Origin of the sequence: Megamonas hypermegale (genome assembly GCF_900187035.1) — a bacterium.
Lineage (GTDB): Bacteria > Bacillota > Negativicutes > Selenomonadales > Selenomonadaceae > Megamonas > Megamonas hypermegale.
In genome coordinates this window covers 1,326,440-1,384,110 of sequence record NZ_LT906446.1, presented here as the reverse complement: position 1 = coordinate 1,384,110, position 57,671 = coordinate 1,326,440, and the positions used below count along the sequence as shown (strand labels likewise).

At 34.3% G+C, this 57,671-nt stretch carries 62 protein-coding genes and 1 riboswitch (2 of these 63 running past the window's edge); of the genes, 34 read left to right on the top strand and 28 right to left on the bottom strand.

Annotation, left to right across the window (positions count from 1 at the left end):
• The 4 genes in view from tatC to CKV65_RS06580 are tightly spaced (at most 46 nt apart) and all read right to left on the bottom strand, a layout consistent with a single transcriptional unit that may run on beyond the window.
• Positions 1–718 carry the 5' portion of a twin-arginine translocase subunit TatC gene (tatC, locus tag CKV65_RS06595; protein ID WP_027889879.1) on the bottom strand. Its footprint begins 77 nt before the window's first position, so 718 of the gene's 795 nt are visible here — the first part of the coding sequence; its start codon is at positions 716–718; its stop codon lies off the left edge, out of view.
• A gap of 11 nt (positions 719–729) precedes the next feature.
• Positions 730–936 carry a twin-arginine translocase TatA/TatE family subunit gene (locus tag CKV65_RS06590; protein ID WP_027889878.1) on the bottom strand — a complete coding sequence of 69 codons (207 nt, stop codon included), beginning with the start codon at positions 934–936 and terminating at the stop codon, positions 730–732.
• A gap of 46 nt (positions 937–982) precedes the next feature.
• On the bottom strand, positions 983–1,384 hold the full coding sequence (gene tatA / locus CKV65_RS06585; RefSeq protein ID WP_071601704.1) for a twin-arginine translocase TatA/TatE family subunit: 402 nt from the start codon (positions 1,382–1,384) through the stop codon (positions 983–985).
• Between the two features lie 14 nt (positions 1,385–1,398).
• Positions 1,399–2,376 carry a polyprenyl synthetase family protein gene (locus tag CKV65_RS06580; protein ID WP_081654843.1) on the bottom strand — a complete coding sequence of 326 codons (978 nt, stop codon included), beginning with the start codon at positions 2,374–2,376 and terminating at the stop codon, positions 1,399–1,401.
• Positions 2,377–2,570: 194 nt separating this feature from the next.
• On the opposite strand from CKV65_RS06580, the gene CKV65_RS06575 reads away from it, so the two are divergent.
• From CKV65_RS06575 to rodA, 7 genes are all read left to right on the top strand, one after another.
• Positions 2,571–3,377, top strand: coding sequence for an MBL fold metallo-hydrolase (locus tag CKV65_RS06575; protein ID WP_027889876.1), 807 nt, complete (start codon positions 2,571–2,573; stop codon positions 3,375–3,377).
• A gap of 74 nt (positions 3,378–3,451) precedes the next feature.
• A riboswitch (FMN riboswitch) is annotated at positions 3,452–3,565 on the top strand.
• Positions 3,566–3,703: 138 nt separating this feature from the next.
• Positions 3,704–4,777: a bifunctional diaminohydroxyphosphoribosylaminopyrimidine deaminase/5-amino-6-(5-phosphoribosylamino)uracil reductase RibD gene (gene ribD / locus CKV65_RS06570; RefSeq protein ID WP_036254549.1), complete on the top strand. Its 1,074-nt coding sequence runs from the start codon at positions 3,704–3,706 to the stop codon at positions 4,775–4,777.
• 12 nt (positions 4,778–4,789) lie between these two features.
• A complete protein-coding gene (locus CKV65_RS06565) occupies positions 4,790–5,446 on the top strand; it encodes a riboflavin synthase (protein ID WP_027889874.1) in 657 nt (218 codons plus the stop codon).
• Between the two features lie 15 nt (positions 5,447–5,461).
• Positions 5,462–6,661, top strand: a complete 1,200-nt coding sequence (locus CKV65_RS06560) for a bifunctional 3,4-dihydroxy-2-butanone-4-phosphate synthase/GTP cyclohydrolase II (RefSeq protein WP_027889873.1) — start codon at positions 5,462–5,464, stop codon at positions 6,659–6,661.
• 78 nt (positions 6,662–6,739) lie between these two features.
• The gene (gene ribH, locus CKV65_RS06555; RefSeq protein ID WP_027889872.1) at positions 6,740–7,204 is read left to right on the top strand and encodes a 6,7-dimethyl-8-ribityllumazine synthase; all 465 of its coding nucleotides are present in this window, start codon (positions 6,740–6,742) and stop codon (positions 7,202–7,204) included.
• A 126-nt stretch (positions 7,205–7,330) separates the two neighbouring features.
• On the top strand, positions 7,331–7,888 hold the full coding sequence (yfcE, locus tag CKV65_RS06550; RefSeq protein WP_027889871.1) for a phosphodiesterase: 558 nt from the start codon (positions 7,331–7,333) through the stop codon (positions 7,886–7,888).
• 87 nt (positions 7,889–7,975) lie between these two features.
• Positions 7,976–9,094, top strand: a complete 1,119-nt coding sequence (gene rodA / locus CKV65_RS06545) for a rod shape-determining protein RodA (RefSeq protein ID WP_027889870.1) — start codon at positions 7,976–7,978, stop codon at positions 9,092–9,094.
• Here the strand turns inward: rodA and CKV65_RS06540 are convergent.
• Positions 9,091–10,335 carry a nucleotidyltransferase gene (locus tag CKV65_RS06540; RefSeq protein ID WP_027889869.1) on the bottom strand — a complete coding sequence of 415 codons (1,245 nt, stop codon included), beginning with the start codon at positions 10,333–10,335 and terminating at the stop codon, positions 9,091–9,093. The two genes, rodA and CKV65_RS06540, sit on opposite strands and share 4 nt — an antisense overlap.
• Positions 10,336–10,464: 129 nt before the next feature.
• Here CKV65_RS06540 and CKV65_RS06535 point away from each other — a divergent pair, with 129 nt between their 5' ends.
• The 13 genes from CKV65_RS06535 (at position 10,465) to CKV65_RS06475 (ending at position 20,414) form a co-directional block, all read left to right on the top strand.
• The gene (locus CKV65_RS06535) at positions 10,465–10,974 is read left to right on the top strand and encodes a YceD family protein (RefSeq protein ID WP_027889868.1); all 510 of its coding nucleotides are present in this window, start codon (positions 10,465–10,467) and stop codon (positions 10,972–10,974) included.
• A 49-nt stretch (positions 10,975–11,023) separates the two neighbouring features.
• Complete coding sequence (gene rpmF, locus CKV65_RS06530) at positions 11,024–11,203, top strand: 50S ribosomal protein L32 (protein WP_027889867.1); 180 nt, start codon at positions 11,024–11,026, stop codon at positions 11,201–11,203.
• A 182-nt stretch (positions 11,204–11,385) separates the two neighbouring features.
• Positions 11,386–11,961, top strand: a complete 576-nt coding sequence (fapR, locus tag CKV65_RS06525; protein WP_027889866.1) for a transcription factor FapR — start codon at positions 11,386–11,388, stop codon at positions 11,959–11,961.
• Positions 11,958–13,001 carry a phosphate acyltransferase PlsX gene (gene plsX, locus CKV65_RS06520; protein WP_027889865.1) on the top strand — a complete coding sequence of 348 codons (1,044 nt, stop codon included), beginning with the start codon at positions 11,958–11,960 and terminating at the stop codon, positions 12,999–13,001. Before fapR ends, plsX begins: the two co-directional genes overlap by 4 nt.
• Complete coding sequence (locus CKV65_RS06515) at positions 12,982–13,986, top strand: beta-ketoacyl-ACP synthase III (RefSeq protein WP_027889864.1); 1,005 nt, start codon at positions 12,982–12,984, stop codon at positions 13,984–13,986. Before plsX ends, CKV65_RS06515 begins: the two co-directional genes overlap by 20 nt.
• Positions 13,987–13,989: 3 nt before the next feature.
• Positions 13,990–14,937 carry an enoyl-[acyl-carrier-protein] reductase FabK gene (gene fabK, locus CKV65_RS06510; RefSeq protein ID WP_027889863.1) on the top strand — a complete coding sequence of 316 codons (948 nt, stop codon included), beginning with the start codon at positions 13,990–13,992 and terminating at the stop codon, positions 14,935–14,937.
• A gap of 37 nt (positions 14,938–14,974) precedes the next feature.
• The gene (gene fabD / locus CKV65_RS06505) at positions 14,975–15,919 is read left to right on the top strand and encodes an ACP S-malonyltransferase (protein ID WP_027889862.1); all 945 of its coding nucleotides are present in this window, start codon (positions 14,975–14,977) and stop codon (positions 15,917–15,919) included.
• A 1-nt stretch (position 15,920) separates the two neighbouring features.
• Positions 15,921–16,664: a 3-oxoacyl-[acyl-carrier-protein] reductase gene (gene fabG, locus CKV65_RS06500; protein WP_027889861.1), complete on the top strand. Its 744-nt coding sequence runs from the start codon at positions 15,921–15,923 to the stop codon at positions 16,662–16,664.
• Positions 16,665–16,720: 56 nt separating this feature from the next.
• Positions 16,721–16,951 (top strand): acyl carrier protein, encoded by a 231-nt coding sequence (locus tag CKV65_RS06495; RefSeq protein ID WP_027889860.1) that lies wholly within the window; start codon positions 16,721–16,723, stop codon positions 16,949–16,951.
• An 86-nt stretch (positions 16,952–17,037) separates the two neighbouring features.
• The gene (locus CKV65_RS06490) at positions 17,038–17,982 is read left to right on the top strand and encodes an NAD(P)H-dependent flavin oxidoreductase (protein ID WP_027889859.1); all 945 of its coding nucleotides are present in this window, start codon (positions 17,038–17,040) and stop codon (positions 17,980–17,982) included.
• A 16-nt stretch (positions 17,983–17,998) separates the two neighbouring features.
• Positions 17,999–19,240: a beta-ketoacyl-ACP synthase II gene (gene fabF, locus CKV65_RS06485; protein ID WP_027889858.1), complete on the top strand. Its 1,242-nt coding sequence runs from the start codon at positions 17,999–18,001 to the stop codon at positions 19,238–19,240.
• 10 nt (positions 19,241–19,250) lie between these two features.
• Positions 19,251–19,961 carry a ribonuclease III gene (rnc, locus tag CKV65_RS06480; protein WP_027889857.1) on the top strand — a complete coding sequence of 237 codons (711 nt, stop codon included), beginning with the start codon at positions 19,251–19,253 and terminating at the stop codon, positions 19,959–19,961.
• Positions 19,962–20,027: 66 nt separating this feature from the next.
• Positions 20,028–20,414 carry a thioesterase family protein gene (locus CKV65_RS06475; RefSeq protein WP_051177592.1) on the top strand — a complete coding sequence of 129 codons (387 nt, stop codon included), beginning with the start codon at positions 20,028–20,030 and terminating at the stop codon, positions 20,412–20,414.
• Between the two features lie 60 nt (positions 20,415–20,474).
• Here CKV65_RS06475 and CKV65_RS06470 read toward each other — a convergent pair whose 3' ends face one another.
• A complete protein-coding gene (locus CKV65_RS06470) occupies positions 20,475–20,948 on the bottom strand; it encodes a nucleoside deaminase (protein ID WP_027889855.1) in 474 nt (157 codons plus the stop codon).
• Positions 20,949–21,076: 128 nt separating this feature from the next.
• Here CKV65_RS06470 and uraA point away from each other — a divergent pair, with 128 nt between their 5' ends.
• Complete coding sequence (uraA, locus tag CKV65_RS06465; RefSeq protein WP_027889854.1) at positions 21,077–22,348, top strand: uracil permease; 1,272 nt, start codon at positions 21,077–21,079, stop codon at positions 22,346–22,348.
• A gap of 51 nt (positions 22,349–22,399) precedes the next feature.
• On the opposite strand, the gene CKV65_RS06460 is transcribed toward uraA, so the two are convergent.
• The 9 genes from CKV65_RS06460 to CKV65_RS06420 form a co-directional block, all read right to left on the bottom strand.
• The gene (locus tag CKV65_RS06460; protein ID WP_027889853.1) at positions 22,400–22,900 is read right to left on the bottom strand and encodes a nitroreductase family protein; all 501 of its coding nucleotides are present in this window, start codon (positions 22,898–22,900) and stop codon (positions 22,400–22,402) included.
• A gap of 68 nt (positions 22,901–22,968) precedes the next feature.
• Complete coding sequence (locus CKV65_RS06455; RefSeq protein WP_027889852.1) at positions 22,969–23,952, bottom strand: D-isomer specific 2-hydroxyacid dehydrogenase family protein; 984 nt, start codon at positions 23,950–23,952, stop codon at positions 22,969–22,971.
• A gap of 113 nt (positions 23,953–24,065) precedes the next feature.
• Positions 24,066–25,187, bottom strand: coding sequence for a restriction endonuclease subunit S (locus CKV65_RS06450; protein WP_027889851.1), 1,122 nt, complete (start codon positions 25,185–25,187; stop codon positions 24,066–24,068).
• Positions 25,177–27,102, bottom strand: coding sequence for an HsdM family class I SAM-dependent methyltransferase (locus CKV65_RS06445; protein ID WP_027889850.1), 1,926 nt, complete (start codon positions 27,100–27,102; stop codon positions 25,177–25,179). The genes CKV65_RS06450 and CKV65_RS06445 overlap by 11 nt, the downstream gene beginning before the upstream one ends.
• Positions 27,103–27,438: 336 nt before the next feature.
• Positions 27,439–28,812 (bottom strand): 23S rRNA (uracil(1939)-C(5))-methyltransferase RlmD, encoded by a 1,374-nt coding sequence (gene rlmD, locus CKV65_RS06440; protein ID WP_027889849.1) that lies wholly within the window; start codon positions 28,810–28,812, stop codon positions 27,439–27,441.
• A gap of 27 nt (positions 28,813–28,839) precedes the next feature.
• Positions 28,840–29,496 carry an HAD family hydrolase gene (locus tag CKV65_RS06435; RefSeq protein ID WP_027889848.1) on the bottom strand — a complete coding sequence of 219 codons (657 nt, stop codon included), beginning with the start codon at positions 29,494–29,496 and terminating at the stop codon, positions 28,840–28,842.
• Positions 29,497–29,531: 35 nt separating this feature from the next.
• On the bottom strand, positions 29,532–29,900 hold the full coding sequence (locus CKV65_RS06430) for a hypothetical protein (RefSeq protein ID WP_036254524.1): 369 nt from the start codon (positions 29,898–29,900) through the stop codon (positions 29,532–29,534).
• Between the two features lie 58 nt (positions 29,901–29,958).
• Positions 29,959–30,585, bottom strand: a complete 627-nt coding sequence (locus CKV65_RS06425; RefSeq protein ID WP_027889846.1) for an MBL fold metallo-hydrolase — start codon at positions 30,583–30,585, stop codon at positions 29,959–29,961.
• Positions 30,586–30,600: 15 nt separating this feature from the next.
• Positions 30,601–32,826 (bottom strand): RelA/SpoT family protein, encoded by a 2,226-nt coding sequence (locus CKV65_RS06420; protein WP_027889845.1) that lies wholly within the window; start codon positions 32,824–32,826, stop codon positions 30,601–30,603.
• A gap of 187 nt (positions 32,827–33,013) precedes the next feature.
• Here CKV65_RS06420 and CKV65_RS06415 point away from each other — a divergent pair, with 187 nt between their 5' ends.
• From CKV65_RS06415 to CKV65_RS06365, 11 genes are all read left to right on the top strand, one after another.
• On the top strand, positions 33,014–33,478 hold the full coding sequence (locus CKV65_RS06415; RefSeq protein WP_027889844.1) for a hypothetical protein: 465 nt from the start codon (positions 33,014–33,016) through the stop codon (positions 33,476–33,478).
• Between the two features lie 272 nt (positions 33,479–33,750).
• Entirely contained in the window at positions 33,751–35,295 is a 1,545-nt protein-coding gene (rny, locus tag CKV65_RS06410) for a ribonuclease Y (protein ID WP_027889843.1), read from the top strand.
• Positions 35,296–35,472: 177 nt separating this feature from the next.
• Positions 35,473–35,997: a hypothetical protein gene (locus CKV65_RS06405; protein ID WP_027889842.1), complete on the top strand. Its 525-nt coding sequence runs from the start codon at positions 35,473–35,475 to the stop codon at positions 35,995–35,997.
• 13 nt (positions 35,998–36,010) lie between these two features.
• Entirely contained in the window at positions 36,011–36,796 is a 786-nt protein-coding gene (locus tag CKV65_RS06400) for a TIGR00282 family metallophosphoesterase (protein WP_027889841.1), read from the top strand.
• 89 nt (positions 36,797–36,885) lie between these two features.
• Positions 36,886–37,146, top strand: coding sequence for a stage V sporulation protein S (locus CKV65_RS06395; RefSeq protein WP_027889840.1), 261 nt, complete (start codon positions 36,886–36,888; stop codon positions 37,144–37,146).
• Positions 37,147–37,289: 143 nt separating this feature from the next.
• Entirely contained in the window at positions 37,290–38,120 is an 831-nt protein-coding gene (locus CKV65_RS06390; protein ID WP_027889839.1) for an Asp23/Gls24 family envelope stress response protein, read from the top strand.
• A 153-nt stretch (positions 38,121–38,273) separates the two neighbouring features.
• On the top strand, positions 38,274–39,074 hold the full coding sequence (thiD, locus tag CKV65_RS06385; RefSeq protein WP_036254520.1) for a bifunctional hydroxymethylpyrimidine kinase/phosphomethylpyrimidine kinase: 801 nt from the start codon (positions 38,274–38,276) through the stop codon (positions 39,072–39,074).
• A gap of 165 nt (positions 39,075–39,239) precedes the next feature.
• Positions 39,240–40,223, top strand: coding sequence for an HlyD family secretion protein (locus CKV65_RS06380; RefSeq protein ID WP_027889837.1), 984 nt, complete (start codon positions 39,240–39,242; stop codon positions 40,221–40,223).
• Positions 40,216–40,923: an ABC transporter ATP-binding protein gene (locus tag CKV65_RS06375; protein ID WP_051177591.1), complete on the top strand. Its 708-nt coding sequence runs from the start codon at positions 40,216–40,218 to the stop codon at positions 40,921–40,923. The genes CKV65_RS06380 and CKV65_RS06375 overlap by 8 nt, the downstream gene beginning before the upstream one ends.
• 3 nt (positions 40,924–40,926) lie before the next feature.
• Positions 40,927–41,670: an ABC transporter ATP-binding protein gene (locus CKV65_RS06370; protein WP_036254518.1), complete on the top strand. Its 744-nt coding sequence runs from the start codon at positions 40,927–40,929 to the stop codon at positions 41,668–41,670.
• A complete protein-coding gene (locus CKV65_RS06365; RefSeq protein WP_027889836.1) occupies positions 41,667–42,788 on the top strand; it encodes an ABC transporter permease in 1,122 nt (373 codons plus the stop codon). The genes CKV65_RS06370 and CKV65_RS06365 overlap by 4 nt, the downstream gene beginning before the upstream one ends.
• Before the next feature lie 81 nt (positions 42,789–42,869).
• On the opposite strand, the gene CKV65_RS06360 is transcribed toward CKV65_RS06365, so the two are convergent.
• The 13 genes from CKV65_RS06360 to rplU form a co-directional block, all read right to left on the bottom strand.
• Positions 42,870–43,406: a TetR/AcrR family transcriptional regulator gene (locus CKV65_RS06360; RefSeq protein WP_071601703.1), complete on the bottom strand. Its 537-nt coding sequence runs from the start codon at positions 43,404–43,406 to the stop codon at positions 42,870–42,872.
• Positions 43,407–43,481: 75 nt separating this feature from the next.
• The gene (gene aspS / locus CKV65_RS06355; protein ID WP_027889835.1) at positions 43,482–45,284 is read right to left on the bottom strand and encodes an aspartate--tRNA ligase; all 1,803 of its coding nucleotides are present in this window, start codon (positions 45,282–45,284) and stop codon (positions 43,482–43,484) included.
• 68 nt (positions 45,285–45,352) lie between these two features.
• Positions 45,353–46,618 carry a histidine--tRNA ligase gene (gene hisS, locus CKV65_RS06350; protein WP_027889834.1) on the bottom strand — a complete coding sequence of 422 codons (1,266 nt, stop codon included), beginning with the start codon at positions 46,616–46,618 and terminating at the stop codon, positions 45,353–45,355.
• 18 nt (positions 46,619–46,636) lie between these two features.
• On the bottom strand, positions 46,637–48,121 hold the full coding sequence (hemZ, locus tag CKV65_RS06345) for a coproporphyrinogen dehydrogenase HemZ (protein ID WP_027889833.1): 1,485 nt from the start codon (positions 48,119–48,121) through the stop codon (positions 46,637–46,639).
• The gene (locus tag CKV65_RS06340) at positions 48,118–48,582 is read right to left on the bottom strand and encodes a Fur family transcriptional regulator (protein ID WP_027889832.1); all 465 of its coding nucleotides are present in this window, start codon (positions 48,580–48,582) and stop codon (positions 48,118–48,120) included. Before CKV65_RS06340 ends, hemZ begins: the two co-directional genes overlap by 4 nt.
• Before the next feature lie 232 nt (positions 48,583–48,814).
• Positions 48,815–49,882, bottom strand: a complete 1,068-nt coding sequence (locus CKV65_RS06335; RefSeq protein ID WP_027889831.1) for a branched-chain amino acid aminotransferase — start codon at positions 49,880–49,882, stop codon at positions 48,815–48,817.
• Between the two features lie 176 nt (positions 49,883–50,058).
• The gene (locus tag CKV65_RS06330) at positions 50,059–51,282 is read right to left on the bottom strand and encodes an AMP-binding protein (RefSeq protein WP_027889830.1); all 1,224 of its coding nucleotides are present in this window, start codon (positions 51,280–51,282) and stop codon (positions 50,059–50,061) included.
• 2 nt (positions 51,283–51,284) lie between these two features.
• Entirely contained in the window at positions 51,285–52,418 is a 1,134-nt protein-coding gene (locus CKV65_RS06325) for an acetyl-CoA C-acyltransferase (RefSeq protein ID WP_027889829.1), read from the bottom strand.
• Positions 52,419–52,423: 5 nt separating this feature from the next.
• The gene (locus CKV65_RS06320; protein WP_036254516.1) at positions 52,424–52,969 is read right to left on the bottom strand and encodes a biotin transporter BioY; all 546 of its coding nucleotides are present in this window, start codon (positions 52,967–52,969) and stop codon (positions 52,424–52,426) included.
• 13 nt (positions 52,970–52,982) lie between these two features.
• Positions 52,983–53,516, bottom strand: coding sequence for a hypothetical protein (locus CKV65_RS06315; protein WP_027889827.1), 534 nt, complete (start codon positions 53,514–53,516; stop codon positions 52,983–52,985).
• 254 nt (positions 53,517–53,770) lie between these two features.
• Positions 53,771–54,049, bottom strand: a complete 279-nt coding sequence (rpmA, locus tag CKV65_RS06310) for a 50S ribosomal protein L27 (RefSeq protein WP_027889826.1) — start codon at positions 54,047–54,049, stop codon at positions 53,771–53,773.
• 5 nt (positions 54,050–54,054) lie between these two features.
• Positions 54,055–54,375: a ribosomal-processing cysteine protease Prp gene (locus CKV65_RS06305; RefSeq protein WP_027889825.1), complete on the bottom strand. Its 321-nt coding sequence runs from the start codon at positions 54,373–54,375 to the stop codon at positions 54,055–54,057.
• Positions 54,375–54,686: a 50S ribosomal protein L21 gene (gene rplU, locus CKV65_RS06300; protein ID WP_027889824.1), complete on the bottom strand. Its 312-nt coding sequence runs from the start codon at positions 54,684–54,686 to the stop codon at positions 54,375–54,377. Before rplU ends, CKV65_RS06305 begins: the two co-directional genes overlap by 1 nt.
• 333 nt (positions 54,687–55,019) lie before the next feature.
• Between rplU and metG the strand changes: the two genes are divergently transcribed.
• Together metG and CKV65_RS06290 are read left to right on the top strand one after the other, a co-directional pair.
• On the top strand, positions 55,020–56,963 hold the full coding sequence (gene metG, locus CKV65_RS06295; RefSeq protein ID WP_027889823.1) for a methionine--tRNA ligase: 1,944 nt from the start codon (positions 55,020–55,022) through the stop codon (positions 56,961–56,963).
• Between the two features lies 1 nt (position 56,964).
• Positions 56,965–57,671 carry the 5' portion of a TatD family hydrolase gene (locus CKV65_RS06290; protein WP_027889822.1) on the top strand. The gene runs 58 nt beyond the window's last position, so only the first 707 of its 765 coding nucleotides appear in the window; its start codon is at positions 56,965–56,967; the stop codon falls past the right edge of the window.

Below are 57,671 nucleotides of genomic sequence, written 5' to 3'. Positions count from 1 at the left end.
GTGAAAAAATATCTGGAGTTGGTGATATAACAGCACCGATTACAAATGTTAAAAATATAACAATGCGTTGTTGTTTTGCCAAAAACTTAGAAGAAACAATACCAACTTTTGCAAGTAGAATAATAGCCAATGGCAATTCAAAAATAAAGCCAAATGGCAGTAAAAAGGCAATGACAAAGTCAAAGTATTGTTTTATAGAAAACATTGGCTGTAATTCTTGTGTACTAAAACCTACGAGAAATTTAACTGCGGCAGGTAGTACCAAGAAGAAAGAAAATGCAATACCTGCTAAAAACAAAATTAAGGAAACAGGCACGATAACAGAAAGAAGATATCGTTCCATACCGATTAAGGCAGGTAGTACAAATCGCCAAATTTGATATAATACAACTGGTAATGCAATCAGAAAACCGACAAAAATAGCGACTTTTATATAAGTAAAAAATGCCTCTGCTGGTTGCATATAATAGAGCTTACCAGCAGGGCCTGTTAAAAGATGCATTATATCTTCAATGAAATAATAGGCAATACAACTGCCTATACCGATTGCAATAAGTGAACGAATAAGTCGTTTACGTAATTCTGTAAGATGAGCAATAATAGACATACTGCCATCATTAGTTGTATTACTTTGAGATGTTGTTTCTGTACTTGGTAAATTGACAGCATCAGAAACTGTTGCTGTATCAGAGGTGGGTTTATTCATATCTTCAGACATAATAAACTACCTCACTTTTTTGTTGTTGTTTCTTCATCTTTTTTAGCATCATTTTTTGCTTCGATTGTTTTTGTATCGTTTTCAGTAGAAGCAGAGCGAAATTCGCGAATACTTTTACCTACAGCTTTTCCGATTTCTGGTAATTTCCCAGGACCGAAAATTACTAGAGCAATTACTAAAATTAAGATTAATTCAGGAATACCTATGCTAGGAAACATTAAAATCACCTTTCTTATCTATAATTAAAATTTAGGATAATGGAAATTATTTATTTTCACTTTTTGTTTCAACTTTTGTTTCCACCGTAGTTGGTTTAGCTACTGTATCAGTTGTTTTTGTGATTGTTGTCGTTGTACTAGTAGTTGAACTAACAGTAGTAGCGCTGTCTTTATTTTCAGCAGTTTTTGCAGTGGTTTGTATGTTTTCTTGCATAAAAACAGGTGGTACAGATGGTTGGTTTGGATTAGCTGGATTAGGTGGTGTAGGCGTGATAGAGCCATTAGAAGGCGTTTCATTGATTGAGTTAGAAAACTCAGAAGAAGCCTTTTTAAATTCTTGAAGCCCTTTACCTACGGCACGGCCTATTTCAGGTAATTTACCTGGACCAAAAATTACCAAACCAATAATCAAAATTAAAATAAGTTCAGGAAAACCAATTCCAAACATGTTTATTCACCTCGTTAATAATCACGTTTACCGATAAAATCGGCGATTGCGTCAAAAGATTTATGCACAGATGATGGTATATTGTTAGGTATAATAGCATGAGCACGATTTAAAAATTCGTTTACCTTTGTTTTAGCAAATTCAATACCATCAGATTGTTTTACGATATCAATAGCTCGTGTTAAATCTTCATGTGTCATTTGACGATTTTCAATAATATTTTTTAATTCTTCAGCATTAGAGCTGTGTTTATAAGCGTAGATTACAGGTAGTGTAATGACTCCTTGTAAGATATCATTACCGGCTGGTTTACCTATTTTTTTTGAACTGGAAGTCAAATCTAAAATATCATCAACAATTTGAAAAGCCATGCCAATACAGTAACCGTATTCACGAAGTGCTTTAATATTTTCTTCAGGTTGTTTTGCTACAATAGCACCAAGTTCGCAACTTACAGCAATGAAATTGGCTGTTTTCTTAGCAATTCGGTCATAGTAAACATCAAAATCTTCTGGGATGCTGTAGCCAAAATGATTTTGTAAAATTTCACCTTCACTTAAATCGCATACGATAGAAGCTAGTAGTTCAGAAATTCTTGGACCATAATCATTTTTAGCAATAGCAGCAAATGCTTTAGCAAATAGATAGTCACCAGTTAAAACCGCTATATTATTACCCCATTTGGCATTAGCTGTAGCACTTCCACGGCGGGTAGATGCATTATCTAGTACATCATCATGTACCAGCGAAGCTGTATGAATCATTTCAATAGCCATAGCAAGAGGCATAGAATAATTTTTATCTACATTATCGCTGCTTTTCGTAGCTAGAATATATAAAGCTGGACGAATTCGTTTTCCGCCAGAACTTATGAGATGGCGACCAATATCTGTAATAAGTTCTACAGGGGATTCAACAGTTTCATATAATAGGTCTTCTAGCGATGATAAGTCCTTTTTTATAATGTAAAACATCTTATTGGTTGTCAACAAACTATATCACCTACAAATTATAAATACTAACTTAATTAAGTTTACTACAAAAGTATCATATTCGTAAACAATCAAGATGAAAAAAATATGAAAAACAATCAAATCTATTTTTATTTTATTTATTATAGTTAACTTTAAGTCAAGTATTTTATGAAATATGATATAATAATAGTACATATTAAGAAGGTGTTATTTTGAAAGAGTTAATTTTATTAGGTACTGGCAATGCTATGGTTACAAAATGTTTTAACACATGTTTCGCTATTCATTTAGATGATGAATATTTTCTAGTAGATGCTGGTGGCGGAAATGGAATTTTATCCCAATTAGAAAAAGCAAATGTAGATATGAGATGTATTCATCATATGTTTGTAACACATGCGCATACTGACCATGTACTTGGCGTTATTTGGGTAATTCGTAAGATTGCTACACTTATTAATCAAGGTAAATATGAAGGAAAGTTTCATATTTATTGTCATGATGTATCAAAAAATGTAATAGAAACTATTGCTAAATTGACTTTGAAGAAAAAAGACTTGGCACAATTAGGCAAAAATATCGTATTTCATGAAGTTACTGATGGACAACAAGTAGAAATTTTATCTATGCATGTTATTTTCTTTGATATTTTATCGACAAAAGCAAAGCAATTTGGTTTCTGTGCTGATTTTGATGATGGTTCTTCTTTGTGTTGTTTAGGTGATGAACCGTATAATGAAGTTTGTAGACTTTATGCTGAAAATGCTGATTGGCTTCTTGCTGAAGCTTTCTGTTTATATGCGGATAGAGATATTTTTAAACCGTATGAAAAACATCACAGTACAGTAAAAGAAGCTTGTGAACTGGCTGAAAAATTGAATGTTAAAAATTTAGTTTTGTATCATACAGAAGATAAGCATATTGAAAACCGTAAAGAATTGTACACGCAAGAAGGCAGACAATATTATTATGGAAATCTGTTTGTACCGAATGATTTAGAACGTATTAATTTAAATTAAATATGAAAAATATTTCACTCTTGATTTATTCATAGTAAAGTGCTATGATGTGTTTAGTGAAAAAAATCAATATGGACAGTCTTTGGGGCAGGGTGCAAATCCCTACCGGCGGTATAGCCCGCGAGCATGATGCATGATTTGGTGAAATTCCAAAGCCGACAGTATAGTCTGGATGAGAAAAGATTGGTTTAGTTTATAAATGGATATTTATAAATTCAAGAGCTTTATAGGCTGTTATTTGCATTTGCATTTAACAGCCTTTATTTTTTGCAATCACCACTTAGACTGAAAAATGAGGTGATAATTTGAGCTATAATGAAAAATTTATGCGTTTAGCATTGGAACTTGCAGCAAATGCTACGGGGAGAACATCTCCTAATCCATTAGTTGGTGCTGTCGTTGTAAAAGACAATCGCGTTGTAGGTGCTGGCTGGCATCGTAAAGCAGGCACACCACATGCAGAAGTTCATGCATTAAGACAAGCTGGTGAACTGGCACGCGGTGCAGAAGTTTATGTTACATTAGAGCCATGTTCACATTATGGGAAAACACCGCCATGTGCAAAAACATTAGTTGAAGCTGGTGTAAAAAAGGTATATGCGGCGCTTTTAGACCCAAATCCTAAAGTTGCTGGAAAAGGTTTTAAAATCTTACAAGAAGCTGGTATTGAAGTTGAATACGGTTTCTTAGAAGATGAAGCAAGACGACAAAATGAAGTCTTTTTGAAATGGATTGAACATAATAAACCATTTATTGCGATGAAAGCTGCCATGACTTTAGATGGGAAAATAGCGACAGCTACAGGGCAGTCTAAATGGATAACGAATGAAACTTCTCGTGCTTATGGATATAAATTGCGCGATATATATGATGGAATTATGGTGGGAATTAACACAGTAAAAGAAGATAATCCATCTCTTACAGCTCGCGTAGAAGGCGGGAAAAATCCTATTCGCATTGTGCTTGATAGTTCTTTAGATATAGATTTAAATGCTAATATCATCATAGATAAAGCAGCACCGACAATAATCGCTATGACAGATAGAGCAGAACGCGCTAAAGTTAGTGCATTAGAAAAAATGGGTATACAAGTATTGATTGTAGATAAAGATGAAGATAATCGAGTTGATATTGTAAAATTACTAGATATCTTAGGTCAGCAAAAAATCTGTAGTATTCTAGTAGAAGGTGGAGCAACACTGCATGGCAGTTTAGTGGAAAAAGGCTTAGTTGATAGAGCGTATTTCTTCATTGCACCTAAAATTATCGGTGGAGCAATGGCGAAAAGTCCAGTTATGGGCAAAGGCATTTTGAATTTAAATCAGGCTTTAGAGCTTGATGAAATGGAAATAGAAAAATTAGCTGGAGATATTTTAATCACAGGAAAAGTAAAACGATGAGGAAGTGATGAAATGTTTACAGGCATAATTGAAGAAATCGGTATTATTAGAAATATTGTAAAAGGTTCGCGTTCTATAAAATTGACTATTACAGCAAAAAAAGTATTGGAAAATACTAATTTAGGCGATAGTATCGCTGTAAATGGTGTTTGTTTGACTGTTACTGCACTTGGAAAAGATGGTTTTACTGCTGATGTAATGCCAGAGTCCATGTCAAAGACTAATATGGGCAGATTAAAACCAGGCGATAGAGTTAATTTAGAAAGAGCGTTGACTTTATCTAGTAGGCTTGGCGGTCATATCGTCAGTGGTCATATCGATGGCGTAGGCGATATCATAAATATGGAAAAAGATGATAATGCAGTACGTGTAACGTTGACTTCTGTGCCTAAAGTTATGAAGTATATCGTATCAGAAGGTTCAGTAGCGCTTGATGGTGTAAGTCTTACCGTGGCACATTTAGGGGATAATGATTTTACTGTTTCATTAATTCCACATACAGCACAAGTGACAACTTTACTTGATAAAAAAGTTGGCGATAAATTGAATATTGAAAATGATGTAGTCGGTAAATATGTAGAACGTCTATTGAGTTTTTCAGATAAAGATAAAGTTGTAGAAAAAAATTCAGCAATCAGCTTAAAATTTTTACGTGAAAATGGTTTTTAGAAAAGAGGTATAACTATGGATTTTAAATATAATACAGTTGAAGAAGCTATTGAAGCATTTAAACAGGGACAAATGGTACTTGTAACTGATGATGAAGATAGAGAAAATGAAGGCGATTTAATCGTTGCAGCTGAAAAAGCTACACCAGAAGTAATCAATTTTATGGCAACTCATGCTAAAGGTTTAATTTGCGTACCAATGTCAGGCGAATTGATTGCAAAAGCTGGCTTAGAACAAATGGTCAGCCATAATACAGATAATCATGAAACTGCTTTCACAGTATCTGTCGATGCTAAAGATACAACTACTGGTATTTCTGCATTTGAAAGAGCAAGAACAGTTGAAGCTTTAATCAGTGATGATGTAAAACCAGAAGATTTACGTCGTCCAGGTCATATGTTTCCACTTCGCGCTGTAGAAGGTGGCGTACTTTGCCGTACAGGACATACAGAAGCTACTGTAGATTTAGCTAAACTTGCGGGACTTAAACCAGCAGGACTTTGCTGTGAAATCATGAAAGAAGACGGTCATATGGCACGTACACCAGATTTAATTGAATTTGCTAAAAAACACAATCTCGTATTTATTACAGTAGCTCAGCTTATCGCATATCGCAAAGCTACAGAAAAAATGGTTGAAAGAGTAGCAGAAGCAGATTTTCCAAATAAATTCGGTCATTTTAGAGTTATAGCTTATAGCAGTAAATTAGATGATAAATGTCATTTAGCTGTTGTTAAAGGCGATGTGCGTGGCAAAAAGAACGTATTAGTGCGTGTTCATTCTGAATGTTTGACTGGCGATGTATTTGGCTCTATGCGTTGCGACTGTGGCGACCAGCTTCACTTAGCTATGGAAAAAATCGAAGCAGAAGGAGAAGGCGTATTACTTTATTTGCGTCAAGAAGGCAGAGGAATAGGCTTAGCTAATAAAATAAGAGCATATGCTTTGCAAGACCAAGGCAAAGATACTGTAGAGGCTAATATTCTTTTAGGCTTTGCACCAGATTTACGTGAATACGGTATTGGTGCGCAGATTTTAGAAGATTTAGGACTTACAAGCATTCGCTTATTAACAAATAACCCAGCTAAAAGAGCAGGACTTGAAGGTTTTGGTTTGAAAATTGTAGAACGTGTACCGCTTCAAATTCCAGCTAATGAATATGATGAAAAGTATTTAAAAGTAAAAAAAGAAAAAATGGGACATCTCCTTAAATAAGTTATTTTATAAAAAAATAAATACAATGGATTTTATTCAATCCAAAGATATATCTTAAATAAGAAAGGAAGATTTTTAATGGCTAATGTTTTTGAAGGCTATTTAAATGGTAAAGATTTAAAAATTGGTATTGTAGTAGCTCGTTTTAATGAATTCATCACTAATAAATTATTAGGTGGAGCTATTGATACATTGCGCCGTCATGAAACTGATGAAGCAAATATTGATGTTGCATGGGTACCTGGTGCATTTGAAATTCCGCTCGTAGCGAAAAAGATGGCAGAAAGCAAAAAATACGATGCAGTTATCTGCTTAGGTGCTGTTATCCGTGGTTCGACGAGCCATTATGATTATGTTTGTAATGAAGTTTCTAAAGGTGTAGCTCAAGTAGGATTACAAACTGGCGTACCTACTATCTTTGGTGTAGTTACAACTGAAAATATTGAACAAGCGATTGAACGCGCTGGTACAAAAGCTGGCAATAAAGGTGCAGATGCAGCTATGGCAGCAATGGAAATGGCAAGCTTGTTAAAGAAATTTTAATTTTAAATGATTTAAATGAAAAAGGAGTATCTTATTTTATAGTAAGGTACTCTTTTATTTTTTTATTTTTAGCAAAAAAATGATATAATGAGCATAAAACAACAGATTTATAAAGGAGTGTTTTTTATGAAAATTGGTATTATCAGTGATACACATGGTTGTCATGAACGCTGGTCTTTAGCGTATGATAAATATTTTAAAGATGCAGATATGATTATTCATGCAGGTGATGTGCTATATCATGGACCTAGAAATCCTATGCTCAGTGACTACAATCCAGCTAAACTTGCAGAAAAAATAAACGCTTGCCCTATGCCAGTTGTTATTTGTCGAGGTAATTGCGATAGTGAAGTTGATACTTTAGTATTGGATATGCCAATTCAGGCTCCATATACTTACGTTGTAGCAGAAGGCTTAAAGATTGTGACTACTCATGGTCATTATGTAGAAACGGATGAAGATAAAGATAAAATGGCAAAAGCCTTAAAGGCTGATTTGTTCATTTCTGGTCATGTACACATCAATGTATTAGAAAAAAGAGGTAATACTGTATTTTTAAATCCAGGTTCACCATCACTCAGTAAACGTGAAGATAAAAAATCTACAGTTGCTATTTTAGAAGATAAAAAAATTAGTATCATTGATATAGATACTGATGAAATAATAATGTCTTTGACATTGTAAAAAGAATTGCTATAATAATTGAGGATATGATAAATGTATCCTCGATTTTTTAGTTAAGTTAAGTATTAAAGGAAATGGTAGGTAAGTATGTTCAATATTAGAGAAAACAGAACGCTGCGGCGTTTAGATTGGCCTTTGGCTTTGGCGGTAATAGGTATCTTGATTATAGGTTTAATAACAATTGCTAGTGCAACTCATGTAAATACGCCTAGTGAAGATAGATATTGGTATTTGCAGCGTCAAGGTATGTTTGCAATCTGTGGTCTTATTTGGGCTTTTATGATTGTAAACTTTTTTGATTATCGTGCTTTAAAACATTGGGGAGAAAAAATATATATTTTCAACTTAATAATGTTGTTGGCGGTAATGTTCTTTGGTCATTCAGCTTTAGGGGCACAGCGTTGGATTATGATTGGTCCTATTAGTATTCAGCCATCAGAATTTTCTAAGGTAATAATGATTATTGCTTTGGCTGCCTTACTTGAGAGCAGAGTAGGTCGCTTATCTAAATGGCGAGATGTTGCTCCTGTAGCTTTGTTCGTATTAGTACCATTTCTTTTGGTAGCTAAACAGCCAGACTTAGGAACAGGACTTGTATTTTTAGCAATTTTCCTCGGCATGATTTTCGTGGCTGGAATAAGTTTGCGTATCTTAGGCATCGTTTTCGGGGCTTTTTTGGCAATGTTGCCGATAATATGGCAATTTTTACATGATTATCAGAAAATGCGTATAATGGTATTCATTGACCCAAATGTAGACCCGCTAGGCTCAGGGTATCATATCATTCAATCTAAAATAGCCATTGGTTCTGGTATGCTCTTTGGTAAAGGTTTATTCGGTGGCACGCAAAGTCAGCTCAATTTCTTACCAGAAAATCATACAGACTTTATCTTTGCCGTAGTTGGCGAAGAGTTTGGCTTTATTGGAGCAGCATTTTTATTGTGCCTATACTTGATAGTATTGTGGCGTGGCATAAAAATCGCTCGTGAATGTAAAGATAACTTTGGTATGCTTTTAGCAGCGGGTATTACATCTATGTTGGGTTTCCATGTTCTTGTAAATGTAGGTATGACAATGGGTGTTATGCCTGTTACAGGTATTCCACTTCCACTCATGAGCTATGGTGTAAGTTCCCTGCTCACGAATGTAACGTGTTTAGGTTTATTGATGAACATTCATATGAAGCAACAAACCTTGCATTTTTAATTTTTATTCTGAACGTAAATTGGCGAAGTAATAAAATCTTCGCCGTAAATATGAACGGGATTGAAACAGAGATTATATAATTCTGTAGCATACGTATCTATAGATAACATTTCCTCAAACGTCGTCAAATCTTCTTGGCGGCGTTTTTTGCTATCTAAATAAGTTGTCGTTTTAGTGATGATAGGAAGAGCGGATTTTTCTTTTATTTGACGCAGGATGTATTTGCCTTTTTCACTGAAAGCGAGCACGCGAGCGTATAAAGCACCGCTTTTATCAAATTTGTCAATTTGTTGTTTCGTTAAGTCGAGCATAATATAAAGAAGCATTCGCTGTAATTTAGTCAAAGGATATCGTTTGGATTTTAATTCATCTAATAGTTCTTGTCTATTTTTAGCTTGAGTAGCAGCCTTTAATAATTTAAATTCTAAGCCTTCATTTACGTTGTAGATTTTTTTTATATCATTGAGTTTAGTAAGGCGCAATTTAGAAAGAAGTGATAAAAATAAATTATCTTCTTGCGGTAGATTTTTTTGCATATAAGCTTGTTGAAGTAGGGAAAATGTTTCTTGCAATACAACTTGTTTAAGTTCGGAAAAATTGATATTATCTTTATAGAGACAATGACGAATTGCAGTGCCACTGGCAAAATTATTTTGGTAATTTAAATCATTATGTTGTGCTTTTTTGCGCTTAATGATGTCAACACTAAATGGAGCTTGAAGCATTTTTATAGCTTTTAAATATTCAATGCCTAAAATAGTATTAGGTGCTTTTAATATCGCTTCATCAACATTTGTGATTTGGCTTAATGTTTTACTGACCGCGGCCGCATAGGATAAGCCTTGCGAAATATTATTTTGAAATAGTGATGAAAATTCTGGTTTAAAAAAGCTTTGTACAATTTGCATCAGCTCATTTTTATTGGTGTTTTCACTGCCAAAACAGATATTGTTTACACAGCCTAATTTGTTTAAAAGGTCGATACCTCCATAGGCGAAATGTTGAGCACTGCGCACGGCAAATACGAAAGGAAGTTCAAGGACTAAATCAATGCCACCTGCTATGGCTAATTGTGCACGTTGCCATTTGTTTAAAATAGCAGCTTCACCACGTTGGGTAAAATTACCGCTCATAACAGCGATAAAATGAGTATTAGGATTGCGCTTTTTATGTTCATCAATAAGGTATTTATGTCCGTTGTGAAAAGGATTGTATTCACTGATAATTCCAGTTATTTGCATGAGTGTTTCTCCTTTAAAATATTTATTTGAAAAATATTTTAGCATATTAATAAAATTTTTCCCAAAAAGTTACTATGTTTGTTTGACAAAATATAAGGCTACGGCTATAATGGATTGAGGTTGATTTTAATGATGAAAATAAATGTATCGGAAATAGCTGAAAGAATTGGTCATGAAATGGCTTTTAGTTTTGATGCAAAACCCGAAGACATAGGACAACTCATAGATGATTGTGAGCTTACTGGTCCCATCATGGTCAAAGGAACCGCTGTAAACACAGGAATGTGTTTTCGCATAGAAGGAAATATCACTTGCTTAGTCGCATGTATTTGCGATAGATGTCTTGAAAGATATCAAGTAGAGGGAAATTATCCTTTTGCGGAAGAATTTACACGAGATGAAAATCTTGCAAAAACTGAAGATATGAATTGTTTTGACGGCGATATTATCGATATCGGCGATTTAGTGCGCGATATTATAATTTCTGCTCAGCCGACAAAGCATTTATGCAGTGAAGATTGTAAAGGTTTATGTAGTGTATGCGGTGCTAATTTGAATAAAACCGAATGCGGCTGTAATCGGGAAACTATTGACCCGAGACTTGCAGCTTTGCAGGAATTATTACAAAAAAACAGGTAAAAGCATTTTGCTTTTTAAGTCCTTTATTCGTTAAGGAGGTGTGTAGTCAATGGCAGTACCTAAGCGTAAAATGTCTAAAGCTCGCCGTGACAGACGTCGTGCTAACTGGAAATTAGAAGCTCCTGGTTATGTTGCATGCCCACAGTGTCATGAACCAAAAATGCCTCATCATGTTTGCACTGAATGTGGTTATTATGATGGTAAAGAAGTTATCGCATCTGAAGAATAATTTTTTGGAGCGAATGTATATGCTCTCTTTATAGATATAGTTTTAGTTGATTAACTGACGGTATCTATAAAGAGAGCATATTTTATTTTTATAGAAATTTTACTTGCCAAGCCAAATAAAAATTTGTATAATAACAAATTGTAACTGGTTTTATTATCTGGTACTAAAAGTTGGTGTGAAGGATGAAACGTGAAAAAAAGCGAATAAGACAAAGTCTATTAATAGATTACATGAAAACAAAGCCTTTTTTTACAGATGAGGACTTGGCAAAACTTTTGAATGTCAGTATACAGACTATCAGGTTAGACCGTTTAGAACTTGGTATTCCGGAGCTTCGAGAGCGAATAAAACAATTAGCGGAAGCTACACAAAAGAAAGTTAAATCTATTAGTAGCAAAGAAGTTTCTGGGGAACTTATAGATTTGGAGCTTGGGAAATCAGGTATTTCCTTGCTTAATATTACTGAAGATATGGTTTTTGAAAAGTCCAGAGTAGCTAAAGGTGAATATATGTTTGCGCAGGCTAATTCGTTAGCATTAGCACTCATTGACGCGCCGATGGCTGTGACTGGCGTAGCTAATATGAAATATAAAGCCCCAGTACATGTTGGTGATAAATTAGTCGCCAAAGCTGAATTAAAACACAGACGAGGAAATAAATTTTTTGTCTGGGTAAAAATCAAAAATGGTACTAAAGAAGTTTTCCGTGCAAAATTTATTTTAGTTTCATTGGAAAGTAATGGAGGACCGAAGGTATGAAAATTGCAGTGGATGCTATGGGCGGTGACTTTGCACCTGAGCAAATTGTAAAGGGTGCTGCATGGGCCGTTAAACGCTATGGTTGTGAAATTGTACTAGTCGGTGATAGAACTCAAATACAAACGCAGCTGGAAAAATATTATCCAGAATGGAAAAATAGTGAAGATAGTAAAATTACTATTCATCATGCCAGTGATATAATCGGTATGGGAGAACATCCAGGAGTAGCTGTTCGTCGTAAAAAAGACTCTTCAATCGTTGTAGCTACACGTTTAGTAAAAGATGGTGAGTGTGATGCAGTTGTATCAGCTGGAAATACAGGAGCAGCAGCAGCTTCTGCGCTATTTGTATTAGGTCGTATAAAAGGAATAGATAGACCTACAATAGCCACTCCAATACCGACGGCTAAAGGCGGAGCAACTTTATTGTTGGATTCAGGAGCTAATGTAGATTGTAAACCAAAGCATTTATTGCAAAGTGCATTAATGGGTTCTATTTATGCTAAATGTGTATTAGGCAAACAAAATCCCGCAGTCGGTCTATTGAACATTGGTGAAGAGGCTACCAAAGGTAATGAACAAGCACAACAAACTTATCCACTATTGAAAGCAATGAAGACAATTAATTTCCAAGGTAATGCCGAAGGACGAGACATTCCTAGTGGTAATTTTGATGTAGTAGTTTGTGATGGTTTTGTAGGAAATATTGTTTTAAAATTTGCTGAAGGTTTAGCTAAAACTTTAGTTAAAATGGCAAAAGATGCCGTACAAAATGGTGGAATTTTAGCCAAAATAGGTGCACTTCTTTTGATGCCAGCACTTAAAAAAATGGGTAAAGAGATAGATGTTACTGAATATGGTGGAGCTCCTTTACTAGGAGTTAATGGTTGTTGTATAATATCTCATGGTAGTTCTAATGCCAAGTCTATTTGCAATGCGATAAGACAGGCTTGTGAGTACGTTAAAAAAGACGTATTAACTCAAATTAGAGATAATATAGATAAGGAGGAAATTCTAAGCCATGACACTGAAATTAAATAGTGCGGGCATTCTGGGCCTAGGTTATTATGTTCCAGAGAAAATCCTTACTAATGCAGATATTGAAAAATTGGTAGATACTAATGATGAGTGGATTACTGAACGTACTGGTATCAAAGAAAGACGTATTTGTGCGCCAGAACAGGCAACATCTGATTTAGCTTTGATAGCAGCACAAAGAGCATTAGAAGATGCTAAGGTTTCAGCTGAAGAACTCGATATGATTATTGTTGCTACAATTTCAGCTGATAGTAATACACCATCTACTGCTTGTATTTTGCAGGAAAAATTAGGAGCAAAAAATGCAGCCGCTTTCGATTTATCGGCAGCTTGCTCTGGTTTTGTTTACAGTTCAGCAATTGCAACGCAGTTCATTGAAACAGGTGTATATAAAAAAGTATTAGTAGTAGGTGCCGAAACTTTATCAAAATTCGTTAATTGGGAAGATAGAAATACTTGTATTATATTTGCTGATGGTGCCGGTGCAGCCGTTTTTGGCGTAGTTGAAGACGGTTACGGTATGTTATCTTTTGACCTTGGAGCAGATGGTTCTGGAGCAGAAACGATTGAAATTCCAGGTGGTGGAAGTAGACACCCTGCTGACCAAGAATCAATTGATAATCACATGCATTGCTTGCATATGAATGGTAAAGAAACTTTCCGTTTTGCTGTAAAAGCTATGGGTTCAACTGTTATAAAATCCTTAGAACGAGCAGGCTTAACGAAAGAAGATATTGATTATTTAATTCCGCATCAAGCAAATATCAGAATTATTCAATCGGCAGCAAAAAGATTGCATCTTCCTATGGAAAAAGTATTTGTCAATATTGAAAAATATGGCAATGCCTCAGCCGCTTCAATTCCTATTGCTCTAGCAGAAGCTGAGCAAGAAGGTAAATTGAAAAAAGGTGAAATCATAGCTCTTTCTGGTTTTGGTGCGGGTCTTACATGGGCATCATGTATTATGAAATGGGCTAAGGAGGACTAAAAGATGTTCGAAAACAATCCTATCTGTAAATTATTAAATATTAAATATCCAATATTTCAAGGCGGTATGGCTTGGCTTGGGACAGCTGAATTAGCTTCAGCAGTTTCAAATGCTGGTGGTCTTGGTATTATTGGAGCAGGACATATGCCTCCTGATCTTTTAAGAGCCGAAATACAAAAAGTAAAAAAATGGACAGATAAGCCATTTGGCGTAAATATAATGCTTATGTCTCCATTTGTTAAAGAAGTTATTCAAGTAGTTCTTGATGAACGAGTACCAGTTATAACAACAGGTGCAGGTAATCCAGGTGAATACATACCTGCATTTAAAGAAATTGGTACTAAAGTAATACCAGTAGTTGCGTCTGTAGCACTTGCTAAACGCTTAGTACGTACTGGTGTTGATGCTGTTATCGCTGAAGGTACTGAAAGCGGTGGTCATGTAGGAGAAATCACTACAATGGCACTTGTACCGCAAGTTGTAGATGCTATTGATATTCCTGTTATCGCAGCTGGTGGTATCGGTGATAGCCGCGGTATGGCAGCAGCTTTTGCACTTGGTGCATGTGGCGTACAAATGGGCTCTCGTTTTGTTGTTTCTGAAGAATGTATTGCCCATGAAAATTATAAAAAAATGGTAATAAAAGCAAAAGACCGTTCTACTGTTGTAACAGGTCGTTCTACAGGTCATCCTGTACGTGTTATTGCAAATAAATTAACACGTAAATTTGATGAAATGGAAAAAGCTAATGCACCAATCGAAGAAATTGAAAAACTTGGTGCTGGCGGATTAAACCTCGCTGCTAGAAAAGGCGATGTAGAAATGGGTTCTGTTATGATTGGACAGATTTGTGGTATGTTCAAAGAAGTAAAACCTGTTAAACAGATTATCGATGAAATAGTAAGTGGTCTTGATACTACTTTTCAAAAAGCAGAAAATAATTGTAAATAATTAATTATAAATTAATTGAAAATGAAAGGGTGATTAGATGGGTAAATTAGCATTTTTATTCCCAGGTCAGGGTTCTCAAGTTGTCGGAATGGGTAAAGATTTTTACGATAAATATGATATCGCAAAAAAATTGTTTAAAGAAGCAGATGAAGCACTTGGATATTCCATTATGGATATGTGCTTTAATGGCCCTGCTGAGGATTTAAAGCTTACAGCTAATACACAACCAGCTATTTTAACAATGAGTGTTATTTGTAATGAACTTTTAAAAGAAAACGGTATCACTCCAGAAATCGTTGGTGGTCATAGTTTAGGTGAATATTCTGCACTCGTAGCAGCTGGTTCATTAAAATTTGCTGATGCTGTATATCTCGTACATAAACGTGGTATGTACATGCAGGAAGCTGTGCCAGTAGGTGAAGGCGGCATGGCTGCTATTATTGGACTTGACCGTGATAAAATTGTTGAAATTTGTGAACAAGTAACAGCTTCTACAGCTTTAGTACAAGCTGTAAACTTCAACTGTCCAGGTCAAATAGTTATTGCGGGTACTGCTAAAGGTGTAGAAACAGCTAGTGAAGAAATGACAAAAGCTGGCGCTAAAAAATGTGTTATTTTACCAGTTAGTGCACCATTCCATAGTAAATTAATGGAACCTGCTGCAGCTAAACTTGCTATTGAACTTGACAAAGTTGTAGTTAGTGATGCTAAAATTCCAGTTGTAACAAATGTAACAGCTGAAGCATTAACAAAAGCTGAAGATATTAAAGTAAGCCTTGTAAAACAAGCAGCAAGCCCTGTTAAATGGGAAGATTGTGTTGCAACAATGAAAGAATTTGGTGCAGATACTTATGTTGAAGTAGGCCCAGGTAAAGTTTTATGTGGTTTTAATAAACGAATTGACCGCAAACTTAAATCCTTAAATGTAGAAAATATCGAAACTCTTGAAAAAACTCTTGACTATTTCAAGGAGGTTCGATAATATGCTTTTAGATGGTAAGATTGCTCTAGTAACTGGAGCATCTCGAGGCATTGGTAGAGCCATTGCTATTGAGCTTGCCAAAGAAGGCGCTACAGTTGCTATAAACTATGCAGGAAATAAAACTGCTGCTGAAGAAGTACAAAATATAATAACTGAAATGGGCGGCAAAGCTATGATTATTCAAGCAGATGTCAGTGATGAAAATTCTGCTATGAATATGGTTGAAGAAGTAATCAAAGAATTTGGCGGTATTGATATATTAGTAAATAATGCAGGTATTACACGCGATGGATTATTTATTCGTATGAAAGAAGACGATTGGAATGCTGTTATCAATACAAATTTAACAGGTATTTTCAATTGTACAAAAGTTGCTGCTAAATACATGATGAAAAAACGCTCTGGTAAAATTATCAATATGTCTTCTGTATCTGGTATCATGGGTAATGCAGGTCAGACAAATTATGCGGCAGCAAAAGCTGGTGTAATTGGTTTTACAAAATCTTTAGCACGTGAAATGGCAAGTCGTGGCATCACTGTAAATGCAGTAGCTCCAGGTTTCATTGCTACAGATATGACAGCTGCTATGCCAGAAAAAGCTCAGGAACACGTTTTAGCTTCCATACCACTTGGTAAAATGGGCGAACCAAAAGATATAGCTAATGCAGTGTTATTCTTAGCATCTGATAAGGCTTCATATATTACAGGCCAGGTTATCCATGTTGATGGCGGTATGGTAATGTAATATTGCAGTAATATATTTAGAATAAATAAGGTTATTCTGAGGAGGAGGTGACAAGGATGTCTACTTTTGAAAAAGTTAGAGATATCGTAGTTGAACAGTTAGGTGTTGAAGCTGATGAAGTTAATATCGATTCTACTTTCATCGACGATTTAGGTGCAGACTCTCTTGACATTGTAGAATTAATCATGGCTTTTGAAGAAGAATTCGGTATCGAAATCCCTGATGAAGCTGCTGAAAAAATTAAAACTGTTCAGGATGTTGTAACCTATATTGACCAGCATAAATAATTTTAGCGTTTATTTAGAAAGTCCCGTGGTTAAGTTCCACGGGATTTTCTAAAGATAGTACAAAAGAGCGGATTGGAGGAGTTAATTTGAAACTTCCAGAACTGAAAATTGGCAATAGAATTGCAAAGGTACCAATTATTCAAGGTGGTATGGCTGTACGTTTATCTACTGCAAGACTGGCTGCTGCCGTTGCAAATGAAGGCGGCATTGGGCTAATTGCTGCATCTGGTATGCCGACTGATGAATTAAGGTACGAAATTCGCTTGGCGCGGTCTTTAACGTCTGGAATTATTGGTATTAATATCATGGTTGCAGCTAGAGGATTTAGTGAAGTTGTAAAAACTGCTATTGAAGAAGGTATTGACCTTGTAGTAGCTGGTGCAGGATTTTCCCGCGATATGTTTGGTCTTGGAAAAGAATCAGGTACACCTATAGTACCGATTGTTTCATCTGTTAAATTAGCGAAAATATCCCAACGTCTTGGCGCTACTGCTATAGTTGTAGAAGGAAAAGAAGCTGGCGGCCATTTAGGAACCACTTCTTCTATACGTGAGTTGATTCCTGCTATCACTAAGGCAGTAGATATTCCTGTTGTTGCAGCAGGCGGTGTACTTACTGGTCAGGACATTGTTGATCTTATAAAGATGGGTGCAAACGGTGTTCAAATGGGCTCACGTTTTGCAGCTAGTGAAGAATCTAATGCTGCTCCGGCACTTAAAAGATTTTATTTGAATTCTCAACCGGACGACATTGTGGTTATACATTCTCCGGTAGGTCTTCCAGGGCGTGCCGTAAGAAATCCTTTTGCGGATAGAATTATGGTAGGTCCAGTTCCACCAAAAACTTGTAAAGCATGTCTTAAGAATTGTAAACATAATTTCTGCATAATAGATGCTTTAATTCGTGCAGAACAAGGTGATGTGGAAACTGGTTTGGTGTTTACAGGCGAATATATACACAGAATCAAAGAAATATTGCCGGTTAAAGAGATTATTTCTCGTTTGAAATCTGAAATTGCGGCAATAGACTAAATGAGAGGTGTTTGTTTTGACAAATAGAGTAGTTATTACTGGTTTAGGAGCAATATCTCCTATCGGTATTGGTAAAGACGCTTTTTGGCAAGGCTTAGTTGCAGGTAAGAGCGGTATAGATAAAATCACTCATTTTGATGCCAGTGATTTTAAAGCTCAGATTGCAGCAGAAGTAAAAGACTTTAAAGCGGCTGATTTCATTGATAAAAAAGAAGCAAGACGCATGGATAGATATACTCAATTTGCTATTGCTGCTACAAAACTTGCTTTTGAAGATGCGAAAATGGATTTATCAAAAGAAGATAAAGAACGCATTGGTGTATTCATTGGTAGTGGTATTGGTGGTATTGAAACACTTCATGACCAATACAAAGTTATTTTTGAAAAAGGTCCTTCCCGCGTTAGCCCTTTCTGTGTTCCTATGATGATTAGTAACATGGCTGCTGGAATGACTTCCATTACTTTTGGCTTACAAGGTCCAAGCATTTGCCCTGTAACAGCTTGTGCAACTGGTACAAATGCTATTGGTGATGCAATGCGTGTAATTCAGCGTGGTGAAGCTGATGTTATGGTAGCAGGTGGTACAGAAGCTTGTATTTCTCCTCTTCCAGTAGCAGGCTTTGCTTCTATGAAAGCACTTTGCACAGATATGAACGATAATCCACAGAAAGCTTCTCGTCCATTTGATAAAAATCGTAGCGGTTTTATCATGGGTGAAGGTTCTGGTGTCGTTGTTTTAGAAAGCTATGAACATGCTGTAGCACGTGGTGCTGAAATTTATGCAGAACTTGCAGGTTATGCAATGACTTCTGATGCTTATCATATGACAAGCCCTGACCCAGATGCAAAACAGCCAGCTCGTTGCTTTGTAAATGTAGTAAAAGATGCAGGTCTTGAAATGACTGATGTTGATTATATTAATGCTCACGGTACATCTACTCAGCTTAATGAAAAAACAGAAACTAATGCCATTAAACGTGCTTTTGGCGACCATGCTTATAAATTAGCAATCAGTTCAAATAAATCCATGATTGGACATCTTCTTGGTGCAGCTGGTGGTATTGAATGTATTGCTACAGCTTTAACAATAAAAAATGGTATTATTCCACCAACAATTAACTATGAAACTCCTGATGAAGAATTAGATTTGGATTATGTACCTAATGTAGCTAGAAAACAAGATGTAAATGTTGCTATTTCCAATTCATTAGGTTTTGGTGGTCATAATGCAACTATTCTTTTGAAGAAGATTAAATAAGGTTTTTTCAATGGAAATATCACAAAAACGTAAAGTAAATTTATCTGTATTAGAAACTGCTTTAGGTGTAAAATTTAAAGATATTACTTTATTAAATCAAGCTTTGACACATACATCGTATGCTAATGAATATAAAGGCATAATTTTTCATAATGAACGATTGGAATTTTTAGGTGATGCTGTATTGGAATTAGCTTCTAGTACGTATTTATACAATCATTTCAATCAAATGCCAGAAGGAGAACTTACAAAAGCTAGAGCTTCTGTCGTATGTGAAGCAAGTCTTGCTAAATTAGCGAGAAAACTTCATGTAGGTGAGTACTTATTGCTTGGTAAAGGTGAAAGATTAACTGGCGGAGAAAATCGTTCTTCGATTTTAGCTGATGCTTTTGAATCAATTATTGGCGCTATTTATTTAGACCAAGGTTGGAACACGGCATACAATTACGTTTTAGATAAATTAAATGAAGAATTTATTGCTGTAGAACATGGTTATAATTTAAAAGATTATAAGACTATTTTACAAGAAGTTGTACAAGGTAAAGGTCAACATGTGGAATATAAATTATTATCCGAAGAAGGCCCAGACCACGCTAAGATATTTGAATTTGCTGTAGAAGTAAATGGTAAAATTGACGGAGTAGGTAAAGGTACAACGAAAAAAGAAGCAGAACAGCATGCCGCTTTTGCAGCATTAAAAAAATATGGTATAGAAAAATAATAAATAGATAACAGGAGGAGAAATCTTCCTGTTATTTTTGTATAAAAAAGAAATAAGGTAATGATTATGATAAAAGAATTAAAAACAGGTATTATTGGTGTGGCTAAAACAATTGTCAATGAACAAAATACAGCTAAAGCCATGAAAAGTGGTACACTTGATGTTTTTGCTACGCCGTGTATGTGTGCTTTAATGGAAGAAGCTTCTTGCAGTTGCATTAATGCATATTTAGATGAAGGCTGTGGCACTGTAGGAATAAGTCTTAACATAACACATGATAGACCGAGTGCCATAGGTGATGAAATCGTCGCAACAGCAACACTTATCAAAATTGAAGGCAGAAAACTTACTTTTGAAGTGCAAGCAAAAGATGATGATAAGATAATTGGCAAAGGAACGCATGAACGTTTTATCATAAATAATGAAAAATTCATGGCAAAATTGAATAAGTAAATAAAAAAGATGATAGGCATATATAAAGCGCTTATCATCTTTTTTTGTGGATATAAATTTTTAATAGATTGTTTTATCTTGTTTTTGAGCGAAAGCTTCAAATGTTTTTATGGTCATATCACGGTCTTGAGGTACTAAATCCAAAACAGAAGCATCTGAACATTTGCCTTCAATGAAGTTGTAAATGAAATCATCACGGAAACCTATATCAGCAGCGTCTTTAGCAGTGTTGCCATAATAAACTTTTTTGATATTTGCCCAAATTATAGCAGATAAACACATTGGGCAAGGATAGCAAGAAGTATACAGCGTGCAATCTGTTAAATCGTGCGTATTTAATTTTTTGCAAGCATCGCGAATGGCTTCGATTTCTGCATGGCAAGTTGGATCGTGATTGATTAGTACGCGATTATGTCCTTTGCCGACGATTTTATCATCTTTAACTACAACGGCACCGAAAGGGCCACCTTCATTTGTTTGTAAATTATTATTGGCTTCAGAAGTTGCTTTTAACATAAATTCTTGATTATACATAAATAATTCTCCTATTGTAATTTTGCATAGATATTATAACACAATGCGTTGACATATAGTGATGGATACTATTATAATAATGCGGGTTTATAATTTATCTTTTATTAGTTTTAGAAAGAGAGGCAGTTATGAAAAAATTTTATGATGTAGAAGAGAAAGTTCCTCTTTTGCAAGCTGTACCACTCAGTTTACAGCATTTATTTGCGATGTTTGGTTCAACAGTATTAGTGCCGTTTTTATTGCATGTAAATCCAGCTACAGCTTTATTTATGAATGGTATTGGTACGCTCTTATACTTAATTATCTGTAAAGGTAAATTGCCTGCATATTTGGGCTCTAGCTTTGCATTTATTTCTCCTGTATTAGCAGTACTGGCAACAAGTGGCATGAGTTATGGCGATGCACAGGGCGGTTTTATTGCTTTTGGTATATCGTTTATCATTTTATCTTTCGTTGTAGGTAAAGTTGGAACGAGTTGGATTGATGTCATTTTACCGCCAGCCGCTATGGGGGCTGTTGTAGCTGTCATCGGTTTAGAGCTTGCGCCACTGGCATTAGATATGTCTGGCTTTGTTAGTAATACCATGGAAACGCAAGGCATACCGAATGAACTTGCTATGATTACATCAGTGTTTACATTGGGCGTTGCGATACTCGCTTCTGTAATTGGTCGTGGCTTTTTAAGCGTAATCCCTGTATTAATTGGCGTAGTAGCGGGCTATATCATGGCTTTATGTTTGGGTATTGTAGATTTATCCGCTGTGGAAAATGCACCATGGATACAAGTTCCAACATTTTATGAACCGAGCTTTAATTTCCATGCTATTATGATTATCATGCCAGCTTTATTCGTTGTATTTGCAGAACATATCGGTCATGTAGTCGTTACAAGCAGTATCGTAAACCGCGATTTAATTAAAAATCCGGGACTTAATCGCTCATTGTTTGCTGATGGTATATCAAATGTAATTTCTGGTTTCGTTGGTTCTACACCGAATACTACATACGGTGAAAATATGGGCGTTATGGCTATTACTCGCGTGTACAGTATATGGGTAATTGGCGGTGCAGCTGTTTTTGCTATTGTATTTTCTTTTATCGGTAAAGTAGCAGCACTCATTCATTCCATTCCATCTCCAGTAATGGGTGGTATTAGTGTATTATTGTTTGGTGTAATCGCTTGTTCTGGTATTCGTATGTTGATTGAAAAGAAAGTTGATTATACAAAGACAAAGAATATGATTTTGACAGCTGTTACCATGATTAGTGGTCTCAGCGGTGCCGCAATAAATGTTGGTCCTGTTCAGCTCAAGGGCATGGGGCTTGCTGTTGTCTGCGGTATGGTTATAAGTATTGTATTTTATATTTTTGCTAAATTAGGCATAGATAATAAAGAATAAGAAACGGAAAAAAGACCTTTAGTAGCAATACACTATTAAAGGTCTTTTTCATTAAAATTTTTCGTAGTGAATTTTATTTTCGTTCCATTTATTTTTTACTTTTGGTGTTTCAGCAGGATAACCAAAGGCAATCATCCATAAAGGCACTATGTTTTCAGGCAAAGAGAAATATTGACGAATAGGTTCAATGCGTTCTGCATTAGGATAAACACCTATCCAGCAACTGCCAACGCCGAGTTTTTTAGCTGCAATCAGCATATTTTCGGTAGCTGCGGCACAATCTTGTTCGCAATAATCTATGAATGGATTGCAATTTATATTTGCACAGACGAGCATGCCTAAAGGTGCATTTTTTATTGGCATGGCATAAGGCGTGAACGATGACATTTTTTCAAGCGTTTGAGGATTTTGCACGATTAAAAATTCCCATGGTTGAGTATTTTTAGCACTAGGCGCACTAAAACCTGCTTGTAAAATCTGTTTTAATACTTCAGGTTCTATTTTTTTAGTTTGAAATTTGCGTACACTTGTACGGTTTAAAATATCTTGCATGATAACACCTCCAAGGAATAATATCTTTAAAAATATTATACCATGAATAAATTGACGGCGATTATAGCTTAACTTAATTGATTAGGAATTTGTTTATTTTGGTGCATTGCGCAAATGCCTTCAACGCTACCATATACCATACTGCGCACAGCCGCATCAGTGTAAAAAGCCATATGTGGTGTATGAACAACATTAGGAAATTGGCGTAGATAAGCCATTTCACGGTTGGAGATTATATCGGTTTTCAAATCTTGATGAACGATACCTTCTTCGTATTCCATACAGTCAAGACCTAATGCACCGATTTTTTTATTTTCAATGCCTTCGATTAAGTCTTCCATTTTCATGAGTCCGCCACGTGCGCAATTGATGATTACTACATTTTGTTTCATTTTGGCAATGCTGTCTTTATTGATTAAATGATAAGTATCTTTTGTCAGTGGCAAATGCAGTGAAATGATATCGCATTCTTTATAAATCGTATCTAAATCTACATATTCAGCGATTTTTTTCACATCTTCATTTTGGCTTAAATTGTAAGCGAGAAGTTTACAGCCAAAGCTTGCTAAATACTGTAATACCATTTTGCCAATTCTGCCTGTGCCTAAAATGCCGACTGTTAAGTCTTTGATTTGACGACCTTGCAATCCTTCTAGTGAAAAATCGTTTACGTTCGTTCTCCATAAAGAAGCTTTATAATGGCGCAAGCAAAGCAATATCATCATTATTGTGTATTCAGCCACGCTATTTGGTTCATAAGAAACGTTGCAGACATGAATGCCGATTTTTTTAGCGTATTCGACATCTATGTGATTGTAACCGATAGTGCGTGTAGCTAAATATAAAATACCATGTGCTTTTAAAGCGTCGAGCATTTTAGCGTCATATTTATATTGTCCTAAAATGGTAACACCTGTATAACCGTCTACTAAATCAATATTATCTGGTGTAAGCATTTCTTTACTGCAACTTATTTCTACATTTAATTTTTTAGAAATGGCAGAGAAAAAGTCGATTTCATCATCGCGTACTTCAAAGGCATAGATTTTCATTAAATTGCTCCTTAATTTTTATTTAATAGTTAAGATTTTTAAAGATTTAAATTTAAAAATTATATAAAAATAATATATGTCTATTTTTATATAAAGTAATAAATATAAAATACTTATATTCTATCACCATATGGCAATGATTTAATATAATCTTCCATAAATTTCCAATTTGGAACATATCCTTTCTTAGAATATGTATAAGTGTTATCAATAAAGGGTGTTCCATCTAAATTATGTTTAATTGGGAGTTTAATTATTGATTTTCCAAATTTTTTTATATCATGGGGTTTTCTACCATAAGACCATCGATATTTATCTTTCATGATAATAGTACATAGAAATATTGCAAGGGAAGGACTCATCTCATATTGTTTAATATAGAAAGCTGTAATATCATGACTACAAGTAAACTGTTCTTTTTGATAGAAAGCATTACATACCGAGCCATTTACAGTTACAGCAATACAATTTCCTTGATATAATTTTTTTTCTAATGTATTATCTTCATTTCCGATTTTATCCCAACTTTTAATATCTTCTAAAGAATAAAATTCAGTTACTCCATTATTAGATTCAGTAGATGCTAAAAATGGGATTTTACCTTCTATAGAATGTTCAGGTTTTTTGTTATAAAAACCACCTCTTAATTCAAAAATATCATTTAAAATAAATTCTTTCCAATCATCATATATTAATGGTAATACATCATAATTATGATTCTTTGTTGTCAAAGGTTTATGATGTAATGATTTTATATAATTTTCCATAAAATTCCAATCAGGTTCATGGTTTTTAGTTGGTAACTTTAACTCAATATATGGCAAGGTTTTATTTGCTTGCCTGCCAAAGCTATAACGATACTTATTTTTCATTATGATAGTACATATATATAGTTTGACTTCCATTGACATATTTTTTTTGTATTTGCTTTTAGGGATTAACAGATATAAATCTCGCCCGCTATAGAACGGTTCATTTTGTACAAATGTAGATAACACACTACTCCCACCACTAGCAACAGTAATAATTCCTGCATCTTGTGGTTTTAAACCTTCTATTAGTTTTACATATGCTGTAACCCCATTATTATCTTTTGAACGGGACACAAAGTTTACAGAATCAGGATCTTTTTTTGTGGTTTCAATACAAGCATTTAATTCTAAATTAACACCGTAAACAACATCAAATAAATCGTTTATTTGATATTGATGCCATTTTTTAAATTCAAGATTCATAAATTTTGCCCTCTCTTATTAAATATGCAAGATAATTATTAAGTGTCTGTTGAAAATCTTCTTGACAAAGAGTAGAATAATCTGTTTTCATATATGCTTCGCAAAGCCATTCATCTTTACCAGAAACTTCTGCGGTGGCAGATAAACCATCTACTACCTTATGATTTCTAAATAATTTTAGCCATTCGTTCTCAATCGCTTTCCATTTACTGTTACCATTTTCATCAAATTGTTCTACACGTCCAAGATTTTTTTTCTTTTTAAATCCATCTTCTTTATAATAACCAAAAAATGTTTCTTTCACGGTTCCATCTGCTTTTATATGTGGTTCACCTAATGTAAATACCATACAACAAGCTGATGCAGATGCTCCAGGATAAAAAATATCATTTGGAAGTGTAAAAACAGCTTCTAATGTATTGTTTTTTAGCATAGAAACTTTTTGTGATTGAATAATAGTTTTATTACCAATTGCTGTTGCAACTGGTAATAAAACAGCCATTTTTACAGTTTTATGAGGTAATCCATCTTTTTCTCTTTTATCATTAATTTCTTTAATTACATCTGAAAGGAAATGAACAAAAACTAGTCCTTTTGTTGGATCTTCTTTGCCATTTTTTGATTTTCCCCAATCAATTTTATATTTTTCGGGAATACCAATTGGCTTTGCATTATAAGGTGGATTCATAAGAATAATATCTGGATTTGCTTTTATAATAAATTGTTTACAATAAAAACAATTACCAAATTTTATATTACTGTTTCCATCGCCATGAATTAACATATTTGTCGTTGAAAGACCATACGCTTTTTCTTCTATTTCAATACCGTAAATATGTTCTTCTTTTACTTTTTTCATAAGAGATAATGCTTCGTCTTCTGTTTTTCCTCGTCTACAATCAGCTAGCTCTTTTACCATTGCTTGTACTAAAAAAGAACCGCTTCCACATGTTGCATCTAATATACGTTTTGTGCGGTCTACACCTGTAATTCTGCACATAAATTCTGTGATATGGTCGGGTGTAAAAGCTTGATTTTTGTCTGCTTTTCCAGTGTATTTGTTAAAGGCAATAAAAAACATATTTAAAATGTCTTGCCCTTCTGAACTATCTGTATCAATGTATCTATATATTTTTAAAATGATTGTTTCAAGAATTTCAGTCCAATCATCGGTTTTTAAAGCTCTAACTTTTTGATTTTCTAAAATATTTTTTTGAAGTAATTCAATCTTTTTAGCTTTATTGTCAGAACCATCTAGTAAGTCTGATAATACACCTTCAATTGCGCCTCGGATACCTTTAGGAGTCATTAAAATCCATATTTCTTTTAAAGAATTTACGAATTCTTTTGTGATTAAAACAATACCTTTTTTCTTTATAATATCCTTAATATATAATAAACAGGTTCCTACAAATTGGCTACGAAGATGTTCATCTATATCTTTTTTGTGCAGTAATTCATTTAAAGAATAAGTATTTTTCAGTACAGTTTCTCTATCATTAGATTTATTTATTTTAAATAGTTTAACATAATGGGACATTTTATCTAATACTGTTTCATTGATTAATAAGTGTTCATTATCAATAAATGATTTCCAAACTTTGATTTTATCATTTGTTGTATTAGCTAAGATACAGATTACTTTTTTAGTTGGATGAAGTGCCTTTTCTTCTTCTAAATAATCTTTTAGTTGTTTTTCATCATTAAGAATAAAATGTTGTTTTGTTTCAACTAAAACCACAATATCATCATATTCAAACCGGATATCTAATTTAAAGTGGGAAACAGGATGACCAACTTTTTTTTCTAATTGAGTTTTTCCACCAGCAGCGTAAACATAACTATATTCACCTGTTTCTGTATTGCTAGTTAAAAACTCCTTTCCAATAGTTTCTATTATATTATATCTAAGCATGTTTATATTCACCTTTTGTCGATTATATTTTATAGTATAGTTGTCTGTAAGAAAGTCAAAAAAAGCTTGTAAATATATTTATGTATTTTTTTTAGTCCTTTTTAAATATATATTAAATATATATTTATTAATAAATTATGGTTATAGAAATAAATATAAATTTATATATAATTTGCATATATAAATTATATATAAATTATATATAGTGTCAAGATATAGCATAAAAACGTTTTGCTATTTTAATATATCATTAAGAGTAGAATTAAATAGTAAAAAAATAAATATATCTATATAAAAAGAGTTTGGTTAATCCAAACTCTTTTTATATAGATATATTTATTTTTTATTTAAAAGAACAACTGTCTCAACATGTCCTGTTTGTGGGAACATATCTACAGGTTGGATTTCCAATGCTTTGTAACCGAGTTCATCTAAGATAGCGATGTCGCGAGCAAGTGAAGCTGGGTTACAAGATACATAAACAATGCGTTTTGGTTGCATTGCCGCAAAGGTTTTTAATACTTCAGGAGCACAACCAGCACGTGGTGGGTCTGTTACGATTACATCAGGGCGCAATCCTTTGCGATAAAGTTGAGGCATGAGTTTTGCAGCATCGCCTGTTAAAAATTCAGCATTTTTTATGTTGTTATCGCGTGCATTAGCGATAGCATCGCGGATTGCTTCCGGTACGATTTCCATACCGTATACTTTTTTGGCTTTTTGAGCTAAGAATAAGGAGATTGTTCCGGTACCGCAATAACCGTCGATAACTGTTTCTTTACCAGTGAGATTTGCGTATTTTAAAGCACATTCATATAATTTTTCAGCTTGTTCAGTGTTTACTTGGAAGAAAGATAATGCGGAAATCTTAAATTTCAAACTGCCTAGTCTATCAGTTATATGAGAAGAACCCCATAAGATTTTGCATTCTTTGCCCATGATGATGTTATTTCTGCCTGTATTGATGTTTTGGACAATGCTAGTGAGATTAGGAATTTTACTGCGCAAGAAATTTACGATTTCACGAACGCGAGGAATTTTAGGTTGAGCTGTGACGAGTACGACCATAGCTTGTGTTTCATCGCGATTTGTGCGGCCGACAACATGGCGCAAAAGTCCATAATGAGTTTTTTCATCGTAAACACTTAGTTTAAATTTTGTTGCCATTTCACGAACTGCATTGGCAATTACATTATTAGTGTGTTTTTGAATATGGCACATTTCAGTGTTAATGATATTATGTGAACTATGAGCATAACAGCCTACAATGATACCATCTTTTTTTGTGCGACCGATAGGAAATTGCATTTTATTGCGATAATGCCATTCATTTACAGAAGGCATTGTTGGGTGAATTATGATGTCTTTTTTTATAGCGATGTGTTCCATCATGTCGATGACTTTTTGTTGTTTAGCATGAAGTTGAGCATCGTAGGAATAATGTTGAAGCTGGCAAGCACCGCAATCATCATAAACGGAACAAATTGGTTTAATTCGGTCAGATGCTTTTTCGATTATAGAGACGATTTCACCTGTAGCATAATTTTTTTTGACTAAAGTGATTTTAGCTTCGACTGTTTCACCTGGAAGTGCATAAGGTACAAATACAGTGAAATTTTCATAGCGACCAACGCCTTCACCACTTTGTCCCATACCGGTTATTTTTATTTCATATTTCTGCCCTAATTGAACAGGAATTTTTGTTTTCATTAAGTAAAAAATCCTTTCTGTTATAGCTTATTTATAAAAATTTACTGCTGTTAATAGTTCCAGTGGAGAATTGATTAAAACATCAGCACCATTTTCTTTTAATTCGTCAGATGTTCTAAAGCCCCATAATACGCCTACAGCAAGCATATCAGCATTTACAGCTGTCTGCATATCTACACCGGAGTCACCGAGATATGCTATTTCTTGCGGTGCTATATCCCAATTTTTAGCGATGGCAAGGACTTTGCCTGGGTCTGGTTTGCGTTTTAATCCTGCTTTATCACCGATGATTTGGCTAAAGGTATTTTCATCAAATAAAGTTTTGATGATTGCTTTAGCGGCTTCATCGTGTTTATTAGTACAAACACCGAGTTTTATATCTTTATCTTTTAATGTTTGGAGTAACTGTATGATATCTGCGTATGGACGTGTTTTATCGAGATTGTGCTTAGCATAAATAGCTTTGAATTTTTCGAGTGCTTCATCGAGTAAATCTTGTTTATCGGCAGGTAAAGAGCGTTCCATTAGTTTTCGTATGCCGTTGCCTACGCGGTATTTATAGCTTTCAATATCATAAGTTGGCAAGTTATAAGAAGCAAGCACTTTATTTACGCTATCGGCTAAATCATTGAGTGAATTTATGAGTGTTCCATCTAAGTCGAAGATGACGGCTTTATACTGTATATCTTTTGTTGCTTTATTTAAATTTTCCATAGAAATCATCCTTTCTCTGTGATTATTTCTTGTAAAATGGCAGCAATGTTTTTTAATTTCCATGGCTGCATTTTCAAAACGGGTATTGCTTTTTTATATTGATGAACAGTTGCCATGATGATTACATCGCTTGTATCGTGGCTTAAATCGGCACAGTGGCGAGATATGGCAACTTCACCGCCTTTGCTTAAAAAAGTCTGCTTTAAAATATTAGCAGCTTTGCTATTAACATCTGTAAGCTTAATGACTTTAAAGAGAGCTTTGTCTTTCATTATAGCAATACCGGCAGAAGTGCAGTCGATTTTTGTCATTTCTTCAATGGCTTGAGCGCTCGTTTTAATATCTAAAATTTGCGGTTTGAAAATATCATTCATAATAATTTCCTTCAGTGTAATTTAAAGACAGGTAATAAATACCTGTCTTTTATTTGAATTATGCAAGATATGGATTGTTTTGTTTTTCCCATTCAATGACGCTAGGGCCACCATGACCTGGGAATACATGCATTTTAGGGTCTAGTGTGAGGATTTTTGTTTTTAAGCTAGAAACTAAATCCGTCATAGAACCTGTTGGAAAATCTGTTCTGCCGATAGAACCAGCAAACAGTGAGTCACCGCTAACGACGATATTTTCACCAACGAGGCAAATTCCGCCAGGCGTATGACCTGGTGTATGAATTACTTTAAATTGGCAGTTGCCAAAAGAGATGATATCGTTTTCATGAAGCAGAATATCGGCTGGTTGAGAGATGATTACTCTACCCATGTAACCAGATATGGAAAGGTTGAGCTGTGGGTCAGTGAGCATAGCGACATCATCAGCATGGATGGCAAGTTTTGCATGAAGCGCTTCGCCTAGCTGTTTATTAGCGCCGATATGGTCAGCATGGCCGTGTGTGTTTACGATGTATTTTATAGTGAGATTTAATTTTTGTACGGCTTTTAAAATGCGGTCAGCTTCATCGCCTGGGTCGACGATAATGCCTTCAAGCGATTGTTCATCATAAATGATATAGCAATTTTCCATAATAGGCCCTACAGTTAAAGATATTATTTTCAAGTTGATTTTCTCTCCTTAATCTTTATTTGAAGAACTGCTGAGTGTGCGTCGTACGCTGTACACGTCTTTGACGCGTCGCAATGTGTTCATTAATTGTTCAGTGCGTGCTGTATTTTTCGTATGGAATGTTATCGTCATGACGGCTGTTTTATTGCTTGGAATGCTACGTGATACAATATTATCTATATTGATTTTAGCATCAGATATGCGAGATAAGATTTCTGTTAAAATGCCTTGGCGGTCATAACAGCCGAGTTCTATTGATACAGGATAAGATAATTGGTCGGTGCTGATGTCCCAGCTTACATCGATTATACGCATCATATCATTGCCTTCGCGCAAGACGTTTGGACAATCGGCACGGTGAACAGAAACGCCTTTACCGCGTGTTATATAACCGATAATCTGGTCGCCAGGAATAGGGTTACAGCATTTGGCAAGATGTACAAGAAAACCATCTTCTCCTTCGACTAAAATACCTTGGTTAGATTTTTTCTTTGGATTTTTTGGTTTGATTTTTTCTAGCATCTGAGTGATATCTGGCGGTGTAACTTCTTGCAAATCCTTTTTATGGAAAGCAATCAGCTTAGTCATGATGCTATTTATAGTGATACCGCCATAGCCAATGCCTGCGAGCATATCATCTATGGATTGGATATTCATTTTTTTAGCTACTTGAAGTAAGCGGTCATTTTTTGTTAAATCTTTGAAATTATAGCCAAGATGTTTTGCTTCGTTTTCAAGCAATTCCATTCCACGAGCGATATTTTCTTCACGGCGTTGTTTTTTGAACCACTGGCGGATTTTCGTTCTCGTTTGAGATGAAGCAACGATGTTGAGCCAGTCAGGACTAGGACCATTGTTTTGTTTATTAGTTATTACAGATACAACATCGCCATTTTGTAATTTATATTCAAGTGGTACGATTTTACCATTTACTTTAGCGCCAACGCAGTGATTGCCGATATCTGTATGAATGTGATAAGCAAAGTCGATTGGATTAGAACCTTTTGGTAAATTGATAACATCACCGCGTGGGGTGTAAACAAATACTTCATCAGAGAAAATATCAATTTTTAAGGCTTCAAAGTATTCGCGTGGGTCAGAAAATTCATCTTGTAAAGTTATCATTTGGCGAAGCCAAGAAAGCTTTTTATCGTAATTGCTATTAGCGCCGATACTCTTGTTGCCAGCTTCTTTGTATTTCCAGTGAGCGGCGATACCGTATTCAGAAACGGCGTGCATGGCAAATGTACGAATTTGAATTTCAAGTGGAATAGCATTGTCTGTGATTACCGTTGTATGCAGAGATTGGTAACCGTTTGTTTTTGGCACAGCGATATAATCTTTAAATCTGCCAGGCAATGGTTTCCACATAGCGTGGATGATACCCAATACAGTGTAGCAATCAGGTATTGTCTTAACGAGTACACGTACAGCGAGTAAGTCGAATATATCGGAAAAATCTTTATGGCTGTTTTTCATCTTGCGATAAATACTATAGAAATGTTTAGCACGGCCTTTGATTTCGCCTTTCAAATGAACTTTATCAAATTCTTTTTGAATTTTAGCGATGGATTCATTGATAAAAGCTTGACGTTCTGCACGTTTTTGTTGTACTTTATCTACTAAATCATAATAAGTTTCTGGTTCTAAATAGCGCAAACATAAATCTTCAAGTTCACATTTTATATTAGAAATACCTAAGCGATTAGCAAGTGGCGCGTAAACTTCTAGTGTTTCTTTAGCAATGCGTTTTTGTTTTTCTTCACGCATATATTTTAAAGTACGCATATTGTGCAAACGGTCAGCGAGTTTTATCATGATGACACGGATATCTTTTGCCATTGCCAAAAACATCTTGCGATACGTTTCAAGCTGTTGGTCTTCTTTAGACTTGTATTTCATTTTGCTCAGTTTAGTAACGCCGTCAATGAGCATAGCTACTTCTTCACCAAAGAGTTCTTTCATTTGGTCTATGGTATAAATGGTATCTTCTACTACATCATGTAATAAAGCTGCGGCAATTGTTACATCATCAATGTGCAATTCAGTTAAAATCATAGCAACATGTAATGGATGTGTTATGTATTTTTCGCCAGATACACGAGTTTGGTTGGCGTGAGCTTCATTTGCTAGATTGTAGGCTTTTAAAATTAAGTCGAAATTGGCATTGGAATTATAAGATTTTACAGCATCAATAATATCATTAATAGAAATATCGACATTTTTATCAGTCATTTTTTTCAACTCCAAACATTTATAAAACAATATAGTACAAATATCAACAACAAATATCTTAGAAGGATTTTAGCTATATAATAAAGAAATTATAAAACCATGATAATATATATGTATAACATAATCAAGCAAAATAGATATTTTAGCAAGATAAACAAATTATTTACAAGTAAAAGGTGTGATAAGAATGAATTTAAAAGCAGATAGTTTTAAACAGTATTTGGCTGAAAAAGGTATTACTTATTTTAGAGTAGAAGAAATAAAAAATGAAATAGTAGAAGATAATAATGCGCAAACGAATAATAATAATGGTAGAGTTACTTTTCATACATATGTAAAAGTGTTTGGACAGAAATTGCCTGCAGTGGTAGTAATTGATGATAGTATATATACCGTAGTTAGAGTACAGGTTATACCTGATGTTAGTTTTATAAAAAATAAAGATGAATTCGTACGTTGTGTTAATGAAATGAATATAACTTACAAAGCTATCAAGTATTATTTAGGCATGGATGATGCATTGTATTTAGACATGTATATACCAGGTAGTAAAAATGAACTTGATGGTGATTTGGTTATTGAGCTTTTAAGTGCTATAAATAGTCATTTAGAACAAGAATATCCAAATTGGATGAAACTTCTTTGGAGTTAAGAAAATAAAAGCTATTGTTTATAAAAAAACGATAGCTTTTTTTATAGATAACAGTAGACTTATTAGCTTGACACTATTTCTAAAAACCTTTAAAATATCTTTTATGAGCGTGAACAAAGTCTTCGGGCTTTTTTATTTTGTCATGAGATAATTAACGCTAAAATGTATTTGCTGTGGAAACTTCGGCAGATTTATTTTATGTACATTTTGTACAAAAGTTTCTAATCTAAACTGATTAAAAAATATTATCAAAAAATTCAAAGTAAAGGGGGGTGAAGATTATCGTTGAATTAATATTAGCGATAATACTTGCACTTGTTGTCGGCTTGGGCGTAGGGTATTGGCTGAGAAAACGAAGTGCAGAAGCACAAATTGGTTCTGCTGAAATTGAAGCAAAGCGAATAATAAGCGAAGCAGAAAAACAGATTGAAACCAAGAAAAAAGAAGCTACTCTTGAAGCAAAAGAAGAAATACACAAAATGCGTCAAGAGCTCGATCGTGATACAAAAGACCGCAGAAATGAACTTTCCCGTCAGGAACGTCGTTTAATGCAGAAAGAAGAAAATTTAGACCGTAAAATCGATTCTTTAGAAAGAAAAGAAGAAAGTTTAAATCGTAAAGAAAGCGAAATAGATAAATCGCAAGCACGTATTGAAGCATTGCATGCTAAGCAAATGGAAGAATTAGAACGTATATCTGGTCTTACAAGTGAAGATGCTCGTTCAATGCTTTTAGCTGATGCAGAAATTGAAATCAAACATGATAAAGCTGTTATGATTAAAGAATATGAACAGCAAGCAAAAGATGAAGCAGAAAAACGCGCACGAAATATCATTTCACAAGCGATTCAAAGATGTGCGGCTGACCACGTAGCAGAAACGACTGTTTCTGTAGTAGCATTGCCAAATGATGAAATGAAGGGTCGTATAATTGGTCGTGAGGGCAGAAATATTCGTGCTCTTGAAACACTTACAGGCATTGATTTAATCATTGATGATACACCAGAAGCTGTTATTTTATCTGGTTTTGACCCAGTTCGTCGTGAAATTGCTCGCATTGCATTAGAAAAACTCATTGCAGATGGACGTATTCATCCAGCACGCATTGAAGAAATGGTAGAAAAAGCTCGTAAAGAGGTTGACCAGCGTATTAAAGAAGCTGGTGAACAAGCTTGCTTTGAAACTGGTGTACATGGTTTACATCAAGAATTGGTAAAATTATTAGGCCGTTTGAAGTACCGTACAAGTTATGGTCAAAATGTACTTAATCATTCAGTTGAAGTTGCTCATTTAGCTGGTGTTATGGCGGCAGAATTAGGCGTTGATGTAGCACTTGCAAAACGCAGTGGCCTTTTACATGATATCGGTAAAGCAATTGACCATGAAGTTGAAGGACCGCATGTCACAATCGGTGCTGATTTAGCGAAGAAATATCGTGAATCAGCTGATGTAGTAAATGCAATAGCAGCTCATCATGGTGATGAAGAAGCAAAAACAGTAGAAGCTGTACTTGTTGCTGCTGCTGATGCTGTTTCAGCTGCTCGTCCAGGTGCAAGACGCGAAAGCCTGGAATCTTACTTAAAACGTTTGAAACGTTTAGAAGAAATTGCTGAATCCTTTGAAGGCGTTGAACGTTCTTTTGCTATTCAAGCAGGTAGAGAAATTCGCATTATGGTAAAACCAGATAAGATGGATGACCTTTCTACTATAGCTTTAGCGCATGATATAACTAAGAAAATTGAAGCTGAACTGGAATATCCAGGTCAGATTAAAGTAACTGTAATCAGAGAAACTCGTGTTGTTGATTACGCAAAATAAATGAAACAAACAGTTGTTATTTGAGTGAAAATGAATAACAACTGTTTTTTTATCATGTATTTAAGTTGGTTATTAGATAAAAATTTTTATTTTGCTGTTTGCATTGTTAGCATATAAGCTATAAAATAATAGAAACAGGACTTTGCTGAAAGATTAGTGAGGTTAACCAAAAATAATATGAAGATGAAAATAAAACAACAAAAAAAACCAAATATGGATTGTATAAATTTGTTGACTTCTATTTTATTATGTTATCCAGAAATAAGTGAGATATCTGTTGAGCCTGAAAATGAAGAAGTTTATATCAGTTATACAATTAATGAAATTTTAAGTAATACGGAATTAAAGCAAATAAAAGAATTTATACAAGATAGTATCTTGACATATCAGTATTTAGAAGATTTGATACCAGAAAAAAATGATGTTGTATTAGAAGTAAAGGAAAAAGCAACATTTATAAATATCATTAGAGATGTAAAGACTTTCTCACATGGAGAATTAAGATTACTCAATGAAATAATTAAAGATAAATTTGGTAAGAAGTTAATTAATGAATTAGATTATGTACCATTAGTTAATACGAGTGTTTTAACGCAATTAGAACTCATAGATACCATGCTGGGAAGTTTGAAAATAAATCCTGTTGAAGAAAAAATGGTAGGTATTAGAGAAAATGGCAGGGTAATTGTTTATAACAAATAATGGAGGTTTAGTTTTGAAATTTTTAATAGTTGGTGATGTATGTGGTCGTCCTGGTAGGGAGACATTTCGTAAGTATATACCACAGCTTCGCAAGGAACATAATATAGATGTAGTTGTAGTAAATGGTGAAAATATGGCTGGGGGCAGAGGCATCAGTCGAAAAACATTAGATGAAGTGTATGCTGCTGGAGCAGATATAGTAACATCTGGTAATCATATTTGGGACCAAAGAGAAATCACATCATTTATTGATGATGAGCCATTTTTAATTCGTCCTGCTAATTATCCAGAAGGTGCACCAGGCAAAGGATTTTGCCTTTATCCATTTAAAGCAAAGACCGTTGGCGTAATTAATGTTTCCGGTAGAACTTTTATGCCACCGATGGATTGCCCTTTTCAAAAAGTAGATGAAATATTGAAAGAAATAAAAGATAGATGTGATATTATTCTTGTGGATATACATGCAGAAGCAACTTCGGAAAAAATTGCTATGGGTTTTTATCTTGACGGCAAAGTAACTTGTGTAGTAGGTACTCATACGCATGTACAAACAGCAGATAATCGTCTTTTACCAAAAGGAACGGCGTATATCAGTGATTTGGGCATGGTAGGACCATATAATTCTAGTTTAGGTGTAAATGTAAATAACGCTATTGATAAATTCATTACATGTAGACCAGTACGTTTCGAAATGGCATCTGGTCCAAATGTATTCAGTGCTGTTGTCTTAGAAGTAGATGATAAAACAAATAAAGCAGTGTCTATAGAGCGAATTTTGTTTAATGAAAATGATGTATAGTTGTAATCATTAAAAAGAGGATTTTTGATACTTTTGGCGAAATAAATAGTAATTCCTAATTCTTTAAGTCTTTGAAGGGTGTGCTAATCATGGAAGTTTTAAAAGTATCAACAAAATCCAATCCAAATTCTGTTGCAGGTGCATTAGCAGGAGTATTGAGAGAATCTGGAACTGCTGAATTGCAGGCTATCGGAGCAGGTGCACTTAACCAAGCTATTAAAGCTGTAGCGATTGCTCGCGGCTTTGTTGCTCCACATGGTATAGATTTGATTTGTATACCAGCTTTTGCTGATATTCAGATTGATGGACAAGAGCGTACAGCAATAAAACTTATTGTTGAACCAAGATAAGGACAATTACATGTGGTTTCCCATTCGGCAGATATCTGCCGAATGGGAGTAGCTATTGTAATTATTAGGAATTTATATAAGCAGATTAGATTTAATATAAATAACGAAAAATTCAAAAAATATTTGTAAAGGAGTTAGTCTGTATGGATGTTATAGCCTTAGTCGGTCCTAGTGGCACAGGAAAATCACATCGAGCTTTAATGGTCGCGCGCCAAAATAAAGCTGATGCTATTATAGATGATGGTATTTTAATTAAAAATAATAAAATAATAGCGGGACATTCTGCTAAACGAGAAGCAAGTAAAATAATGGCGATAAGGAGAGCCGTTTTTGTTGTTCCTGGTCATGCTGAAGAAGTAAAAGAAGCAATAAAAACAGTAAAGCCAGAGCGAATTTTAATTTTAGGTACATCAGAAAACATGGTGCATAGAATTGATAAAGCGCTTGAATTGCCACCTATTAGCAAAATCATAAATATTGCTGATATAGCTACAAAAGCAGAAATGGCAAAGGCGCAATTTTATCGCAATAAAGAGGGTAAACATATAATTCCAGTACCAACGATAGAACTTAAATCACATTTTTCTGGTTATTTAGTAGACCCAATACAGTCTTTTTTCAAAAAATCGAGTACAAAACGACGTCGTTTAGGTGAAAAATCTATCGTACGCCCTATATTCAGTTATTATGGACGTTTGATAATTGATGATACTACTATTGTAGAGATTATAAAATACATTGCTAAAGATAAAACATTTGATTTTAAACCGAGTCATATTCATCTAACACATATTTGGGAAGATGGAGAAGACAAAGGTATAAAACTTTCTTTTCAAGTTGTGTTGAAATATGGTAATCATATACCGACATTAATTCGTGCTATTCAAAAGAAAATTAAAGAAGTAATAGAATATATGACGGGTATGATTGTTCATGATATAAATATTATTGTAAAAGGATTGCGCTTTGCATAAATAAATATTGAGTATATTGAAGATAGTTAAATTTGTATTTAACTATCTTTTTTTGTATCGATACAATTAATGGATTTTTTACTTATTTGATTGACTTTTATAATAGTGGAAATTATAATTTTAAACAAATATTTTGCAAATGAGGTTGATTTGATGGCAGAAAATTATAAAGCACTAACAATAGCAGGTTCTGATACTTCAGGTGGAGCAGGTATGGAAGCCGATTTAAAAACATTTGAAGAGATGGGCGTATATGGTATGGTTGTCCTTACCGTTATCGTGGCACAAAATCCAAAAGATTGGGCACATGATATCTTTCCAATTGAATTGGATACGGTTAAAAGACAATTAGCAACTGTAGGTGATGGCATTGGTATAAATGCTATGAAAACAGGTATGTTGAGCTCAGCTAAATTAGTTGATACAGTAGAAGAAGCTATAAAAAAATATAATTTCAAAAATGTTGTTATTGACCCGGTTATGGTATGTAAAGGCATAGATGCTATAATGGTGCCAGAAGCAGCAAAAGCGATTAAGGCAAAATTAATACCGTTTGCTGATGTAGTAACACCGAATACAGTAGAAGCGGCATATATCGCTGATATGGAAAAAGTAGAAACGGTAGAAGATATCAAAGAAGCTTGTATTAAAATCAATAAATTAGGTGCTAAGAATATCATCATAAAATCAGGTAGCCGCGTAGAAGGCGATTATATGGTTGATGTATTATTCGATGGTAAAGATTTTACTATTGAGCGTAAATTGAAGCAGAAGAATATATACAATAGCGGAGCAGGTTGCACATTCTCAGCTGCTATAACGGCAGGACTTGCAAAAGGTTTGAGCGTTAATGAAGCATTTAAAGCAGCACAAAACTTTATAGATAAAGCAGTGGCAAATTCATTTAAAATCAATGAATTTACAGGTGCATTAGCTCATTGGAAAACTAGATAAATAAGATAAAAGATGTTACACGAGTAAGTGTAACATCTTTTTTTATACAAAATTTTTAAAAATGTAGTTTTATATAAAAGGGTTAAAAATTTTATTATTAGAATTGTTATAATAAATATGTCAGTTTAGGTTGTTCTGTGTTAAGAGTAGAAAGTAGGTGAATTTATGAATAAGCGAAAAATTACTGTATGTATATTAATTGTTTTAATAATAATAGTGGTAAGTGCTTTGTATTGTTATTATGAATTTAATGAAGAAAACAAATTAACAGCTAGTGGTACAGTAGAAGTGACTAAATATGATGTAACGCCACGGATTGCTGGTTATATACGCAATTTATCATATCAAGAAGGAGATTTTTTGACAGAAGGTGTTCTTGTTTGTCAAATAGATAGAGAAGATTTACAAAGGCAAAATGAAAGTGCTTGGCAAGCAGTACAGGTAGCTCAAGCAACTTTAGCCGATATGCAAAGAGGAGCACGAGAACAAGAAATTTTTATGGCAAAATCTCAGATTGATAAAACAAAAGCTGTTTATGATAAGACAAGGGCAGATTTAAATCGTAATGAACAACTATATGCTGTAGGTGGTATTAGTCGTCAGGAACTTGATAATGCTCATGAGGCTAATAATGTAGCAAAAGAAGATTATTTGTCAGCACAAGCCAATTATGATTTAGTGATGGAAGGAACACGTAAAGACCAAATAGTAGCGCAGGTAGCGGAAGTACAGCGTTTGATTGCAGCAGCTAAGGCAAATGAAGATTTAGTAAATAATATGAATTTATATAGTCCAGTAAGTGGTGTTATTATTAGCAAAAATTTTGAAAACAATGAATATATAAATGCAGGAGAAAGTGTTATAACAATAGCTGATTTAAAAGATTGTTGGATTAAAGTGTATATTTCTACAATGGATTTAGGCAAGGTATATATTGGACAAAAAGTTGAGCTCATGGTGGATGCTTTTCCACAAGAAAAATTTACAGGTAAAATTATTGAGATAAGTGATGAAGCTGAGTTTACACCACGAGAAAGTATTACTAAGGAAGAACGCGCAAATATGGTTTTTGCTGTAAAAATTAAAATTGAAAATATTGATAGTAAAATAAAAGCAGGTATGCCAGCGGATGTGATTTTCTGTGATTGAAATAAATAATATTAGCAAAAATTTTGGACAAGTAAGGGCTTTATCTAATTGTTCATTAAAAATAGCAGATAAAGCTATGATGATAATAGCAGGTGGCGATGGAGCTGGTAAGACAACGTTATTAAAAAGTATAATAGGGTTAATTATACCTGATAGGGGGCAGGTTTTAATTAATGGACAGTTACCTAAAACGCAAAAAAAATATTTTGGTTATATGGCACAACAATTTAGTTGGTATAAAAATTTGAGCGTTGATGAAAATATGATTTTATCTGCAACATTGTATGGGATGAATAAAGATGAGGCAAAGGAAAACTGTGCACGAATTTTAAAATTTGTTGGGCTATATCAGTTTAAAAAACGCTTAGCAGGAAAATTATCTGGTGGAATGAAACAAAAATTAGCATTAGCAGCAGCACTTGTGCATGAACCGAAATTTTTGCTTTTAGATGAGCCTTCAACAGGTGTTGACCCGGTGTCGCGTCAGGAGTTATGGGAGTTATTTCAACAGGTAAATGAGCAAGGTACGACAGTGATTATAACTACACCGTATTTTGATGAAGTAAATTATTGTAGAGAAATTATTTTAATGAATAATGGTAGAATTTTAATAAATAGTAGTTTAGCTGATTTGCAAAAGCAAAATAAAGGTTTTAATTTAGAAGACATTTATTTTAAATTAACAGAAAAGGGCGAATAAATCATGGATTATGCAGTTTATACAAAAAATCTTACAAAAAATTTTGGCAATTTTATCGCTGTAGATAATTTATCATTAAAAATAGAATATGGCTGCATATATGGTTTGCTTGGTTCTAATGGTTCGGGTAAAAGTACAACTATTCGTATGCTTTGTGGAGTGGTACCACCATCAAATGGTAAAATTAGGATTTTAGGTTACGATATTCATGATTTGACGAAAATTAAAAGTAAGATAGGTTATATGTCACAAAAATTTTCACTTTATCCTGATTTAACAGTTTTAGAGAATATAAAATTTTATGCTGGTTTATATGGTGTTGATAAAGAAATATTAGCAACGCGTATTGAAGAAATAATTGAACTGGCAGGTGTAGTGAAACAACAAAATATATTTGTAAAAAATCTTACAGGAGGTTGGCGTCAACGCTTGGCTTTAGGTTGTGCTATTATTCATAAACCTAAATTATTATTTTTAGATGAAGCGACCAGTGGTGCTGACCCTAGAGCTAGAAAAAATTTTTGGCAGATTATACAATCTTTAGCGCAAAAAGGTGTGACAATTATTGTAACAACTCATTTTATGGAAGAAGCAGCACTTTGTCATCGTATTGGTTTTTTACATCAGGGAAGGCTTTTGATAGATGCTACTCCGATGCAAATAAAGCAAATTGTACCTAAGCAAAATGTTTCATTAAATGAAGTTTTTGCTTATTTGGTAAGGCAAAAGGCGGTGGATATGGTATGAACAGATTAAAAGCTATGTTATATAAAGAATTTATTCAGTTACGGCGAGATGTGATAATGTTGCGTTTGCTGATAATGTTACCGATTGTACAGATTATTATATTTGGTCTTGCTATTGATACGGATGTAAAACATATACCGACAGTTGTTTTTGACCAATGTAGACAAGAGGAAAGTCGTGAACTTCTTGATATATTTGTTGCTACAAATTATTATGATATAAAATATAGGGCAAATAGTATGGCAGAAGTTAATGATAAAATAAATTCAGGACAAGCTGTAGTGGGGATTATATTTCCGCCAGATATGGTACGTGATATTAAACATGGAGAGTCGGCGCAAATTCAGCTTATTGTAGACGCTAGTGATAATATGGCAGCAACATCAGCAATTAGTACAGCACAGCTTGCTATCCAGCAAAAATTACAACAGTTTCAATTAGAGAAAATTTCTAATAAGGAAAATATAGTAAGTGGTGTATATGATTTGCGTATTCGTCCATGGTATAATCCTGATTTTATTAGTGCATATTATATTATTCCAGGAATTATAGGTATTGTATTGACTATGACTCTTGTTATGGCGGCTAGTATATCTATTGTGCGTGAACGAGAAGAGGGTACTTTAGAACAGCTTTTAATAACACCGCTACGCCCTTTAGAATTAATAATTGGTAAAATTATACCGTATATTTGTGTGGGATATGTGCAAATAACAATAGCTACGATTATTGGAGTAGTATTTTTCAATGTGCCGTTTAAAGGCAGTATTATTTTACTTTATATTTTAAGTACGATTTTTATGATAGCATGTTTAGCGTTGGGAATTTTTATTTCAACCATAGCGCAAAATCAAATGCAGGCTATGCAATTATCTTTTTTTGTAATGCTTCCTAGTATTTTATTATCTGGTTTTATGTTTCCACGCATAGCAATGCCTGATTTTTTTTATTATTTTAGTATGATAATACCCATGACTCATTTTGTACAAATTACAAGGGGTATTTTTTTAAAAGGAAACGGTATAGAATATTTATATCAGCCTACGGTATTTTTAATTGTATTTTCTATAATCATGTTAAGTATAAGCATTTGGAAGTTTAAGAAATCGCTTGTTTAAAATACATTAACTAATTTTATAAAATAAATAATAAAAGCTTAAACTTTAACTGTTTTTGATATATTAATATGATAATATTTATTATTTTTGTTTAAATAAGGTGTTAAAAATAGGGATAATTATTTTTAAGTAGTCTACTAGATTTATTTTATTGCTATGTTTATATAGATATAATAAGGCACTGAAATGACCGTTAATAAAGAATTCAATTGCAAGATTAGTTTTATAGTCATTTGTTGGCAGTTGCATTATATCGCATAAAATTTTGGCAAATAGTTTTTTTACTTTAAAAATAAAGGACAAATCACCGTGGATTCCAAATAAAATATTTACTTTAGGGAAGTTTTCTTTAAATAAATTATATATTTTTGTATCTATATTGGGTAAAATATGATTATTTTTTATACTGTAAAAAATATATGGTAGTATTTCATTTAATTTATCAATAATATCATTTTCTTCTTGTTCTAGTAAATCATATATATCTTTAAAATATACGTAAAAAACACTGCGATGGTAACCTGCTTTATCCATAAGTTCTTGTATAGTAATTTTTTCAAGTGGTTTATGAGCGTATATTTTCCAAAATGCTTCAATGATATTTTCTTTTGTGGTCATTAAGTCATCTCCTTATGTCATAAAAAAACAGACTTTGTATAAAATCAAAGTCTGTTTTTTATTTATGAAAATAGATTATTTAGTTTCTGCTTTTTTCTTTGGAGCTACAGCAGTGCGAATGGAGAGTTCACGGAGCTGTTTAGAGTCAACTTCAGATGGTGCTTGAGTCATTAAGCAGCTAGCACTTTGTGTTTTAGGGAATGGGATAACGTCGCGGATAGAGCCACGTTTTGCCATGAGCATGATTAAACGGTCAAGACCGAATGCTAAGCCACCATGTGGAGGAGTACCATATTTGAATGCATCAAGCATGAAGCCGAATTTTTCATGAGCTTGTTCTGGAGTAAGACCGATAGCTTCAAATACTTTTTCTTGTGTATCGCTATTGTAGATACGCAAGCTACCACCGCCGACTTCTACGCCGTTTAATACCATATCGTATGCTTTTGCTTTTACGCGGCCTGGGTCGGAGAGTAAGTATTGAACATCTTCATCACGTGGAGCTGTGAATGGATGGTGCATAGCTTTCCAGCGTTTGTTTTCTTCATCGTATTCAAACATAGGGAAGTCAACAACCCAGAGGAATTTATATTCGTTTTCGTTGATGAGACCACGACGACGGCCCATTTCCAAACGTAATTCGCCGAGAGCTTGAGCAACTACGAGTGGTTTATCAGCAACTACGAGTAATAAGTCACCAGTTTGAGCATTTGTTGCTTCTTTGATTTTCTGGAATGTTTCTTCGCTGTAGAATTTCTTGAATGGGGATTTAATTTCTTTTTCAGTGTATTGAATCCAAGCAAGACCTTTTGCGCCATATCTTTGAGCGTATTCTACGAGTCCATCGAGTTCACGACGAGGAATATTTGCATATCCATCAACTTTGATAGCTTTTACTTGTCCACCGTTGTCTAAAACGGATTTAAATACTTTAAAGTCAGAGCCTTTTACGTATTCGGAGATGTCCATGAGTTCCATGCCGAAGCGGATATCTGGTTTATCGGAACCATATCTTTCCATAGCTTCGTCCCAAGTCATACGCAAGAATGGAGTTTTTACTTCTTCGCCGATTGTTGCAAAGATTGTCTGCATTAAGCCTTCCATCAATGTCAAGATATATTCTTGGTCAACGAAAGACATTTCAATATCGAGCTGTGTAAATTCAGGCTGACGGTCTGCACGTAAGTCTTCATCACGGAAGCAGCGAACAATCTGGAAATATTTTTCATAGCCTGCAACCATTAAGAGCTGTTTGAAAATCTGTGGAGACTGTGGTAAAGCATAGAATTTACCAGGATTTACACGGCTAGGTACGAGGTAATCGCGAGCACCTTCTGGTGTGCTTTTTGTAAGCATAGGTGTTTCGATTTCTAAAAAGCCATGTTTGTCCATGTAATCACGCATTAATTTTGCAACACGATGACGGAGCATGATGTTTTTTTGCATTTCTGGACGGCGTAAGTCTAAATAACGATATTTTAAACGAACGTTTTCATCAACATCAATGCCATCTTGAATGTAAAATGGCGGAGTCATTGCTTTATTTAAAATACGTAATTCTTCAGCATAGATTTCGATTTCGCCTGTATCCATATTAGGATTGATAGTTTCTTTATCGCGCAAGCTAACTTTACCGCGAACAGCAACTACGAATTCAGAACGAAGAGATTCTGCTTTAGGGAATTGGTCAGCACCGATTCTATCTTCAGCAAAAACGAGCTGAACAAGACCGCTTCTATCACGTAAATCAATAAAAATAAGTCCACCATGGTCACGGCGGTGAGATACCCAACCGCATACTACGACTTCTTGACCTTCATTTTGAGCACGTAGCTCACCACAATGGTGCGTTCTAGTCATACCTTCCATTGTTTCCATTTGTAAAATTCCACCTCAATAATTTTTTGTTTGTATGATTATCTCATATCTAAAAGAGAAGAGACTGCTTATTTATGACATTTTGCTTTTAATGTAGCAAATAAATCATCAAGTGAAACAGTTTCTTGTGTGCTGTTTTGCATATCTTTAACAACTGCACTATTAGATTTTAACTCATCTTCGCCTAAAATAACAGTAAATTTTGCATTAGATTTATTTGCTTGTTTCATTTGAGCTTTCATGCTACGACCTGCAAAGTCCATACTAGCTTCAAAACCATCTTTGCGCAAATTAGTTAAAATTTCAAATGCTTTTGCTTGTACAGAGTCACCGAGTGCTACGATGAAAATATCTGTACCATAAACTGTTTCTGGTAATAAATTTTGCATTTCAAGTGCTAATAAAACACGTTCAAGTCCTGTTGCAAAACCTACAGCTGGTGTTGGTTTACCGCCGCATTCTTCAATAAGACCATCATAGCGTCCACCGCCGAGTACAGCACTTTGAGCACCGAGTGGTATATATTTGAGTTCAAATGCAGTTTTTGTATAATAATCAAGACCGCGAACAAGACTTGGGTCAAGTTCAAATTCAATGCCAGCAGCAGTCAAGAAATCTTGAACTTTATGGAAATGTTCATTACATTCATCGCAGAGGCAATCTGTTATAGCTGGAGCGCCTTGAGCGAGTTCTTTACATTTTTCATTTTTGCAGTCTAATAGACGCATTGGATTTCTATCATAGCGGGATTGGCAGTCTTCGCACATTTCGCCGATTACAGGTTTAAAGAATTCTTGTAATTTTTGGCGATAAACTGGGCGGCATTTAGGACAGCCTACAGAGTTTAATAATAATTTAATATCTTTAAGACCTAAATCTTGCAAGAATTGTACTGCTAAAGAAATTATTTCTGCATCTACAGCTGGATTTGCTTCACCTAGAGCTTCAACGCCGAATTGATGAAATTCGCGATAGCGACCTGCTTGTGGACGGTCATATCTGAACATAGAACCGATATAAAATAATTTACATAAATTAGTATCAGCATACAGTTTATTTTCAAGATAAGAACGAACAGCAGCAGCAGTATTTTCAGGGCGAAGTGTAATGCTACGATTACCTCTATCTGTAAAAGTATACATTTCTTTTTCAACGACATCAGTCGTTTCACCTATACCACGCTGAAATAATTCTGTGTGTTCAAATATAGGAGTTCTGATTTCGCGGTAACCAAATTGACCGCATAATTTTCTAATTAAGTTTTCGAGATAAAGCCAATTTCCCACTTTATCAGGAAGTATATCTCGGGTTCCACGAGGAGCCTTCGTTAACATAAAAAAATCACCTCAAGTTCATTCGCCATAAGCATCTTTTAAAAGAGTTTTACGGCGGTCAATATATTTATCTATACTATTTAAATAAGTATATAAATCTTTTGCATTGAAAGAAGTTTGCAATCTTTTGCCTGGATAAACAATTTTACTAGTGGCTGCACCGCCGACGCCTAAAATCGTTTGACGTTCGCCCATAATCTGAATGTTGTAGATGCCTTCACTGCCTTTTCGGCTGCAACCTACATTTTCAAGTTGGCCGCTCATATATCCTTGACGATAAATATAATAAGGGATAAGTCCATAATCAGCAACAGCTTTCGTCATAATAGCTGACATATTTTGAACGGTTTCGTCATCAGGTAAAACGATATTGTCCCTGATAAGTTTTAACTCAGAACCTTTTTTCAAAGCGAGCGCATGTAGTGTTATATCATCTGGCTGTAAATCAATGACTTTTTTGATAGTATCTGTAGCATCGGCTTCATTTTCACCAGGAAGACCGATTATTAAATCAGTATTAATATGCTTAATACCTGCTTTGCGCACATCTTTAAATGCGCGAATGATATCATCGGCACAATGTCTTCGTCCGATTAAGCGCAAGGTTCTATCCTGCATTGTCTGAGGATTGACGCTGACTCTATCAGCGCCGTATTTTACAATAGACTTTGCTTTTTCTAAATTTATAGAATCAGGTCTGCCTGCTTCAACAGTGAATTCTTCTAAATAATCACTTTTAAAAGATTTTGCAACGAGTGCTAATAAATCATCAAAATCATTTTCGTTTAAGCTGGTTGGCGTTCCACCACCAACATAGATGGTTTGTACTTTGAAATCGTATTTGTCAATTAAAGCTTTAATTTGTTCAATTTCATATCTGAGTGTTTTTAAGTATTTAGCTGTAACTTCATCGCTTGGCAAGATGCTTGAAGGAAAAGAGCAGTATAGACAGCGAGATGGGCAAAATGGTATGCCTACATATACGCTTATCAAGCGCGGGTCGCGTGCTTTTTCTAAAAACGGTAATTGCAAATAAGCTATATCTGTGATGAGATTGGCTTTTGGTGCAGTTACTTCATAATCATCTTTTAAGCGTTTGATTAATTCTTCACGATTTAAACCGTTTTCCATGAAACGATGTACAATTTTTGTCGGTCTTACACCATGGAGAATACCCCAAGGTGCTGTTTTCTTTCGTAAATCTTCACAGAAAATATGGTATAAATTGAGTTTTATTAAGCGATTTATGCCAGCTTTTACACTTTCATCGGCATGCAAATAGCTTATGCGATTAAATGAGAGTGTTTTATCATCTTTATGAAGTATTAAGGTGGTTTTAACAGACCTATTTTCTTCGGATACTTCATTGATGATTTCTAGTCTGTCATAATCGGCATAAGTAGCATTTTCATCTATATTTACTTTAAACAATACTAAAATTTCTTTAACGATTTTTACGATAATTTCACGCGTACTATTTAAATAAAAAGATTTAATTATCACGATTCTTGTTCACGCTTTTTTTGACATTCTTTGCAGTAACCAAAGAATTTTAATTGATGGTCAATGATATGAAAATCACATTTTTGGGAGATTGTTGCTTCTAAATCACCGAGAAGGTCATCTGCAAATTCCATTACTTTGCCACAGTCAAGACAGATTAAATGATGATGTTGATGTTCATTTGGACTAGCTTCGTTTAATTCGTAGCGACGGCAACCATCGCCAAAGTCTAGATAGTTTAAGATATTTAGTTCAGTTAATAATTCTAAACTGCGATATACAGTAGCAAGACCAATTTCAAATTTATTTTCTTTTAAAATAAAATGTACATCTTCAGCACTGAGATGTTGACCTGGTCTATCAAGAAAAATTTGAAGGACAGTTTTTCTTTGTGGTGTCAATTTGTACTGCGGACCAGCAAGTTTACGTTTTAAATCTTCCATAGTTATTTTAACAGGCACAATAACGCCCCCTTATCATGTATTTAGTCCTCAAATACATATATTTTAACAAAAATATAGTACCATTACAAAGCTTTTAGCAAACTCTTTCATATATTATATCATTCAATTTATATTTTTGTCTAAATACCAGAACTTTTATTATACACTATTTACCTAAATTAAAATAGCTTTTCGCTATAAGATTTATAACGAAAAGCTACTTTTTTATATTAAGGCTAGTTTATTAAAATTAATCAACACTAGTTACTTTATCGATAAAGCCGTGAACGTCTTTTTCTAAGCCACTTTGTAAACCAGTGATGTAGTTGAACATTTTCTGAGCGAATGGGCCAACTTTACCATCACCGATAACCATTTCTTCGCCTTTATAGCCAAGTACGCCAACTGGAGAAATAACAGCAGCAGTACCAGAACCGAATACTTCTTCAAGTTTGCCGTTTTTATAATCTTCAACGAGTTCATCAATGGAGATTGCACGTTCTTCTACATCCATGCCCCAATCTCTAGCAACAGCAAGAACAGTTCTTCTTGTTACACCGTTTAAGATTGTACCATCAAGAGCTGGAGTTACGATTTTGCCATCGATTTTAAATAAGATGTTCATAGAACCAACTTCACCGATGTATTTATGCTGTATACCATCGAGCCATAATACTTGGTCAAAACCATGTTTATGAGCTTCAAGACCTGCATGGAGGCTTGCTGCATAGTTAGCAGGAGTTTTAGCTTCACCAAGACCACCTTTTGTTGCGCGAACATAATGGTCTTCAACCATGATTTTTACAGGAGCAAAACCATGTGCATAATAAGCAGCAACAGGAGAAAGAATGATGTAGAATTTATATCTTTTAGCTACGTTTACACCGAGGTATGGGTCGTCAGCAAAGATAAATGGACGTATGTATAAGCTTTGTCCTCTCTGAGCAGGAACCCAATCTTTTTCAATTGTGATTAATTGATGAAGTGCATCATATACTAAATCAACATCAATTGGTGGAATATCCAAAATTCTAGCAGAATTATTTAAACGATTTAAATGGTCTTTTGTACGGAAAATAACAACATCTTTGCCTTGACGGAATGCTTTCATACCTTCGAAAATAGCTTGACCATAGTGAAGTGTAGCATTAGCAGGGCTAACTTTTATATCTTCATAAGGAATAATTTGGGCATCATGCCATCCTTGACCTTCATCATAAGTCATTTCAAACATATAATCAGTGAAATGAGTACCAAAACCAATAGTAGAAACATCTACTTTATCTTTCAATGTTTTAGCTTCTACAAATTTAACCATAAATTACATCTCCCTAAATTAATAGTGTTTTAATTGTAACTCTTATCTAGGTTGTAGTCAAGAAAAAAGTTTACATATTTACACAATTTGTTGCGTTTATTTTTATGGGAAATATAATTTACTATTAATTTAGCAGTATTTATCCTTGAATTTTTTACAAAAAGTATATATTTTTCTTACATTAATGATTGTAGCTTTAATTTATCTATTTTACCACTTTCGTTTTTAGGCAGAGTTTTTAGATAGATAAATTGTTTAGGCATTTCAAAATCTGTTAAATATGGTTTTAATGATTTTAAAATTTCTTGTTTAGTAAATTGTTTTTCACCAGCAATAAAAGCTTTTAATGTATCAGAGTCATTTTTATGTGAAGGTATAACAATTAATTCATTAGTTTGAAACACTTTTATTAGAGCATTTTCTATTTTGCTCGTAGATATCTTCAATCCATTGATATTGCAAATATCGTCTTTACGCCCGAGAAAATGAAGTGAGCCGTTTGTATCAATATAGCCTTTGTCTTTTAGCGAAAAAGGAAGAGATATACCTTCTACATGGTACGGCGTATTTACGAAGATTTCTTCATTTTTTATAGTAATTTTTACATCGGTGAAAGGTTTGCCTACAGATGTTCTATCTTCTGTCATATCAATATCGTTGATATATGTGATGTAGTTTAATTCACTAGCACCGTAATATAGTGTGATGGTAGTTTTAGGATAAATCTGTTTTAGTTTTATAGCATCTTGCTTGTTCATGCTTTGAGAACCGGAGATAATTTGTTTTATTTGCGTATTAGGAAGCGTAGCAATTTTAGGCAAAAGCAATAATTTAGTAGGTATTAAATATATGGTGTTTACTTTATATTTTGTCATCAAATCAAGCCAATTCTTAGGACGAAATTTCTCTGTAGCGATGACAGTTCCGCTACAGGCAAAAACGCCTAAATATATATTTAAATTACCTGTAAAAGCAAGGCTACCTTGACAAAAAATGACAGTATCTTTATTGATATTAAAAATTTTGTTTTGAATAGGGAAAAAATCTGCCCAGCTATTATAATTGCGCCAAAATAATTTACTTTTACCAGTAGAACCAGAAGTCATCACACCCATACAAGCATTTTCTGGAATGTCTTTTATGATGAATTCTTGATTTTTGCTGGCATCAGTGGCGATTATCGGTATGTGATTTGTGCCACTGTACGCTAAAAACGATATCAATTGGTCAATGATTTTATCTTCATGAATAAAAATAGGGCGTCTTTTAGCTGTAAGAACGATTGTTTGGCGGATATTTTTAGCTTTTTGTGCTAATTCGCCATACGTATATTGATTATCGTCTGTAATTATTGCTATTTTATCTTGCTGTTGTTGTAAAATTAAATCTAAATAATTCATAGCTAAATCCTTTCAATGAGCATACTACTGCCAAGTCCGCCAGCACCAGCAATAGTAGCACAGCCTAATTTACCATTGCGCAGATTTAAAGCTGTCAACAAATGAAGCAGAATGATTGCGCCAGAAGCACCATAAGGATGACCGTATGCCAATGCACCGCCGAAAATATTATATCTGTCGATGCAGTTTTTAAAGTTGCGGGCAAATAAAACATCTATTACAGCAAAAGCCTCATTGATTTCAAAAATATCGATATCATTCGGTTTTAAATCGTTTTTTTGCAATATTTTATTTAAAGAAGCGATAGCACCTTTAGGGCTTAACATAGGTTCAACGCCACAATCACAAGAATTTATGATTTTAGCCATGGGTTTTAAATGATGCTCATTTAGATATTTTTCTGAACAGAGAACGACAAAAGCTGCACCGTCATTGATTAAGCAAGCATTAGCAGCTGTGATGAATTTTCCATTCGGCAATATTTTAGGAACTTTATCTAATAATTTTTGACTCATGCGTGGGCGAATGCCGTCATCTTTTTTAGAATTATTTATGCTTACAGTTATATCTTTAAAATAATTATTAATGCGCGCTTCAAGTGCTAATTTATGGCTGCGCAATACCCAAAAATCCATTTCTTCTTTAGTTATATGCTCTTTTTGTGCTGTGAGTTCGGCACCTTCTAACATGATATTTTCCCTGTGAATATGGGGCATGAATTTAGCACTGGAATAATACGTATCATCTTTATAATCTGGATGATTGGGATTGTAACTGCGCCGTGGTTGTGTAGAATTGCTTTCAAAACCGCCAGCGATTATTAAATCAGCATTGCCAGCTTTTATTTTATCCGCACCGACTGAAATACTCGCTAGTCCACTACAACATTGCATATCTACAGTAAAAGCAGGTATAGAATTATCCATACCTGCTTCTAGTGCCATCAAACGGGTAATATTGCCACCAGCTCCGACACCATTTCCGCCGATAATATAATCAATCGTATTTAATTTATATTTTTGTACAATTTTTTTTAGGACTTGAGCGCCGAGAATTTCTGCTGGAATGTGTTTGTAAATGCCGTTACAAATTCCGATATAACTGCGTAAACCACCTAGGATATATACGTTGTTCATATTTATCACCTGTTGAAGATTTTTAGAATTGGTTTAGCTAAAATGGCAGCAACGAGACATTTTACAATATCAAGAGGAATAAATGGTAAAACACCTGTTAAAAATACAGCTTCCCAATTCATATCAGTTAAGAATTTTAATTGTAATGCGCCGATAATATAAATTACAGGAATACCGATACAGATGCCGATTAAAGCAAAACGTTTAAAATTATATGTATTGCCTTTGAGCCAAGCGATAATTGTAACAGCTATCATAAAACCGAAGATATATCCACCAGTAGGGCCAAATAATTTAGCTGGGCCACCTGTGCCACCAGTGAATACAGGAATACCGATAAGACCGACTAAAATATAAATGAGCATGGTAATGAAAGCTTGTTTTGGCGGAAGCAAAAATCCGACTAAATTTACAATCAATGTTTGCAGTGCTATTGGCGATAGAGAAAACGGCAATGGTATGATGATATAAGCTGAAACGCAGTTCATGGCAACGAGCAGAGCCAGTCGCGTCATCTCTAAAGTTTTGTTCATTGAAGAATTATTTGACATTGAAATCACCTATCTATTTAAATTTTATTGTAAAAACTAATATATCATTGACATAAGCATTTATAGTAGTATTTTGCTGATAAAAAAATACTTCTTCATCAGCGTGTACAGGATAGAGGAATCTTATATCCCATTTAGTTTGGTCTTTGAATTTTTCATATAAGTATAAAACCATCATCAAGCCAGGTACGATTGGATTTTCGCCTTGATGAATGATGTTTTTATCGCCAGATAAATTTATATAATCGTTTATTTGAGCTGTAGAAAATTTTTGTTTAAATAAATAAGAACCAATTTTTTCTGTTTTTTGCGAAATTGTATTTGCTTTCGTTTTAGGCAAAAGTAGTAACACTTTTAAACTTTGTTGCACAGCGTTGTTTTCATCTGTTCCTGTGACTAAAAATGAAGCTCTTTGTTTAGTAGCGTTGACTAAATTATTATTGTAATGAATTGCTTTATCTTGAAGTAAAATTTTAGCATGAGCTAAAATCCAACCAGAAAAAAAGCTTTTATCGCAGTTTGCTAGAGTTTGTATCAGTTGTATCATATGTATACCTGCCTTTTCTGTTCATATTATATGCAATATAATATTTTTAGTCAACTTAGGATAAAATATAAGTTGACGATATTCGTAAAAAAAAACACCCAAAAAGAAGGGGTTTTTGGGTGTAGTGTTCATTAGGAGCTTGTTGGTTAGTCTAAGATAACTCTTTGCTCTATTCATAGATATTATACTTTATTTATATGAAAAAAGCAATAAAAAAAAGCTCATATTCATTGAATATGAGCCTAATTTCTTTATTATTCAGCGTAAACACTGATTTGACGGTTGTAACGACCTTTACGTTCGAAAGCAACGCGTCCAGCGATTTTAGCGAATAAAGTATCATCTTTACCGATGCCTACGTTAGCACCTGGATGGAAATGAGTACCTCTCTGACGAACTAAAATGCTGCCTGCTGTAACGACTGTGCCAGCGTGTTCTTTAACGCCAAGACGTTTAGATTCACTATCACGACCGTTACGAGTGCTACTAACACCTTTTTTATGAGCGAAAAGCTGTAAATCAAAATTGAACATTGATTTCACCTCCTGATATTTAGAAGTCGTACATTTTTCGGATTAGATTTCTCTATTTCCGCAAAACCAAGTATAGCAACAGCAAATACCGCTTCAGTCAGCTCATCGGGAGCCGCCTTTAATGCTATACTTAAATATCCGGGCTTTACATCGTAATCTACATCACGATGTAAATGTTGTGCCAAACCTAAAATAACTGACTGAGCCAATGCAGAAACCGCTGCACATACAATATCTTGACCATATGCGCCTGCCCCTGCATGTCCTTCAACTGAAAGACCGATGATTTTATCGTCATCTTGACGCATTACAGATATTTTAATCATTATGCTTCGATTTTTTCAATAGTTAATTTAGTAAATGGCTGACGATGACCCTGACGACGACGATAGTTGGATTTAGCTTTGTATTTGAAAACGAGGATTTTTTTAGCTTTATCCTGTTTTTCAACTTTAGCTGTGATTTTAGCTCCTTCAACAACTGGAGTACCAACTTTAACATCTGCATCATTAACAACTGTTAAAACTTGGTCAAAAGTTACAACGTCGCCTTCGTTAGCTTCGATTTTTTCTACAGTGATAACATCACCTTCGCTAACGCGGTATTGTTTGCCACCTGTCTGGAAAATAGCGTACATTAAATTTACACCTACCTCTTAAAATACTCGCCAAATACGGTTAATCTTGCGATTATTAAAACCTTTTTGTGCGGTTGGTAAACCTTATTTTCTAAGGTTTACATCTTGAAATTCTATCATAATATACTTATATATGTCAATATATATTATGTTATTTTAATCAATGTTATAAAGATATTTCATACGAAACTAAAATGAATTTATTTTTATATTTTAAGTGCTTAAAATTAATATAAATTATTGAAAGATTTTTGCATACTATCATATTATATTGTAACAACACACTTTTTTGTTTTATAATAGATAAAAGATTTATTAAGGGAGGAATTATTTTTGGCTAAGCAATCATTTTATATAACTACGCCTATTTATTATCCTAGTGCAAAATTGCATATCGGTCATGCTTATTGTACAACTATTGCTGATAGTATTGCACGTTATAAACGTTTATCTGATTTTGATGTATTTTTCTTGACAGGTTCTGATGAACATGGACAGAAAATTGAACAGAAAGCAGAAGAACAAGGTGTTACACCTATTGAGTATGTAGATAAGATTGTAGCAGGTTTCCAGAATTTGTGGAAACGCTTAAATATATCTAATGATGATTTTATTCGTACCACACAAAAACGCCATGAAAAAGTAGTACAGGAAGTTTTCCGTCGCATTTATGAAAAAGGCGATATTTATAAAGGTGAATACAAAGGCTTATACTGCACTCCATGCGAAAGCTTTTGGCTTGAACGCCAACTCGTAGATGGCAAATGCCCAGATTGCGGTCGTGAAGTAAAAGAAGTAGCTGAAGAAGCTTATTTCTTTAAGATTTCTAAATATGCTGACCGTTTACTTCAATATATTGAAGAACATCCTGATTTCATTCAGCCAGTATCTCGTCGCAATGAAATGATTAACTTCATTAAACAGGGACTTGATGATTTATGCATTTCTCGTACTTCTTTTGATTGGGGTATTCCTGTACCAATCGACTCTAAACATGTCATTTATGTATGGTTTGATGCACTTACAAACTACTTGACACCAATCGGCTATTTAGATGACCCAGAAAAATTCAAGAAATTCTGGCCAGCTGATTTACATCTTGTAGGTAAAGAAATCGTTCGTTTCCATACAATTATTTGGCCTATAATCTTAATGGCACTTGATTTACCGCTTCCTAAAAAAGTATACGGTCATGGTTGGCTCGTAGTTGATGGCGATAAAATGAGTAAATCCAAAGGCAATGTAATTGACCCAATCGGTTTAATTGATGAATTTGGTGCAGATGCAATTCGCTATTTCTTACTTCGTGAAATTAACTTAGGTCAAGATGGTAACTTCTCACGCGATGCTTTAATTCAGAGAATTAACTCTGATTTAGCAAATGACCTCGGAAATCTTTTACATCGTACTTTGAGTATGATTAATAAATATAATGGTGGCATTATTGAACAGCCAGGTGAAATTCGTCCTGTTGACCAAGCTTTAATAGATGATGCTATGAAAACTGTTGCTGATTACAAAAATTACATGGATAATATGAAGCTTAGCGATAGCATTAAACTCGTATGGTCCTTTATCAGCCGTAGCAATAAATACATTGATGAAACAACTCCTTGGGTACTTGGCAAAGATGAAAGCAAAAAAGCAGAACTTAATCGTGTATTATACGATTTAGCAGAAAGCTTACGCATAATAAGTGTAATGATTGAACCATTCATGCCAACTACTGCTGGCAAGATGTGGAGTCAGCTCAATATTGCACAAGATTTTGCTGATGTTCGCATAAGTGATATTGAAACATGGGGTAAAACTGTAGTTGGAACTAAAATCAACAAACCAGAACAATTATTCCCACGTATTGAAATTGAAGAAGAAAAACCAGAACAGAAAGTAAAAGAACAGCCTAAAAAAGAAGCTAAAGCTAAAAAAGAAAAAGAAGCACCAGCTAAAGAAGATGGCGATATGATTGCTATTGATGATTTTGCTAAAGTTGATTTACGTGTAGCAGAAATAATAGCAGCAGAACCAGTGCCAAAAACAGAAAAACTTTTAAAACTTCAAGTTTCTTTAGGTGATGAAGAAAGAACAGTCGTATCTGGTATTGCTAAATTCTACAAACCAGAAGATTTAATTGGCAAACATGTAATCTTAGTTGCTAATTTGAAACCTGCTAAATTGCGCGGTGTAATGTCTCAAGGCATGTTGCTTGCAGCTTCAAAAGGTGACCAGTTACAGGTTGTAGAAACTTCTATGCCTGTTGGCAGTAAGGTGAAATAAAATGCTTGTAGATACACATGCACATATAGATGATGTAAAATATGATGAAGACCGCGATGAAATGGTCGTTCGTGCTAAAGAATACGGTGTTACTCGCATTATAACCATGGGCGATACGATGGTTTCATCAAGTAATGCTATAAAATTAGCAGAAAAATATGATGGCGTTTATGCTGGAGCGGGTGTTCATCCCCAAGAAGCTCTCAGCTTAATGCCAGGCGATTATGATACTTTGGCACAGTGGATGACTCATCCAAAAGTAAAAGTGCTAGGTGAAATCGGTCTTGACTATTATTATGAAAATGCTTCTCGCGAAAAACAGCAAGAAATTTTCATTCGTCAACTCGATGTTGCTCGTCAAATGCATATGCCAGTTAGTATCCATGACCGCGATGCTCATGGCGATACCATGGCAATATTGAAAAAAGAAGGCAGAGGGCTTACAGGTTCAATTCACTGTTTTTCAGGTAGCTATGAAATGGCAAAAGAATTATTAAAAATGGGTTGGTTTTTGGGTGTAGATGGCCCGCTTACATTTAAAAATGCGGCGAAATTACCAGAAATCATCGCTAAAATTCCACTTGAAAGATTGCTTTTAGAAACGGATAGCCCATATCTTGCACCAGTGCCAAAACGTGGCAGACGTAATGAGCCTGCTTATGTAAAATATATAGCAGAAAAAGTAGCAGAAGTCAGAGGCATTTCTTT

Coding starts and splice junctions, on each gene's coding strand:
- CKV65_RS06590 (WP_027889878.1), bottom strand. CDS start 936: ATGTTTCCTAGCATAGGTATTCCTGAATTAATCTTAATTTTAGTAATT.
- tatA (WP_071601704.1), bottom strand. CDS start 1,384: ATGTTTGGAATTGGTTTTCCTGAACTTATTTTAATTTTGATTATTGGT.
- ribD (WP_036254549.1), top strand. CDS start 3,704: ATGCGTTTAGCATTGGAACTTGCAGCAAATGCTACGGGGAGAACATCT.
- CKV65_RS06565 (WP_027889874.1), top strand. CDS start 4,790: ATGTTTACAGGCATAATTGAAGAAATCGGTATTATTAGAAATATTGTA.
- CKV65_RS06560 (WP_027889873.1), top strand. CDS start 5,462: ATGGATTTTAAATATAATACAGTTGAAGAAGCTATTGAAGCATTTAAA.
- ribH (WP_027889872.1), top strand. CDS start 6,740: ATGGCTAATGTTTTTGAAGGCTATTTAAATGGTAAAGATTTAAAAATT.
- yfcE (WP_027889871.1), top strand. CDS start 7,331: ATGAAAATTGGTATTATCAGTGATACACATGGTTGTCATGAACGCTGG.
- rodA (WP_027889870.1), top strand. CDS start 7,976: ATGTTCAATATTAGAGAAAACAGAACGCTGCGGCGTTTAGATTGGCCT.
- CKV65_RS06540 (WP_027889869.1), bottom strand. CDS start 10,335: ATGCAAATAACTGGAATTATCAGTGAATACAATCCTTTTCACAACGGA.
- CKV65_RS06535 (WP_027889868.1), top strand. CDS start 10,465: ATGATGAAAATAAATGTATCGGAAATAGCTGAAAGAATTGGTCATGAA.
- rpmF (WP_027889867.1), top strand. CDS start 11,024: ATGGCAGTACCTAAGCGTAAAATGTCTAAAGCTCGCCGTGACAGACGT.
- fapR (WP_027889866.1), top strand. CDS start 11,386: ATGAAACGTGAAAAAAAGCGAATAAGACAAAGTCTATTAATAGATTAC.
- plsX (WP_027889865.1), top strand. CDS start 11,958: ATGAAAATTGCAGTGGATGCTATGGGCGGTGACTTTGCACCTGAGCAA.
- CKV65_RS06515 (WP_027889864.1), top strand. CDS start 12,982: ATGACACTGAAATTAAATAGTGCGGGCATTCTGGGCCTAGGTTATTAT.
- fabK (WP_027889863.1), top strand. CDS start 13,990: ATGTTCGAAAACAATCCTATCTGTAAATTATTAAATATTAAATATCCA.
- fabD (WP_027889862.1), top strand. CDS start 14,975: ATGGGTAAATTAGCATTTTTATTCCCAGGTCAGGGTTCTCAAGTTGTC.
- fabG (WP_027889861.1), top strand. CDS start 15,921: ATGCTTTTAGATGGTAAGATTGCTCTAGTAACTGGAGCATCTCGAGGC.
- CKV65_RS06495 (WP_027889860.1), top strand. CDS start 16,721: ATGTCTACTTTTGAAAAAGTTAGAGATATCGTAGTTGAACAGTTAGGT.
- rnc (WP_027889857.1), top strand. CDS start 19,251: ATGGAAATATCACAAAAACGTAAAGTAAATTTATCTGTATTAGAAACT.
- CKV65_RS06475 (WP_051177592.1), top strand. CDS start 20,028: ATGATAAAAGAATTAAAAACAGGTATTATTGGTGTGGCTAAAACAATT.
- CKV65_RS06470 (WP_027889855.1), bottom strand. CDS start 20,948: ATGTATAATCAAGAATTTATGTTAAAAGCAACTTCTGAAGCCAATAAT.
- uraA (WP_027889854.1), top strand. CDS start 21,077: ATGAAAAAATTTTATGATGTAGAAGAGAAAGTTCCTCTTTTGCAAGCT.
- CKV65_RS06460 (WP_027889853.1), bottom strand. CDS start 22,900: ATGCAAGATATTTTAAACCGTACAAGTGTACGCAAATTTCAAACTAAA.
- CKV65_RS06455 (WP_027889852.1), bottom strand. CDS start 23,952: ATGAAAATCTATGCCTTTGAAGTACGCGATGATGAAATCGACTTTTTC.
- CKV65_RS06450 (WP_027889851.1), bottom strand. CDS start 25,187: ATGAATCTTGAATTTAAAAAATGGCATCAATATCAAATAAACGATTTA.
- CKV65_RS06445 (WP_027889850.1), bottom strand. CDS start 27,102: ATGCTTAGATATAATATAATAGAAACTATTGGAAAGGAGTTTTTAACT.
- rlmD (WP_027889849.1), bottom strand. CDS start 28,812: ATGAAAACAAAAATTCCTGTTCAATTAGGGCAGAAATATGAAATAAAA.
- CKV65_RS06430 (WP_036254524.1), bottom strand. CDS start 29,900: ATGAATGATATTTTCAAACCGCAAATTTTAGATATTAAAACGAGCGCT.
- CKV65_RS06420 (WP_027889845.1), bottom strand. CDS start 32,826: ATGACTGATAAAAATGTCGATATTTCTATTAATGATATTATTGATGCT.
- CKV65_RS06415 (WP_027889844.1), top strand. CDS start 33,014: ATGAATTTAAAAGCAGATAGTTTTAAACAGTATTTGGCTGAAAAAGGT.
- CKV65_RS06405 (WP_027889842.1), top strand. CDS start 35,473: ATGAAGATGAAAATAAAACAACAAAAAAAACCAAATATGGATTGTATA.
- CKV65_RS06395 (WP_027889840.1), top strand. CDS start 36,886: ATGGAAGTTTTAAAAGTATCAACAAAATCCAATCCAAATTCTGTTGCA.
- CKV65_RS06390 (WP_027889839.1), top strand. CDS start 37,290: ATGGATGTTATAGCCTTAGTCGGTCCTAGTGGCACAGGAAAATCACAT.
- thiD (WP_036254520.1), top strand. CDS start 38,274: ATGGCAGAAAATTATAAAGCACTAACAATAGCAGGTTCTGATACTTCA.
- CKV65_RS06380 (WP_027889837.1), top strand. CDS start 39,240: ATGAATAAGCGAAAAATTACTGTATGTATATTAATTGTTTTAATAATA.
- CKV65_RS06370 (WP_036254518.1), top strand. CDS start 40,927: ATGGATTATGCAGTTTATACAAAAAATCTTACAAAAAATTTTGGCAAT.
- CKV65_RS06365 (WP_027889836.1), top strand. CDS start 41,667: ATGAACAGATTAAAAGCTATGTTATATAAAGAATTTATTCAGTTACGG.
- CKV65_RS06360 (WP_071601703.1), bottom strand. CDS start 43,406: ATGACCACAAAAGAAAATATCATTGAAGCATTTTGGAAAATATACGCT.
- aspS (WP_027889835.1), bottom strand. CDS start 45,284: ATGGAAACAATGGAAGGTATGACTAGAACGCACCATTGTGGTGAGCTA.
- hisS (WP_027889834.1), bottom strand. CDS start 46,618: ATGTTAACGAAGGCTCCTCGTGGAACCCGAGATATACTTCCTGATAAA.
- CKV65_RS06335 (WP_027889831.1), bottom strand. CDS start 49,882: ATGGTTAAATTTGTAGAAGCTAAAACATTGAAAGATAAAGTAGATGTT.
- CKV65_RS06330 (WP_027889830.1), bottom strand. CDS start 51,282: ATGAATTATTTAGATTTAATTTTACAACAACAGCAAGATAAAATAGCA.
- CKV65_RS06325 (WP_027889829.1), bottom strand. CDS start 52,418: ATGAACAACGTATATATCCTAGGTGGTTTACGCAGTTATATCGGAATT.
- CKV65_RS06320 (WP_036254516.1), bottom strand. CDS start 52,969: ATGTCAAATAATTCTTCAATGAACAAAACTTTAGAGATGACGCGACTG.
- CKV65_RS06315 (WP_027889827.1), bottom strand. CDS start 53,516: ATGATACAACTGATACAAACTCTAGCAAACTGCGATAAAAGCTTTTTT.
- rpmA (WP_027889826.1), bottom strand. CDS start 54,049: ATGTTCAATTTTGATTTACAGCTTTTCGCTCATAAAAAAGGTGTTAGT.
- CKV65_RS06305 (WP_027889825.1), bottom strand. CDS start 54,375: ATGATTAAAATATCTGTAATGCGTCAAGATGACGATAAAATCATCGGT.
- rplU (WP_027889824.1), bottom strand. CDS start 54,686: ATGTACGCTATTTTCCAGACAGGTGGCAAACAATACCGCGTTAGCGAA.